This is a genomic window from Shewanella phaeophyticola (assembly GCF_025398315.1).
GTDB classification, from domain to species: Bacteria; Pseudomonadota; Gammaproteobacteria; order Enterobacterales; family Shewanellaceae; genus Shewanella; species Shewanella phaeophyticola.
In genome coordinates, this window is sequence record NZ_JAODOQ010000001.1 from 2,825,898 (window position 1) to 2,883,568 (window position 57,671).

At 41.7% G+C, this 57,671-nt stretch carries 42 protein-coding genes, 1 tRNA gene and 16 pseudogenes (2 of these 59 cut by a window edge); 15 read left to right on the plus strand and 44 right to left on the minus strand.

Annotated elements, in window-relative coordinates; genetic code table 11:
- The 16 genes and pseudogenes from N4T56_RS13075 to N4T56_RS13155 all read right to left on the minus strand — a co-directional run.
- Positions 1–272: the 5' portion of a flagellar protein FlaG gene (locus N4T56_RS13075; RefSeq protein WP_261733541.1), read on the minus strand. Its footprint begins 130 nt before the window's first position; only the first 272 of its 402 coding nucleotides appear in the window; its start codon is at positions 270–272; the stop codon falls past the left edge of the window.
- 108 nt (positions 273–380) lie between these two features.
- The gene (locus tag N4T56_RS13080) at positions 381–1,199 is read right to left on the minus strand and encodes a flagellin N-terminal helical domain-containing protein (protein ID WP_261733542.1); all 819 of its coding nucleotides are present in this window, start codon (positions 1,197–1,199) and stop codon (positions 381–383) included.
- A gap of 313 nt (positions 1,200–1,512) precedes the next feature.
- Complete coding sequence (locus N4T56_RS13085) at positions 1,513–2,334, minus strand: flagellin N-terminal helical domain-containing protein (protein WP_261733543.1); 822 nt, start codon at positions 2,332–2,334, stop codon at positions 1,513–1,515.
- Between the two features lie 74 nt (positions 2,335–2,408).
- A complete protein-coding gene (gene flgL / locus N4T56_RS13090; RefSeq protein WP_261733544.1) occupies positions 2,409–3,611 on the minus strand; it encodes a flagellar hook-associated protein FlgL in 1,203 nt (400 codons plus the stop codon).
- Between the two features lie 10 nt (positions 3,612–3,621).
- Positions 3,622–5,536 (minus strand): annotated as a pseudogene (gene flgK / locus N4T56_RS13095) (flagellar hook-associated protein FlgK).
- Positions 5,536–6,662, minus strand: a pseudogene (gene flgJ / locus N4T56_RS13100) (flagellar assembly peptidoglycan hydrolase FlgJ). The pseudogenes flgK and flgJ overlap by 1 nt, the downstream one beginning before the upstream one ends.
- Positions 6,663–6,679: 17 nt before the next feature.
- Positions 6,680–7,778 (minus strand): annotated as a pseudogene (locus tag N4T56_RS13105) (flagellar basal body P-ring protein FlgI).
- Positions 7,779–7,788: 10 nt separating this feature from the next.
- Positions 7,789–8,464 (minus strand): annotated as a pseudogene (flgH, locus tag N4T56_RS13110) (flagellar basal body L-ring protein FlgH).
- Between the two features lie 9 nt (positions 8,465–8,473).
- Positions 8,474–9,262, minus strand: coding sequence for a flagellar basal-body rod protein FlgG (gene flgG / locus N4T56_RS13115; RefSeq protein WP_188917904.1), 789 nt, complete (start codon positions 9,260–9,262; stop codon positions 8,474–8,476).
- Between the two features lie 11 nt (positions 9,263–9,273).
- Positions 9,274–10,016 (minus strand): annotated as a pseudogene (locus tag N4T56_RS13120) (flagellar basal body rod protein FlgF).
- A 251-nt stretch (positions 10,017–10,267) separates the two neighbouring features.
- Positions 10,268–11,642: pseudogene (gene flgE / locus N4T56_RS13130) on the minus strand (flagellar hook protein FlgE).
- A gap of 60 nt (positions 11,643–11,702) precedes the next feature.
- On the minus strand, positions 11,703–12,482 hold the full coding sequence (gene flgD / locus N4T56_RS13135; protein ID WP_261733545.1) for a flagellar hook assembly protein FlgD: 780 nt from the start codon (positions 12,480–12,482) through the stop codon (positions 11,703–11,705).
- A gap of 23 nt (positions 12,483–12,505) precedes the next feature.
- Positions 12,506–12,922 carry a flagellar basal body rod protein FlgC gene (flgC, locus tag N4T56_RS13140; protein ID WP_188917896.1) on the minus strand — a complete coding sequence of 139 codons (417 nt, stop codon included), beginning with the start codon at positions 12,920–12,922 and terminating at the stop codon, positions 12,506–12,508.
- A gap of 2 nt (positions 12,923–12,924) precedes the next feature.
- On the minus strand, positions 12,925–13,323 hold the full coding sequence (gene flgB / locus N4T56_RS13145; protein WP_188917894.1) for a flagellar basal body rod protein FlgB: 399 nt from the start codon (positions 13,321–13,323) through the stop codon (positions 12,925–12,927).
- A gap of 136 nt (positions 13,324–13,459) precedes the next feature.
- The gene (locus N4T56_RS13150; protein ID WP_261733546.1) at positions 13,460–14,293 is read right to left on the minus strand and encodes a CheR family methyltransferase; all 834 of its coding nucleotides are present in this window, start codon (positions 14,291–14,293) and stop codon (positions 13,460–13,462) included.
- Positions 14,294–14,359: 66 nt separating this feature from the next.
- A complete protein-coding gene (locus tag N4T56_RS13155) occupies positions 14,360–15,280 on the minus strand; it encodes a chemotaxis protein CheV (RefSeq protein ID WP_188917890.1) in 921 nt (306 codons plus the stop codon).
- 393 nt (positions 15,281–15,673) lie between these two features.
- On the opposite strand from N4T56_RS13155, the gene flgA reads away from it, so the two are divergent.
- The 3 genes from flgA (at position 15,674) to N4T56_RS13170 (ending at position 17,306) form a co-directional block, all read left to right on the plus strand.
- On the plus strand, positions 15,674–16,381 hold the full coding sequence (flgA, locus tag N4T56_RS13160; RefSeq protein ID WP_261733547.1) for a flagellar basal body P-ring formation chaperone FlgA: 708 nt from the start codon (positions 15,674–15,676) through the stop codon (positions 16,379–16,381).
- A 73-nt stretch (positions 16,382–16,454) separates the two neighbouring features.
- On the plus strand, positions 16,455–16,784 hold the full coding sequence (gene flgM / locus N4T56_RS13165) for a flagellar biosynthesis anti-sigma factor FlgM (protein WP_261733548.1): 330 nt from the start codon (positions 16,455–16,457) through the stop codon (positions 16,782–16,784).
- A gap of 96 nt (positions 16,785–16,880) precedes the next feature.
- Positions 16,881–17,306 (plus strand): flagella synthesis protein FlgN, encoded by a 426-nt coding sequence (locus N4T56_RS13170; RefSeq protein WP_261733549.1) that lies wholly within the window; start codon positions 16,881–16,883, stop codon positions 17,304–17,306.
- 135 nt (positions 17,307–17,441) lie between these two features.
- On the opposite strand, the gene N4T56_RS13175 is transcribed toward N4T56_RS13170, so the two are convergent.
- The 14 genes and pseudogenes from N4T56_RS13175 to N4T56_RS13240 all read right to left on the minus strand — a co-directional run bounded on the left by N4T56_RS13175 (position 17,442) and on the right by N4T56_RS13240 (position 28,912).
- Positions 17,442–18,002: a chalcone isomerase family protein gene (locus tag N4T56_RS13175; RefSeq protein WP_261733550.1), complete on the minus strand. Its 561-nt coding sequence runs from the start codon at positions 18,000–18,002 to the stop codon at positions 17,442–17,444.
- Positions 18,003–18,073: 71 nt separating this feature from the next.
- Positions 18,074–18,554 (minus strand): annotated as a pseudogene (locus tag N4T56_RS13180) (DUF2947 domain-containing protein).
- 145 nt (positions 18,555–18,699) lie between these two features.
- A complete protein-coding gene (locus N4T56_RS13185; protein ID WP_261733551.1) occupies positions 18,700–19,404 on the minus strand; it encodes an acylneuraminate cytidylyltransferase family protein in 705 nt (234 codons plus the stop codon).
- On the minus strand, positions 19,404–20,459 hold the full coding sequence (locus N4T56_RS13190; protein ID WP_261733552.1) for a nucleotidyltransferase family protein: 1,056 nt from the start codon (positions 20,457–20,459) through the stop codon (positions 19,404–19,406). The genes N4T56_RS13185 and N4T56_RS13190 overlap by 1 nt, the downstream gene beginning before the upstream one ends.
- 6 nt (positions 20,460–20,465) lie before the next feature.
- Positions 20,466–21,107 carry an acetyltransferase gene (locus N4T56_RS13195; RefSeq protein ID WP_261733553.1) on the minus strand — a complete coding sequence of 214 codons (642 nt, stop codon included), beginning with the start codon at positions 21,105–21,107 and terminating at the stop codon, positions 20,466–20,468.
- Positions 21,100–22,176, minus strand: coding sequence for an N-acetylneuraminate synthase (gene neuB, locus N4T56_RS13200; protein ID WP_261733554.1), 1,077 nt, complete (start codon positions 22,174–22,176; stop codon positions 21,100–21,102). Before neuB ends, N4T56_RS13195 begins: the two co-directional genes overlap by 8 nt.
- Positions 22,173–22,841, minus strand: coding sequence for a PIG-L deacetylase family protein (locus N4T56_RS13205; protein WP_261733555.1), 669 nt, complete (start codon positions 22,839–22,841; stop codon positions 22,173–22,175). Before N4T56_RS13205 ends, neuB begins: the two co-directional genes overlap by 4 nt.
- Positions 22,838–23,728 carry a formyltransferase family protein gene (locus N4T56_RS13210; protein ID WP_261733556.1) on the minus strand — a complete coding sequence of 297 codons (891 nt, stop codon included), beginning with the start codon at positions 23,726–23,728 and terminating at the stop codon, positions 22,838–22,840. Before N4T56_RS13210 ends, N4T56_RS13205 begins: the two co-directional genes overlap by 4 nt.
- Before the next feature lie 12 nt (positions 23,729–23,740).
- Positions 23,741–24,124, minus strand: a complete 384-nt coding sequence (locus N4T56_RS13215; protein ID WP_261733557.1) for a UDP-N-acetylglucosamine 2-epimerase — start codon at positions 24,122–24,124, stop codon at positions 23,741–23,743.
- A complete protein-coding gene (gene neuC, locus N4T56_RS13220; protein WP_261733558.1) occupies positions 24,102–24,893 on the minus strand; it encodes a UDP-N-acetylglucosamine 2-epimerase in 792 nt (263 codons plus the stop codon). The genes N4T56_RS13215 and neuC overlap by 23 nt, the downstream gene beginning before the upstream one ends.
- On the minus strand, positions 24,890–26,047 hold the full coding sequence (locus tag N4T56_RS13225; RefSeq protein WP_261733559.1) for a LegC family aminotransferase: 1,158 nt from the start codon (positions 26,045–26,047) through the stop codon (positions 24,890–24,892). The genes neuC and N4T56_RS13225 overlap by 4 nt, the downstream gene beginning before the upstream one ends.
- An 8-nt stretch (positions 26,048–26,055) precedes the next feature.
- The gene (locus N4T56_RS13230) at positions 26,056–27,249 is read right to left on the minus strand and encodes a UDP-N-acetylglucosamine 4,6-dehydratase (RefSeq protein WP_261733560.1); all 1,194 of its coding nucleotides are present in this window, start codon (positions 27,247–27,249) and stop codon (positions 26,056–26,058) included.
- 221 nt (positions 27,250–27,470) lie between these two features.
- Positions 27,471–27,546 (minus strand) — tRNA-Arg (locus N4T56_RS13235).
- Positions 27,547–27,704: 158 nt separating this feature from the next.
- Positions 27,705–28,912 (minus strand): annotated as a pseudogene (locus N4T56_RS13240) (flagellar assembly protein FlgT).
- Between the two features lie 281 nt (positions 28,913–29,193).
- Between N4T56_RS13240 and N4T56_RS13245 the strand changes: the two are divergent.
- Together N4T56_RS13245 and N4T56_RS13250 are read left to right on the plus strand one after the other, a co-directional pair.
- Positions 29,194–29,901, plus strand: a complete 708-nt coding sequence (locus N4T56_RS13245) for a FlgO family outer membrane protein (protein ID WP_261733561.1) — start codon at positions 29,194–29,196, stop codon at positions 29,899–29,901.
- Complete coding sequence (locus N4T56_RS13250) at positions 29,898–30,347, plus strand: LPP20 family lipoprotein (RefSeq protein WP_261733562.1); 450 nt, start codon at positions 29,898–29,900, stop codon at positions 30,345–30,347. Before N4T56_RS13245 ends, N4T56_RS13250 begins: the two co-directional genes overlap by 4 nt.
- Before the next feature lie 100 nt (positions 30,348–30,447).
- On the opposite strand, the gene N4T56_RS13255 is transcribed toward N4T56_RS13250, so the two are convergent.
- Positions 30,448–31,386 carry an autotransporter outer membrane beta-barrel domain-containing protein gene (locus N4T56_RS13255; protein ID WP_261733563.1) on the minus strand — a complete coding sequence of 313 codons (939 nt, stop codon included), beginning with the start codon at positions 31,384–31,386 and terminating at the stop codon, positions 30,448–30,450.
- A 111-nt stretch (positions 31,387–31,497) separates the two neighbouring features.
- A complete protein-coding gene (locus N4T56_RS13260; RefSeq protein WP_261733564.1) occupies positions 31,498–32,148 on the minus strand; it encodes a TetR/AcrR family transcriptional regulator in 651 nt (216 codons plus the stop codon).
- A 230-nt stretch (positions 32,149–32,378) separates the two neighbouring features.
- Between N4T56_RS13260 and N4T56_RS13265 the strand changes: the two genes are divergently transcribed.
- The 5 genes and pseudogenes from N4T56_RS13265 to N4T56_RS13285 all read left to right on the plus strand — a co-directional run bounded on the left by N4T56_RS13265 (position 32,379) and on the right by N4T56_RS13285 (position 39,129).
- Positions 32,379–33,500, plus strand: a complete 1,122-nt coding sequence (locus N4T56_RS13265) for an efflux RND transporter periplasmic adaptor subunit (protein ID WP_261733565.1) — start codon at positions 32,379–32,381, stop codon at positions 33,498–33,500.
- A pseudogene (locus tag N4T56_RS13270) lies at positions 33,497–36,552 on the plus strand (efflux RND transporter permease subunit). Before N4T56_RS13265 ends, N4T56_RS13270 begins: the two are co-directional and overlap by 4 nt.
- A gap of 120 nt (positions 36,553–36,672) precedes the next feature.
- Positions 36,673–37,080 (plus strand): hypothetical protein, encoded by a 408-nt coding sequence (locus tag N4T56_RS13275; protein WP_261733566.1) that lies wholly within the window; start codon positions 36,673–36,675, stop codon positions 37,078–37,080.
- Positions 37,081–37,300: 220 nt separating this feature from the next.
- Positions 37,301–38,185: pseudogene (locus tag N4T56_RS13280) on the plus strand (6-hydroxymethylpterin diphosphokinase MptE-like protein); the annotation flags it as partial.
- A 35-nt stretch (positions 38,186–38,220) separates the two neighbouring features.
- Positions 38,221–39,129, plus strand: coding sequence for a hypothetical protein (locus N4T56_RS13285; RefSeq protein WP_261733567.1), 909 nt, complete (start codon positions 38,221–38,223; stop codon positions 39,127–39,129).
- A 76-nt stretch (positions 39,130–39,205) separates the two neighbouring features.
- Here the strand turns inward: N4T56_RS13285 and cydX are convergent, their stop codons facing one another.
- The 6 genes and pseudogenes from cydX to N4T56_RS22815 all read right to left on the minus strand — a co-directional run bounded on the left by cydX (position 39,206) and on the right by N4T56_RS22815 (position 46,863).
- Complete coding sequence (cydX, locus tag N4T56_RS13290) at positions 39,206–39,316, minus strand: cytochrome bd-I oxidase subunit CydX (RefSeq protein WP_261733568.1); 111 nt, start codon at positions 39,314–39,316, stop codon at positions 39,206–39,208.
- A 17-nt stretch (positions 39,317–39,333) separates the two neighbouring features.
- Positions 39,334–40,473, minus strand: a complete 1,140-nt coding sequence (gene cydB, locus N4T56_RS13295) for a cytochrome d ubiquinol oxidase subunit II (protein WP_261733569.1) — start codon at positions 40,471–40,473, stop codon at positions 39,334–39,336.
- A gap of 15 nt (positions 40,474–40,488) precedes the next feature.
- A pseudogene (locus tag N4T56_RS13300) lies at positions 40,489–42,046 on the minus strand (cytochrome ubiquinol oxidase subunit I).
- 936 nt (positions 42,047–42,982) lie between these two features.
- Positions 42,983–43,896: pseudogene (locus N4T56_RS22805) on the minus strand (phosphoribosylformylglycinamidine synthase subunit PurQ).
- 122 nt (positions 43,897–44,018) lie between these two features.
- A pseudogene (locus tag N4T56_RS22810) lies at positions 44,019–45,539 on the minus strand (AIR synthase-related protein).
- Positions 45,481–46,863 (minus strand): hypothetical protein, encoded by a 1,383-nt coding sequence (locus N4T56_RS22815; protein ID WP_390904122.1) that lies wholly within the window; start codon positions 46,861–46,863, stop codon positions 45,481–45,483. The pseudogene N4T56_RS22810 and the gene N4T56_RS22815 overlap by 59 nt, the downstream one beginning before the upstream one ends.
- Before the next feature lie 359 nt (positions 46,864–47,222).
- Here N4T56_RS22815 and mltF point away from each other — a divergent pair, with 359 nt between their 5' ends.
- Complete coding sequence (gene mltF / locus N4T56_RS13310) at positions 47,223–48,659, plus strand: membrane-bound lytic murein transglycosylase MltF (RefSeq protein ID WP_261733570.1); 1,437 nt, start codon at positions 47,223–47,225, stop codon at positions 48,657–48,659.
- A 657-nt stretch (positions 48,660–49,316) separates the two neighbouring features.
- Here mltF and tadA read toward each other — a convergent pair.
- From tadA to guaB, 3 genes and pseudogenes are all read right to left on the minus strand, one after another.
- Positions 49,317–49,769, minus strand: a complete 453-nt coding sequence (gene tadA / locus N4T56_RS13315) for a tRNA adenosine(34) deaminase TadA (protein ID WP_390904123.1) — start codon at positions 49,767–49,769, stop codon at positions 49,317–49,319.
- A gap of 213 nt (positions 49,770–49,982) precedes the next feature.
- A pseudogene (guaA, locus tag N4T56_RS13320) lies at positions 49,983–51,561 on the minus strand (glutamine-hydrolyzing GMP synthase).
- Between the two features lie 92 nt (positions 51,562–51,653).
- Positions 51,654–53,126, minus strand: coding sequence for an IMP dehydrogenase (gene guaB, locus N4T56_RS13325; RefSeq protein ID WP_261733571.1), 1,473 nt, complete (start codon positions 53,124–53,126; stop codon positions 51,654–51,656).
- Between the two features lie 118 nt (positions 53,127–53,244).
- On the opposite strand from guaB, the gene xseA reads away from it, so the two are divergent.
- Entirely contained in the window at positions 53,245–54,585 is a 1,341-nt protein-coding gene (gene xseA, locus N4T56_RS13330; protein ID WP_261733572.1) for an exodeoxyribonuclease VII large subunit, read from the plus strand.
- 58 nt (positions 54,586–54,643) lie between these two features.
- On the opposite strand, the gene N4T56_RS13335 is transcribed toward xseA, so the two are convergent.
- The 3 genes and pseudogenes from N4T56_RS13335 to N4T56_RS22535 form a co-directional block, all read right to left on the minus strand.
- Positions 54,644–55,321, minus strand: coding sequence for an OmpA family protein (locus N4T56_RS13335; RefSeq protein WP_261733573.1), 678 nt, complete (start codon positions 55,319–55,321; stop codon positions 54,644–54,646).
- 98 nt (positions 55,322–55,419) lie between these two features.
- Positions 55,420–55,572 (minus strand): GlyGly-CTERM sorting domain-containing protein, encoded by a 153-nt coding sequence (locus N4T56_RS22940; protein WP_449329055.1) that lies wholly within the window; start codon positions 55,570–55,572, stop codon positions 55,420–55,422.
- A 24-nt stretch (positions 55,573–55,596) separates the two neighbouring features.
- Positions 55,597–56,297: pseudogene (locus N4T56_RS22535) on the minus strand (choice-of-anchor H family protein); the annotation flags it as partial.
- A gap of 263 nt (positions 56,298–56,560) precedes the next feature.
- Here N4T56_RS22535 and N4T56_RS13345 point away from each other — a divergent pair.
- From N4T56_RS13345 to N4T56_RS13355, 3 genes and pseudogenes are all read left to right on the plus strand, one after another.
- The gene (locus N4T56_RS13345; protein WP_261733574.1) at positions 56,561–56,905 is read left to right on the plus strand and encodes a PepSY domain-containing protein; all 345 of its coding nucleotides are present in this window, start codon (positions 56,561–56,563) and stop codon (positions 56,903–56,905) included.
- Between the two features lie 3 nt (positions 56,906–56,908).
- Positions 56,909–57,592 carry a response regulator transcription factor gene (locus N4T56_RS13350; protein WP_261733575.1) on the plus strand — a complete coding sequence of 228 codons (684 nt, stop codon included), beginning with the start codon at positions 56,909–56,911 and terminating at the stop codon, positions 57,590–57,592.
- Positions 57,585–57,671, plus strand: a pseudogene (locus N4T56_RS13355) (ATP-binding protein) (it continues 1,243 nt past the right edge of the window). The gene N4T56_RS13350 and the pseudogene N4T56_RS13355 overlap by 8 nt, the downstream one beginning before the upstream one ends.

Below are 57,671 nucleotides of genomic sequence, written 5' to 3' on the forward strand. Positions count from 1 at the left end.
CCAGAATCATCATCCACAGAAAACTTTAACCCTTTTTGCATCATTGCGACCATATCGGTTAAATCTGTGGCAACTTGCTGTAATTGCTCATCATCAGGTTCTGTTTCAGTCACTCTGGTTGTAACGTCTGATTGATCTACAGGTTTATTCAATGATAACTCATCGAGTTTCTTTTGTTCTAAAACCGACTGGCTAAAAGTTGATGGTACAACAGAATCAACTCTACTAACATCTGAGCTACTGACAACTTGTGCGGTATTATTGATTTCCATAATGCACCTCAACATAACCTAAAGAATGTAACTTTTTTGAAACGTTTTAACAACAAAGGGAGACCCAACTTGGATCTCCCTAAAGCTATATAACTCAAAATTTGCTGATTAAAGTAGCGATAGAGCGATCTGAGGTAGCTGATTAGCCTGAGCTAACATAGCAGAACCCGTTTGTTGCAACACTTGATTCTTGGTCATTGTCGCCGTTTCTGAAGCAAAGTCCACATCAACAATACGACTCTTAGCATCGGCAACGTTTGCTTGAGTGTTAGCACTATTGCTAATGTTATAAGCTAAACGGTTTTGTTTAGCACCTAAGTCAGCTCGTTGACCATCAATAGTTTTTATCGCTTCATCAATTGCATCAAGAGCAGTCGAGCGACCACCTGCACTTGATATAACCAAACTATTAACACTTAAGGCAGACGCATTAGACGCTGCTACCGAAATCGTAATATCCTCACCTTCTTGATGTCCTACCTGGAAAGTTTTTCCTGAGGCAAAGTCACCATTTAATAGTGAGGTGCTACCGAATGCGGTAGTTGTACCGATAGCGGTGATCTCTAAAGCTAACTCATCAATTTCATCTTGGATTGCAGTTAAATCATCAGAACTATTTGCACCGTTTTCCGCTTGTACAGTCAAATCTCGCATACGTTGCAGCATGTTAGTTTGTTCTTGCATCGCCCCTTCTGCAATTTGGGCGATTGAGATAGCGTCGTTTGCATTACGCATACCCACTTCCAAACCATTGACCTGAGAGTTTAGGCGGTTTGAAATTGCTAGACCTGCAGCATCGTCTTTCGCACTATTAATACGTAAACCTGAAGATAAACGCTCCATAGACGTAGCAAGCGCATTGCTTGATGAGTTTAGGTTTTTCTGTGCTTTCATTGAAGTCACGTTAGTATTTACTGTAATAGCCATGATTGCTTCCTCATATTGATTCTGACTTGAGATATGCCTGTTTGCTTTATGTCAAGTCAGACAGGTCTTGCTCGTTACAATATATTTAACGGCATCAATGTTTTTATCTTTAGCTTTTTTTTACTTTTTTATTAACTCATAAAAAAGCAAGCTAAAACAGTAGGTAACTTAAAACAATAGTAGCAAATGGTATTTACAGAGTAATGACAACATAGCAAACTAAATTAATTAATATGACAAAAACTGAAGGCATGACAAGCCTAGTTACTACTAACGAAAAGTAACTAGGCTGGTTGAAAGTTGATCTACTCACCTAACCAAGGAGTGATAACGCAACTTGCGGCAATTGGTTAGCTTGCGCTAGCATTGATGAACCCGTTTGTTGTAACACTTGGTTCTTGGTCATTGTTGCTGTTTCTTTGGCAAAGTCCACATCAACAATACGACTCTTAGCATCGGCAACGTTTGCTTGAGTGTTAGCACTATTGCTAATGTTATAAGCTAAACGGTTTTGTTTAGCACCTAAGTCAGCTCGTTGACCATCAATAGTTTTTATCGCTTCATCAATTGCATCAAGAGCAGTCGAGCGACCAGATGCAGTTGATATAACCAAACTATTAACACTTAAGGCAGACGCATTAGACTCTGCTACCGAAATCGTAATATCCTCACCTTCTTGATGTCCTACCTGGAAAGTTTTTCCTGCGGCAAAATCACCATTTAATAGTTTTGTATTACCAAAGGCTGTACTGTCACCAATAGCCTTAATTTCTAAAGCTAACTGATCTATTTCATCTTGGATTGCAGATAAATCATCAGTACTATTCGCACCGTTTTCCGCTTGAATGGTTAAATCACGCATACGTTGCAGCATGTTGGTTTGCTCTTGCATCGCGCCTTCGGCAATTTGTGCAATTGAAATAGCATCATTGGCATTTCGCATACCCACTTCTAATCCGCCAACTTGAGAATTTAATCGGTTAGAAATAGCCAAACCTGCGGCATCATCTTTTGCACTGTTAATGCGTAAACCACTCGATAATCGCTCCATAGAAGTGGCAAGCGCATTGCTTGAAGAGTTTAAGTTTTTCTGCGCTTTCATTGATGTAACGTTAGTATTTACTGTAATAGCCATAAGTCATTCCTCATTTTGTTGCCAAGACTTGTGGAGCTTGGCTATATTTTACAATTTAACGTGATTGCTTATTGTTAGATGTAATCAAACAATGAAAGCGAACCCACCGAACTAAACACACTTGATATTGCATTAAGTGCGAGTTGTTGTTTTTCAAACTCAGTAATAGCTTCTGCAAAATCCAAATCTTCGAGCATAGAAAGCGCACTGCTATTAATAATTTTTTCTTCTGAATGGTTTGACGAAATACTCTCTAAACCTTTCAAATTGTTGCCTGCGATACTTCTAGCGGTACTGACTTGATTTTGACCACTGTCTATATCATTCAATAGTTGTGCCAACTGTGATTTACCTTGAGCGGTTGTTGTCGCATCAGGGCTTTCTAAGAAAGTTATCGCTTGGTTAAAAGCATCAAAAATACTAACAGTTTCCAGTGGTTCTATTGTGAAAGAGTCACCAGCGACAGGGTTACCACTTAAGGTCACTTCAATACCGTTAAAAGAAACCGAGTTTGTTGCGTCAAAATTAGTCACAGTTGTTGCTACAGTCCCTGCTGAGTCAACAACTTGCAGATCAATTCCAGCGCCATTATCAATAAAGTCAAATGTATATGTATCAGCAGTATGGGATGTTTCATCGGTAATTTTTGCACTGGTTAAATTGAATTCCCCCTGCTGAGAAGACAAATAATTGACACCGTAATCGCCAAGTGGGTTTGCAGCATTCATGAAGGCTGTATCACCCGGAATATTTGTCGTCATTGCAATACCAGATGCCACAACACTTTTTCTGATACCTGAATCACCGCTATAAACAATTTCACCGCTAGCATCAAAAGCAAATGGCTGATTATTTGTTTTAGTGCCCGCAAAAAGATAATTGCCAGATTCATCTTGGCTATTTGCAATAGAAAGTAACTCTTCTAAGCTTTGTTTCATTTCATCGGCAATCATTTGCCGCTCATTTGAACTAAGACTGCCGTTAGCACCACGCAATAACTGTTCTCGCATTGAGGCGATTAATGTCTCTGTGCTACCAATTTTACTCTCAGTTAGGCCTAGGCGATTTGTCGCGTAATCAATATTCTTTTCATACTGTTCAACCAAAGTGTTCTTTTGTTTAAGATTATCAATCGCAATCGCCGCTACTGGGTCGTCGCCTGCGGTTTCGACTCTTTTGCCGCTCGAAATCTGCCCCATGATGCTATTAGTGGCAGACTGCTTTTCTAAAATACTGTTGGTACTTTGCTGAAACATTTGTCCGGTAGAAATTCTCATGGCTTATCTCCTAGCGAACCGAGCTTAATAGGGTGTCAAAAATCGTTTGCGCGGTAGACATAATCCGTGCTGCGGCTTGGTAAGATTGTTGAAAGCGCAATAAATTGGCGGCTTCTTCGTCTAGGTTAACGCCTGATTCGCTTTGCACTCTGTCGTACGCTTGCTGATAAATCGCTTCAGCCGAGCTTACACTCACTTCTGCCGCTTTGGTTTGGCTACCTATGTCTAATTTGGTGTTTTCAAATACGCTGGTTAAGGTGCCTGTGCCGTTGTTCATTAATTTAACGTCCGACAACTTGGCCATGGCGACGGCATTGCTGTTGCTGCCTTCGGCAAACGTTAAATCAAACGTAAAGCTGTCGGCGGTTGCCGTGGTGCTTGAGGTAATATCAAAATCCATACCAAAGGCACTAATGTTGTTATTGGTAATCGAGCCTGTGCCTAATGAAGTGCCTGTACTATCAAATGCCTCATAAGTACTGGCAGCAGTATTTAGCTCAAAGGTAATTGATGAACCAACGCCTTGAAAACCTGTCGCGCTTGAGTCCATGCTGTTTAAGCTAACTGAAGTGTTACCTGAGTTTTCTGAGTCAGCGGTTAAGGTTGGCTACTGCAGCGGCAATGCCTTTAGGGTCTGTCATGACGACACTGATACCTGCTGCGGCGCCGGCGGTTGGGCGGATTTCAAATCTATCGCCAGCATTCATTGCGCCACTGGCAATATTGATGGTGAAGCCTTCGTCACTCACAAGCTGACTGCCGGTTTGGGTTAACGTTGTTACACTGCCCGTTTGGGTGTCGGTTAATTCAAAATCGCCTGCTGTGGTGTAACTTAACTCATAACTGCTACCAGACAAGGCGCCGACATCATCGATATTGACCGACATCACCGCATTACCAGTATTGCTTGAGTACTCCCCGACGCGGCCAGCTGTCATCAACGAATTGTTGATATCGCGAAAAATATCACTGCCAACCTCACCGTTTAAATCAAAACCGCTAGATTGCATTTGGTTAAAGGTGTCGGCGACACCTAGCGCAAGTTGCCCTAATTCATTACTGGCAGGGATTAACGTATCGTCGCGATAAGCAAACAAGGCACCGAGCTGCCCGCCTAATTTACTGGGGTCGACATCTAATGTTTTGTTAGTAATAGAGGCGGTAATTTTAGGCTCGTTAGGGTATGGGTCGCCGGCACTCACGCCCATGCTCATTGCCACTTCGCCCGACACCAACATCACAGAACCGCCTAACATGATTGATTTAGCGCCGGTATCTAACGGGATAACGTTAACTTGCGCGTATTCGCTCAGCTCTAATATCAGTGCGTCTTGCTTGTCTAAAATCTCATTATTGTCGCCTTGATCTTTCATCAACTCTAAATTGATGTTGGCCAGCTCTTTGCTGATTTCGTTAACGCGAGTGGTTACCGACTCTATTTGGCTATTGGTTTGTTTTACCTGGTTATCCAGTTGCGACTGCATTTGATTTATGCCGATGGCCAGTTGTTCTGCCGCACCTAAACTGCTACTGCGAATACCTAAGTCGGCAGGTAAGTCAGCGACGCTGTTAATACTGGCAAAAAAATCATTGATGCCATTTGGCACCATGTTACCCACTTGCGCATACAGCTGATCGAGTTCGCTTAATTTTGAATATGAGGTTTCGGCTGCGCCCATACTGGTTTGGCCGATGCGTAACTCGCGTGCGGCAAACTCGTTATAAACACGTTTTACGTCAGACACATAAGTACCAGTGCCATAATAACTGTCGCCAAGACGTTGCGACTCTAACGTGGCTTGCGTTGCCGTTTGACGGTTATAACCTTCGGTATTGGCATTGGCGATGTTATTACTGGTTACCCCAAGTTGAGACTGGGATGCCGCGACACCGGTACGTGCGATACTAAGTAGATCAATCGCCATTATTTAGTCTCCAGAGGTAATACAGATTTAAGGCCTTCTTTTACCGACTTCATCACGTTAATCACCTTATTGGCATATTGTGGGTCGGTGGCATAGCCTGCCTTTTGCAGTGCCCGAATAAATTGAGTCGGCTCGCTGGCCACTTTACGGGCATCTTCGTATCGTTCACCTTGGCCAATAAATGACACAAAGTCGTTAAAGCTTTGTTCAAGGTTGTCGTACATTCTGAAATCTGCTTTTTGTTGCACAGGAATGCCTTTTTCAAATTCCAGGGTGTTCACCGAGGTTTTTTCACCTTGCCAACGTTTATCTGCTTTGATGTTAAATAAATTGTGGCTCATGGTGCCGTCGTTACGGCGAATCACTTTTTGCCCCAACCGGTTTCGGAGGCCGATTGAGCAATGAGTACTTCAGCTGAGGTGCCTAATGTTTTGGCGGCTTTTTCAGCATGTGGGTATAAGGTTGAAATAAAGTGCTGTGGGCTGGTAAATTCGCTTACCGCAACCCCTTTGGCTTTTAATTTGTTGGTTTCTTGCGGCAAATCATTGCCAGCGTTTATCGCCGGTATTGTGGCCTGTGTATTGGCAAACGATTGGCTCGCGAGCTGCTCACCGCGCAATACACTGGCAAGCTGTTGTGGCATTGCCGCTTCTAGTTGTGCGTCGTCAATGGCATGGTGCGATGTTGCCACGTGTTGATTTGACGTAATGCTGGCTAATGTGTTTTGGTCTAGCTCACTTGGTTGCGCTACAAACATGCTTGGATTGACTTTGTTATCGCTGTCGCCACGCAGTACAGAGGCTGGCGTAACTGGACTGTTTTCGGGGTCTAGTTGTTGCACCATTAGCTCTGCGAGCCCCAACATGCCTTTGTTTGAGAGATCTACCGACATTTGCTGGTCGCGCATTTGCTCAAAAAACTCTGTGGTTTGGCTGTTCATCGGGCTGTCTGACTTAAACGCGGCATTGGCATCTCGCATGCTTTTCATCAGCATTTGAATAAAAATACCTTCAAATTGCTTTGCCGCTTCTTTAAGTGCCCCCTTCTCGTCTTTCTGGGCTTGGACACGAAGTGAATCTAGTCCTCCTAGATCCAGAAAGTTCGATGAATTTGACAACTTTTCCATAGTCATACCGACAATTTTTAGATGATGATAAGTTCACCATGCAAAGCGCCTGCCATTTTTAATGCTTCGAGTATGGCAAGTACATCAGATGGTGCGGCGCCCACGAGATTGACGGCTCTGACAAGCTCATCAAGGCTGGTGCCTGGATTAAACATAAACATACGACGGTCTTTTTCTGACACATCGATAGTGCTGTTGGTGGTCACTACAGTATCGCCACCGGCTAACGCATTAGGCTGTGACACTTGAGTGGCTTCTGCGATGGTGACCGTTAAGCCGCCATGGGTCACCGCAGCGGGTAATAATTTAACGTGCTGGCCACCACTATGGTGCCGGTACGGGAGTTAACAATGACTTTGGCTGACTCATCAGCAGGCTCAACCTCAATGTTTTCAAGGGTTGATAAAAACGACACCCGTTGTGATGCATCACGCGGCGCACTCACTTGAATTGAAGTTGCATCAATGGCGCGGAGCCATGTCTGGACCAAGTAAATCATTAATGGCATCGGCCATGCGTTTCGCAGTTGAAAAGTCTGAGCGACGTAAATTAAATGTGAGGTAGTCACCACTAGCAAATGGGCTAAGCCACACTGCGCTCTACAATTGCACCGCTTGGAATACGCCCTACCGTTGGGGTATTTTGAATCACTTGTGAGCCATCTAAACCTTCGGCGCTAAAACCACTCACCACAAGGCTGCCTTGAGCAATAGCGTATACGTTGCCATCAACCCCTTTTAAGAAGGTTTGAATCAGCGTACCGCCACGTAAACTTTTGGCTTCACCTAAACTCGACACGGTAACGTCAAGGTTTTGACCCGGCTTAATAAACGCTGGCATGTTGGCGTGTACAGCAACTACGGCAACGTTTTTTGAGTTGGGTCTGACTGAGTCTGATAAATTAATGCCAAAGTTTTTAAGCATGGTTCTGAAGGTTTGCTCGGTATAACGAGTTTTTTCGCCCGTACCGGGTAACCCCACCACCAAACCGTAGCCAATTAATTGGTTGTTTCTCACACCTTCTATATTTGCAATGTCTTTAATTCGTTCAGCGTGAACGGGCGCGCTAAGAATTAACAATGAGGCCATAAGCGACAGCAACAATCTAATTTTCATGTCTTACTCCTTAAAAAGGCCACCAGTCGCTCATGAAAAATGAATTCAACCAACCTACTTTTTGTGAGTCTGCAAATGAACCTGTGCCACTGTATTGAATACGGGCATTGGCCACTCGAGTTGAATCGATGGTGTTATCTGGGTTGATGTCTTGGCTGCGAACGATGCCAGTAACGCGAATAAACTCATCACCGTTGTTAATTGAAATCCACTTTTCACCGCGAGATAACGAGGTTGCCATTGCTTAACACCTGCATAACGTTGGCCGAAATGCTGCCGTCTAAACTGTTAGATTGATCAGCGTCGGCTTCGCGAGTCGTGTTGATGCTATCGGAATAGCCTAAATCAAGTGGAATGCCATTAATGGTGACGTTTTGACCGCCGGCATATACCGGCTCTACGTTGAGGTCACTGCCTTTAGAGATTTCATTATTGGCGCTTTTTTTCGCTTGAGTAGACTCTTTTAAGGTAACAGTAATGATGTCACCAACACGATGAGCACGAATGTCTGAATATAAGCTCGATGCTTGAGTATCAAGAAAAATAGATCCCGAAGCGGCAACTTGCGTCGGCGGCGTATCAGGGTATACCGGCGCATAGTATGGGTCGTCGGCAATCGGTTTTGTTTGTGTAGAGCTGCAGCCCATCACCAACACCATTGACGCTAACGTAATATATTTAATCATGATATCTCCTTAGAGGTTCTGATTAACGTAAGACAGCATTTGGTCAACCGCTGAAATCACCTTTGAGTTCATCTCGTAAATACGTTGACCTTGGATCAAGTTCACTAGCTCTTCTGTCACGTTAACGTTAGAGGTTTCTAGCGCCCCTTGACGAATAGCGCCTAAACCATCTTGTGAGGCAGTACCTTGAATAGGCGTACCACTGGCACCGGTTTCGGTGTAAAGGTTTTGCCCTAATGGGTCTAGCCCTGACGGATTGATAAAGTCGGTCATGGTGAGCTGACCAACAACTTGGCTTTCTGCCGTGCCGGGGATTTGCACTGACACTTCACCTTCGGCAGACACCGTGATACTGGTGGCATCGTCTGGCACCGTAATAGCTGGCTGCACAACATAACCTGAACCTGGGGTTACAATTTGGCCGGTATCGTCTAGGCTGAATTGCCCATTACGGGTGTAAGCTGCGGTGCCGTCTGGCATTTGCACTTCAAAAAAGCCTGAGCCTTCAATCATTAAATCTAATGAATTGTCGGTGGTTAACATGCTGCCCTGGGTAAACATTTTTTGGGTGGCAACCACTTTAGTACCTGCACCAATGTTTAGACCATTAGGCAATTTGGTGTTGTCTGCACTGACACCACCGGCTTGATTGACGGTTTGATACAACAAATCTTCAAACACCGCGCGACTTTTTTTGAATCCAACCGTACTGGCGTTAGCCACGTTGTTAGAAATAACCGAGATGTTGGTTTGTTGGGCATCGACACCGGTTTTACTTATCCATAACGCTGGAATCATAACTATTACTCCTAACTAATTCTCATCAAGGAAGTCGACGCGCGATCAATCTCTTCGGCGTTCTTCATCATTTTGACTTGCATTTCGTATTGACGTTGAATGTCAATCATCGCGACCATTTCATGCACCGAGTTGACGTTACTGCCTTCAACGGCGCCGCTTTCAACTTCAACATTAGGGTCATTTGGGGCATTGCCGCCGGCCATGAGACGAAATAAACCGTCTTCACCGCGCATCATTTGATCGTTACCTGGGTTGACCAATTTGATACGAGCAACTTCTTCAATCACTTCTGCTGTCGCGCCTTGTGGCCTAACAGAGATTATACCGTTGGCGGCAATTTCGACTTTTTCAATTGGCAACGGTAATACGATTGACTCTGCATCGCCCATCACGGGGCGATTACTGCTGTTAAGCAACAAACCTGTACTGTCAAATTTTAAACTGCCTGCACGGGTGTAGGCTTCAGATCCGTCAGCGGCTTGAACGGCTAACCAACCATCGCCTTTAACGGCAACATCTAAGTTACGGCCTGTTGTGACAATGCGGTACTTTCAAAATTAGTGCCTGGGCTTTCAGTCATTGAGAAAACACGACTCGGCAGACCTTCACCAAATGCTTGCATAGCGCGAGCTTGCGTCATGTCAGCTTTAAAACCGTCAGTATTGGCGTTGGCAAGGTTGTTAGCACTGACCGCTAAGGCATTCATGCCTTGCTTAGCGCCAGTCATGGCAACATAAAGAAATTTGTCCATTTGCTGCTCCGTCAAACTTTCTACAAAAATAACATATACAGTGATAAAGCAAACATCGTGCCAATGAGATTCATTTGGATGAGACCAAACTTAATAGGTTGAATATAAAGGAGTAAATATAAATGAAGGACGTAATCAATAGTCAAAAAAACCGCAGTGATACGGTAAAATAAATGGGGGGAACTTAACATGGCAAGGTGTTGCCGACAACGGCAACACCTTGTGTGTTAATCAAACAGAGTGAGTAAAGATTAACGGATCTGTAGTACTGTTTGGTTTAGGGTATTGTTCACTTCAAGGGTACGAGAGTTAGCCTGGAAGTTACGCTGAGCCGAGATTAAATCAACCAATTCGGTGGTTAAATCGACGTTAGATTGCTCAAGCGCAGATGACTGAATACTACCAAAAGTACCGCTATTAGCCTCACCTGCTAAGGCTTCGCCTGAATCTAAACTGGCTTGCCAAGAGGTATTACCCACCTGGGTTAACCCTTGCTCGTTAGCAAAACGCACTAAGGCAACGCGGGCTAATGGTACAGTTGAACCATTACTGTAGCTGGCGGTGATTAGACCATCCGAACCAATACCTACATTAGTTAAACGGCTTCACGGTAATACCATCCTGGCTTAATGCGGTGACTTCGAATGGCGAAGAATATTGAGTTGGGCTATCAAATCTCACTTCAAGGGTTTGCGTACCATCGGCGCCTGGGTCTAGCACACCCGCCCCCGTAGAGCCAAGCGTCACTGTGGTTATGGGATCTGGAGCGCTTCCTGTGTAAGCACCAACATCATTAAATGTCAATACCGAACCATTCCAGGTATCGCCAGCTGAAGTGGTAGCACTAGCAGTAGCTTGAGTAGCATCAGCTGCACCATCGCCGTCAGTGTCGGTGTTATATGTTCCGGCGCTATCCACACTAACAGGCTCACCGTCTACCGCATAAAATGCCACCCAGTTACTTTCACCAGTAAATGATGCATCAGTAGGCTTAATAAAATAAGTGGTCATAATATGAGACTCACCTAATGAGTCGTAAATGGTCACTGAGGTTGAGTTGTTATAGGTGTCAGAATTATCAGGGTCAAAGTCAGCTGGATCTAACGCCTCTTCACCCACATTGAGGTTCATTTGCATCTCAACAACTCCAGTTTGAACCGGACTACCTGCTGTATCTGGAACTTGGATTGGCTGGGTGGTAGTTAAACTCACTGAAGTTGAATTGCCGTCGTCATCTACAGGGAAGCCTTGCAAAAAGTTGCCTGCAGCATCAACCATGTAGTTGTCTGAATCAACTTTAAATGCACCTGCGCGTGTATAAGATAAATCCTGGGTATCTAAATCTGATGACGTAACAAAAAAGCCGCCGCCGCTGATCGCCATGTCTAAAGAGTTGCTGGTAAATTGTAGACTGCCTTGATGAAATTGCTGTGCAACTTGAGTGGTTGTTACCCCGCCGCCGACAGCTGTTTTGCTGTTAGAAAAAATCGAGTTGGCATACACGTCGGCAAACTCAGCACGTGACTCTTTAAAGCCGACTGTGTTGACGTTAGCAATGTTGTTTGCTGTTGTATTTAAGTCTTTTTGCGCGGCAGAGATACCACTCAGAGCAATGTTAAATGACATAATTCACCTCAAATGTTTAATTCAAAATCTACAGGCTGGTTCAGCACTCAGTAAATATTGTTAAGTTTCAGATACGGCAAGTACGTCAGTTAACTTAATACCGCCGACACCGCGCAAATTCAAAATAGCCCCTGTTGCTGTAGTGCCTAATGACACACTGCTAACATGAGCATAAGTAGATACTGCTAATTCTTGTGCTTCACCGTCCACTTTTCCGCTGGCTTTAATTGAATACAAGCCTTCTTCAACGGGGGCACCATTTTTATCTAAACCGTCCCACGACACATCGACGTTTCCGCCTGCACTGCCGTCGACACTAAAGGATTTAATCACCTGACCTGATTGATCTTCAACACTAACGGTAATGGTGTCCATCGCTGATGGGGTACTGATAACACCATTAATACTTGGGCTTTCAGCTGAAATAGATCCTGTGTCAGATGGAACTAGTACCTTGCGACCCACTAACCCCGATGCTTGTAATGCCTGGCTTGAACTCATTACCGTGTTAAGGTTTAAAATCTCATCATTAAGATTGGAGATACCATCAACGGTTGAAAACGATGCCATTTGGGCAATCATTTGGTCGTTATCGACAGGCTCAAACGGGTCTTGCATTGATAACTGTTGGCTGAGTAATGCGAAAAAATCTTCCTGATTAAGCATTTCATCATTTGCTTCAGGTGTCTCGCTTTCTTCAGGTAACCTAATCGAATCAAGGAAAGAGTTACCTGTTGTTGTCGTTGTGCTTTGCACCGAACTTTTTGTCACCGCACTGGTATTAGTGGCACTGCTGGATGCTTGCGGTAAAGACTGACTGTAAGAATTAATTAGGCTCATAGCTGCCTCCTAGAAAAATCAAACTATTTACCCATGTTCAATGTTTGTTGCAGCATGGATTTTGTCGCATCTGCTACTTGCACATTCATCTGGTAAGATCGCGAAGCAGAAATCATGTCTGCCATTTCTTCCATCACATTAACGTTTGGTTTATAAATAAACCCGTCACCATCTGCCAGTGGATGACTTGGCGAATATTCTTTGACTAGCGGTTTGTCGCTTTCAACAATCCCTTTGACTGACACCCCAGGCGATTGATTTTGTTGGCTGCTGGCTTTAGCCATTTCAGCTTCAAACACGGGATGTCGCGCACGGTAGGTTTTATCGACGCTACTCGAAACAGAGTCAGCATTGGCGATGTTACTGGCGGTGGTGTTGAGCCTGACAGATTGCGCTGACATCCCTGAACCAGAAACATTAAAAATATTGTATAAACTCATGATTAATCACCTCGCAATGCTTTACGCATGCCACTAAATTTACTTTCAAGAAAACCCAGTGACATTTGATATTCGAGTGCATTTTGCATAAATGCCGTCTGTTCTTTTTGCGTATCAACGGTATTGCCATCGCCTGTGTCAGCTTGATTTGGCACGCGATATTGCACGTGCTGCTGCGTTAATGACGTTAAATCAAAATGTTTTTCTGTGGTTTGGCTCATGCTTAAGCCTTTTTGCTGAGACGTGGCAGCTTGCATAGCTGATGCAAAGTCTACATCTCGCGCTTTGTAGTGAGGAGTATTGGCATTGGCGATATTACTTGAAATCACTTCAGCTCTTTGCGCACGCACGCCCAAAGAATATTGGTGAACACCTAATGCATTATCGAAATTAATCGCCATAAAATTGCCTCCGTCAGCTATCTGATAGGATTAAAGCAAAGGTTATGCCAACAATTAAAATATTAGGGTAAACGATATTAAAAATGAGCATGCCGACGAACGCCGGCATGATATAAATCTTAAACAGTTAATTTTGCTAAACTTTTTTCTGGTAATAAATACCTGGATTACAACGAACCATGTTAAATTCTTCGGTTAAACCGGCAATAGATTCTGACGCTCCCAAAAATAAAATCCCTTTAGGATTTAGCGCGGCAGCAAATTGCCGCAAGATTTTTGCTTTTGCCTCTGGGGCAAAGTAAATCAATACATTGCGGCAAAAAATAATGTCGTATTTACCTAATAAGCTATAACTTTCAAGGAGATTGTGCGCTCTAAAGTTAACTAAACGCTTTACATTATCTTTCACTTTCATATTGCCTGACGGTAAAGCATCAAAAAACTGACGCTTTCGCTCATCAGATAAACCACGGGCTAAGGCTAAACTGTCGTATTCAGCATTTTTACAGCGCTCAAGCATTGATGGCGATAAGTCCGTTGCTTGAATCGATGCCCCACCACCTAATGCGCCAGGTTTACGTTGTTGATACTCTAAAACAGTCATCGCAAGCGAATATGGCTCTTGGCTCGATGAACAGGCCGCAGACCAAATTTTTAACGGTCGCCCGAGCTTGCTGTATTCAGGTAATAGTGTGTTGTGTAATAACTCAAAAGGATAACGGTCGCGAAACCATAAAGTTTCGTTTGTGGTCATCGCATCAATAACTTCGGCACGTAACTGACGTTCGGTCGGCTTCATCGACTTTTTAACCACCTCTGATAGTGACGGTAAATTATACTTACCCATCAAAGGAGCCAAACGGCTACGCACTAAATATTGTTTATTCTCGCCTAACACAATACCGCTATGCTGTTCTAAAAACAGCCTAAATTGATTGTACTCTGCTTCAGCAAGTGATTTATCTGTCACATTATCATCCTAAAATAAGTAAGCTTTTATACGCTTAACAACTCAAACCATTGTTATTATAAACCGTTATAAACTTAAATGCTTATTTACCGCTGCAGCTAATTCATCTGGGTTAAATTTAGCGATAAAATCATTTGCACCTACTTTTTGAACCATTGCTTGGTTAAATACACCACTGAGTGATGTGTGCAGTACCACTTTGATATTTTTCAATTTAGGATCGTCACGGATTTCAGCAGTTAAGGTATAACCATCCATTTCTGGCATTTCGATATCAGAAATAATTAACGGAATTTCATGCGACACATCATCCATTTCACTGGCAATACTTTTGAGTTTATCTAATGCCTCTTTACCATCTTTGGCGGTATCAATTTGTAGGTTTAATGATTCTAACGAGCGGATAATCTGTTTACGCGCAACCGCTGAGTCGTCGATAACCATAATATGATAATGCTGCTCTCTGTCGATAGTCAGTGTTTCATTGACTTCTTTACTGATGGCCGTTTTTACTGGAGAAATCTCATCAAGAATTTTCTCAACATCTAAAATCTCAACTAACTCACCTTCAATTTCAGTCACTGCGGTTAAGTATGAATAACGACCCGCGCCCTGAGGCGGCGGCATAATCGCCGACCAATTCATGTTGATAATTCGCTCTACAGAACTCACCAAAAAGCCTTGTACGCTTCGGTTATATTCAGAAATGATGATAAAGCAATTTTCGGTAGAGGTTAACGGACGGCCGCCTGTTGCTGCACTTAAATCAATAACAGAAATAGTCGCTCCACGAATGTGAGCAACCCCTTTAACAAATGGGTTTAGCCTAGGTAAGGTTGTTAGTGGCGGGCATTGCAACACTTCTTTTACTTTAAACACGTTAATGCCAAAGCGTTGACGGCCATTAAGTCTAAATAGCAGTAACTCTAATCTGTTTTGCCCAACAAGCTGGGTACGCTTATTTACTGATTCTAAAATACTCGACATATCGCGGCCTTGTAGTTAACTGTCACCCTAAAGGATAAAATTTGTTATTAAAATTATAGTAAACCCTAGGATCAACAGACCCTAGCTTATGATCTTGGTTCATTATAATTGATACTTCGTTAGTAACACATTTTACTGGCAACTAACACGTGTTATTCATTGTATGCACAGCCAGGACATCAATACTCATCCGCTAACTCAACAAAATAGGCATACAACTTGCTTTAAATCACTTAACAAGACAATGCGGTACTTTATTGACGGAGGGTAACACTGATGAATAGCCCATATACCGTCCCGCTTTTGGTCATTTCAATACGCCAATATGATTTGCGTATTTATGGTTTTTCAAAGTATAGGTGTTTTCTGGCAAAACTAGCTAGTATCTTCATTATGAAAGTATTTTTTTTGTGTTTTTTGTGCTCGCTCTCGCTTTCTTTGCCGGCATTTGCCAGCGAAGAAGCTGTTGCTCCCTCATTATCGACCATTTATCAGTTAGCTAAAGAGACTGTTGCCAAAAAAATGAATGTAGACTCAAATGCTAAGGTCGATATTACCCCTCAAAACTTAGAAGGGAGACTCACTCCACCGCGCTGCTACCCGCCTATTTCAGTCGAATTAGCCAGCGACAGGGAGATAAGCCGAAATAACACCGTCAAAATCGGCTGTGAAACACCCGATTACGATTACCCTTGGCAAATGTATTTGTCTGTACGAGTTAATATTCAATACCCTGTGGTGGTAGCTACAGAGCTATTGTCACCGGATGAAATTATTGATTATCGACATTTAAGCATTGAGTATGTTGATCAATACAGTTTAAAAGGTCAGTTTTTTTCTGATGTAACAGAATTAATAGGTTCGCGCGTTAAACGCAGAGTCGCAAAGGATTCGCCGCTTATTGGCAACAACCTGTGCTTTGTGTGTAAAGGCGACATGATTTCAATTTATGCAAAAACCGAAAGCATACAAATAAAAACCTTAGGTGAGGCCTTACGTGACGGTAATGTTGGTGAATCAATCCGTGTAAAAAACAGTCAAAGTAACAAACAATTAGAAGCAATAGTCATTGCCGTTGGCGAAGTTGAAGTAAGAATGTAAAATAGATTAAAGTTTTTTCCTCAAGCGCCGATAGCCTGTAAGGAAAACCTGATTCATTACGCTGGAGCCTCACATGGCAATTGATATTAAAAACAATACTGCGACCAATACACAGATGCGCACCGCACGTGACACGCAGTCAACTTCGAAAACAGATACCGCTGCGGCACAAAAGTCTGCAACTCCGGTAAAAACGGATTCGGTTAGCATAACTTCGCAAGCGCAACAGCTGCAAGGTGCTCAAACTAAAATGGCTGCGTTGCCAGAAGTCGATCAAAAAAAGGTTGATGAGATTAAACAAGCTATCTCTGAAGGTCGCTACAAAGTTGACCCAGAAAAACTAGCAGCAAACATTGCGAGCTTTGAAGCTGAATTAAGTGGCTTATCATTCGATAAAGAGTAGCAGTAACGCGTTACTCTTTATGGTATTTTCAACGAATTCTTCGGTGCTTAATGGCATCAGGGATAAGTGTTGATAACGAAAATAAAAGAGTAATATATGACCGATATAACTGTGCTTCTTGATGCTCAGCATCAAACGCTGACTCAGCTAAAACAACTTATCAGCGACGAAAAAAATGCATTGCTAAAACAAGATGCTGACACACTTCTGCAATTGGCCAAAGACAAAATGCAGCGCATGAGTTTACTCAAAGTCACTGATGAAAAGCTTGCAGCACACCCAGAGCATGACAAACTCACCACGCAGCCAGAATTGGCCGAAAAAGTGGCATCAGCTAAAGCAATATTGGCTGAATGCAAAGACATCAACGCACAAAACTCTAACTTAATTGAGCACAATATCGCCACCATAAATCGCTTAGCCCAAGCATTACAAATCAGCCGAAACGCTTCTAGCCTTACCTATAATGACAAAGGTAAAACCTCGACTATTTCGACCTTAGGTAATGATTTCACAGCCTAGAACGCTTCTCTGCTAGAAACGATTAAATCTGATCTAGCACCTAGCACCTAGCACCTAGCACCTAGCACCTAGCACCTAGCACCTAGCAGGACACAGTCCGCCCTAGAGCCTCGCACCTAGAACCTAACAATTGATTTATTGCGCTAACATATCCTGTTTTAAGCTTTTTTGTGCAGGGTTGTCACCTAACCAAATCTTTAATAATGCCTGACGAAAAGCCTCTCCCGCAATGTCGCCCTGCACTTTACCATTCTTAATACTGGTAACACCCTTACCTTTTTGAGTGACAAAAGTGAATTGGTCGCCCTCAACAATTTCGTCAGCAAATAATTGGCTAAAGTGTTGAATCTCCGATTTAATCGAACCAATATTATTATCGGTGGCCGCGTCAAAGCCTTCTTCTATGGCATTACGCATTTTGTCTGAGGTGATCATCCCCGACGTAATGGTTAACTGAATCACTGCAATGGGTTGCTCAAGCACACTGTCTAACTGATTTACTGCTGTTGGCAAATATAAACTGCCAACATATAAGTCCATAAAAAACTTACTGCGCACGCCAGCACCATTAAGTACTAAAGCTTGTTGTGCAAATGTTGCTTGCTCGGCAATATCCACGTCGGCAACGACTTTTGCCTGAGCAACAACCGGCAACATCACAGCAAAAGCTAACCCAATTAATTGATTAAGTTTCATATATTCTCATTATAGTTATGTATTTTATGCTTTAGGTGGGAGAAACTGCGCCATAAAGGCACCAAGGTCGATTAGCCACGCATGCCCAATTTATATTGACCGTTTTGCTCAAACATCAGCGCTTGTTTGTGTTTAGGTGCCATTAGAATAGTGATCATCATCAAAAAACAAAAAGCACTTCCAGTTACGCACAAACACATCCCAGCGTGTTTCAATCACTTGATATTTTTCATAGCAAAAATAAACAACCGCATCATCTGGCCATTGAATATGCTCAAGAATGGCTTCTGGCAAGGCGTTATCATTTGAATCCCACGCTGATTGCCAATGTTCAGTTGCGCTCCAAGCATCTTGCTTTGCTGGCCAATCACCTTTAGCAAATTGTTCAGCACGGCTGCTTTTATTGCTTATCCACTTATTCCAGACTTCCATGGCACTTTTATCAGCCAATGGCTTAATCAACGCCTTGTCATCATCTGACACGGGCAAATCTTTATGGTTAAAAATCCACTTACGCTTATAAAGATCAAACGGAATATATGAGTGTGACAAACAACTGCTCCAGGCAAACTAAAATGAGGTGCAATTATAGCGTAAAAAACAAAGAGAATTCGATAGGTAAAAATAAACTCACATATAAAATATGTAAACTAAGCAAAGGGGGAATTAAAGGTTAGGATACCATGAGTATTACAGATTAATAATCTATCCCTAATTGATATTTCTGTACAAAGAACTCAACCATTTCAAAGTCAATTTTGTTATCAATATCAATTGAATACATATTATCCATTTTATAAGCATAAGTATTTTCAGTAAAATTAACATGTTTTACTTTTAGAAGTTCATGAATATCATAAATATAAATTGAACCATTTAATCTATAAAATATATCTAAATCTTGAGAACGTTTGAGTCCTTCTGATTTAATAAACCCATCCATCATACCATTTTCTGGCAATGTATTAGACCATATAGGAGGATGTTCACATTGAGTAACAGACACCACTGAAAAAGCACTGTTGGTACAAAACACACTCAAAGCCTCATTAATATGTTCTTGTTTACGAATAGGGGAAGTCGGCTGTAAGACCATTAAAATATCAAAACCTTGTCCGAATTTTTCAATTGTATATAACAGTACGCTTAATGTGGTTGATAAATCTGTTGAAAGATAATCAGGTCTTAACTCCGGAATGAATACTCGCTCATCAACTACAGATACTATTTCAGGATCATCAGTACTCAAAATCACACAATCGATGAACTGGTTAGCTAAAGCCAAATCAATTGACCAGTTAACTAATGGTTTTCCATCTAATGATAGCAAGTTTTTTCTTGGTAAGCGTTTGCTACCGCCACGAGCAGGAATCAACGCTAAAACTTTTTTACCATTGAACATTACATCATTCCTAAAGCATATATATCAGCCTGTGCTCGATTAAAGTCATTTAATCGACCTATGTCTAACCAATACTCATGCAATGGAAACATAAGCACTTTCCCACCCACTTGGATCTTGTTATCTAGTAGCGTGGGCATATCAATCACTTGGTTTTCACTCACTTGCTTGATGATTTCTGGTGAGACGACATAAATACCAGCATTGACAAAAAATCGTTGTGTCGGTTTCTCTTCTATACTCACAACGGTATTACCATTACCATTAATCACGCCATAGGGAATTTGGTACTCATATTCCCTAACGCACATAGTGGCGTGGGCTTGGTTTTCATTGTGAAACTCAAGTAAACGCTGAACATCGACTTTTGTAAGCACATCACCATTCATCATAATAAGCGGTAAATCTGGGATGTCATTTGGCAATAGCCCCAAAGCGCCACCTGTACCTAGAGGGGAATCTTCATGAATATAAGTAATGTTGACATTCAAGCGACTGCCATCACCAAAATAATCTTTAATTTGTTCTGGCATAAAATGAGTTGAAATATAAAAGTTTATGAACCCTGCTTTGGCAAAATTCAGAATTGTCATTTCTAAAAGCGGTTTATTACCGAGTTTTAACATAGGTTTAGGACAATTATCTGTAAGAGGGCGTAAACGCGTACCAAAGCCCCCAGCCATAATGAGCACTGGGTTATCATAATAAGGTTGATTCAACGTCTGTTTAAACGTTTGAAGATCGACCACTTTTCCACCTTTAATCAATGGAATCGCTAAAATGCTTTTTTGCTCCATTAAGCGGATGAGTTTTTGCTTGGGCGTATCAAACGTCGCAGTAATTGGATTGCGGTTCATGACGAGAGCCACAGACTGGTCAAGAGTAAGGTTGTTTAATAAAGCTCGTCTTATATCACCATCAGTAACAACACCTTGCAATTGATCATTGTCATCGACAACTAAAGCAACTTGTAGAGCATGAAAGTTAATAATTTCTAAAGCATCACGAATGGACTGCTTCGGCGCTAAAGCAACATCTTTCCAATGCTTTTTCATAACGTTTCATTCCTTTTTTCTTATTAATGCCTGATGCCCGTATACAACCGATTTTTCTTCAACATTTGTCACAACGCTAGCGCCAGCACCCACAACAACATTTTTACCAATATCAACACCTTGTATCACACAGGCATGCACGCCTATATGAACATCATCTTGTGTAGTTACATTGCCACAAAGTGTCGCGCGAGGTGCAATATGGTTATTCGCACCAACATTACAGTCGTGCTCAATTATAGCACCAGTATTAATAATACTGTTTTCACCAATATACGCACCCGTTTGGATAATGGCTCCAGACATTACCTGCACACCCTGTGCCAAATATGCAGATGAAGATACAATCGCGTGTGGTGATATAACCGTTGCAAAACTAAAACCTAATTTAGAGAAAAATGCCGCCACTTTTTCTCGGTTTTGTTGTTTCGGTAAACTCCCAAGGCCATTAACCAAAAGTACATCATCAGGATTAAATTGACCTATATCGTCATCATCACTTAAGTACTGTATCGATTCAAACATCTGATTATTATTGTTTTTCTCAGACGAAACATATGCAATAACATTACAGCCGTTAAGATGAAGTAGATCCATTAATACGCTTGCATGGCCACCTGATCCAATCATGATTAATGGCTTACTCATCGATTAAATCCCCTGACCGATAGTTTTTTGATGCTACTTGGCCGGAAGTCAGCTGCCAAAATATATCCGGAGACATACCACTTCCAGGCCTTTTCATTGTCAAATTACTGACATTAAATGGCTCACCTTTTTTTATATCTGTTTGTGCCACAATACTTTTTCGGGCAATAATTATATTTTTAGCTTCAGATATAGTGGGCTTCTTAATACCATGACCCAACGCTTTTTCAACTTGTCTGATAGAATCCACCATCATTTTTAATTGCAACGGTTCTATAGACGCTCGATGATCTGGGCCTGGCAATAAACAATCGAGCGTAAAGTGTTTTTCAATTACTACAGCCTGTTTAGCTACTGCAGCAATTGGAATCGCAATACCTTGACTGTGATCTGAATAACCAACAGGTAACCCGAAGCTTTGTTTGAGTGTATCCATGGCGTTCAAGTTTATTTCGTCAAATGGCGCAGGATATTCTGTAGTGCAGTGTAAAATGGTCACTTTACCGGATAGAGCTTTTTGACCTTCATCCGATTGAAAAGCCAGCTCAAAATTTGCCAATGAAGGCAGCATCTCTAATGGCGAAACATAGCCAAAGGCAATGACACTGAGCGCATTTTTCACTTCTTCTAACGTTGTCATTCCCGTTGATAAAATAATATCTAACCCAGTTCTAGCATGCGCTAACACAAACGGACTATTGGTTAATTCACCTGATGGAATTTTCAGCCGTTTCACTTTAATTTCATCAACTAAAAAATCTAAACTTTCGAAATCAAATGCGGTTGATAAAAATTCAATATTTTTTGAAGCACAATACTCAAGCAATTGGTGATGCGCGTCATAACTAAGCTCTAGACGCGTTAACATAGCTAACTGTGACTCTTGATTACCGGTAGCCTCTATTTGATATTGTGCTTTACTGGCACTTGCTGTCACTAAGTTTGTTGCTTTAAAGGTTTGAAATTTTACAATGTCAGCCCCAGCGTTAACAGCCTCGTCGACTAACTGAAATGCCATTTCGAGCGAACCATTATGGTTAACCCCGGCTTCTGCAATCACTAGAGTCATAATATTTCCTTGATGAGCACAAATGCTTCAGCAGCTTCAACATTCGCTTGAACACCACGAACATACGCTAAAGACTCTAGAGCCTTACGTGAACGAGGAAAGGGGAATGGTGCGATTTCAGATGGATACATTTCAAGAATAGTTAATTTTTTCTCAAGCTGTAAACTCACATCAATAAAGACATTGGGTTTAAAGCCTCCATCTTCAGGTTTTAAACCAAAATCTGTTTCTGATAAAGTCTCATAAGCCAGCACTTTTTTGACAAACGGGTAACGAAACGACTTGGTGGCCGACATTACCGCATCAAATACAATTTTATGATCTGTGTGTGCATCATTTCGATAAACAGTGAAGACCTGCTCAGGCTTAATCTTTGAAACAACATCACTAATAGGCTCTACGATATGATTCATCGGTAAAGTTTCTAATTGACCCGCGGGCAACATTAATTCGTTAATTGATGAAAATCCATATGCCAACGTTACTGCCGCAATTTCTTTTTTTCTTGTAGCAATTTGAGTTGTTGTAAAACCAGAGCTTTTACTCATCCCTGTCACCAAAAGCCAATGAACCTCATAACCAGCTTGAACAAACTTAAGTATGGATCCACCACAGCCTAAAGTTTCATCATCGGCATGTGGAGCAACGATTAACACACTCTTCACAAATACTCTCCAACTATAGGTAATTGATCTTCATTTAAATTATGTAGCCAAATTGAATTTATTCCATAACACTTGACTAATATACTCGTTCCTTTTACGGACAAAACCTTACCGGGCTCAATATTTTCGGCATAAGTATTTAAGTCAATTGTAGAGCAAAATACAGGAACTAATTTATCTCTCAATATAAACTCAGCACCTGAGTATGGGAAAGTTAAGGCTCGAACTAAATTATGAATCGCTGCGGCAGACATTCTCCAATCTATTAATCCGTCTTCCTTACAGCGTTTCCTCCAGTATGTTGCTAAATCGGAAGATTGCTCATTGAAAACAGCCGTTCCTGATGTCAATTGATTTGTGAAGTCTATTATTTGTTTCTTTGCCGTAATAAGTATCTTTTTATAAAGCGAGGTTGCATTATCTTCAGCATCGATAGGTACCAACTCCTGACTTAAAATAGGATCCGAATCAGCGCTTTCATCCATTTTAAAAAATGTGGATGCAGTTTCATTTAATCCTAATACCAAAGCCCAAATAATTGGGTGTCGCCCTCTGTTTGCAGGTAACTTTGCAGGATGAAAACCAATGACACCTTGAGGTGTTAAGTCTAAGAGGTCTTTACTTAAAAGATAACTCCAACCAATACAATAAATGATATCTAAATCATATCTTCGAAAAAATTCAGTAGACATAATACGATTAGTCGGTTCTTCAAATAGGTATGGAATATCGTTTAATTTACATAGTTGGATCAAATCCGCAAAGTCTGCATTTACAGTTGTGGCTCGCCTTGTAATGACGGCTACAACCTCAACATTATCCATGCTAACAAGTGTTTCTAAAGCTAATAAACTTGACTCTACACATCCAATAAAGCCTATTCGCATATTATTTCTCCTTCAATAATTGTAAAAAGACTTAACAACAATGTTGTCCAGTGGAAATGATATTAGTTTTTCTACAATTTTTTTAGAGCTCGTTCCATCACCATATGGATTATGCGATTGTGCACAGTTGTCAATAAACGCCTTACTTAAAGCGACATCAACAGCATTTCTTATTTCATCAATAGATTCACCGCATTGAATAACCGTATTACCTCTGACTCTACCTTTTTGCCTATTTCCAATATTAATTGTAGGTACTTTAAAGGTTGGTGCTTCAATCAACCCACTTGATGAATTACCAATAACTCCCGAACAATACTTTAATAAACTTAAATATCGTAATTGGCCTAAAGATCTAATCAGTAAAATCCGTTCAGGATATTTTTTTGAACGCATCTAATATCTCAATTAATTTCCGCCCATGAGTATCTGCATTTGGATAAGTAATAACTAACTGATAATCAGGATATAACTCCAACACTTGAATTAAGTTATTTAATGAATCGACAGAACCTAAATGTTCCAAAGTAACGGGGTGATATGTGACCATGAAATAAGGAGATGTAATATCGAAAGATATAGATTCAGATAAGGTAACTTTATCCATCAATGATAACTTAACAATGCTATCGATTCCTGGCGCTCCAAAATTAAACACTTTAGAAGGTTGTTCTCCCAATTGAATCACGCGTTTACTATATTCATCAGTTGCAGTAAAGTGTATGTGAGACATCTTGGTAATTGAATGCCTAATGGCTTCATCAATAAGACCTTCTGTTGTTTCTCCCCCATGAATATGTGCAACAGGAACACAAGCTACCATACTAGCTTGTGCAAGTGCCATGGATTCAAACCGATCGCCTAATAAAACCAATAAATCAGGTTTATTCCTGTCTAGAACTTCAGCGGCAGTTATAAGCGCTAGCCCCAATGATTTTGTTATACCTACAGGTGAGTCGGAAGATAGGAGAAACTCCATTTTTTCGGTAATGTTAAACCCATCTGCTACTATTTGATCTATGGTATAACCAAACTCAGGAGATAAATGCATTCCACCTACATATAATTGTAATTCAGCATTTGGCGATTCTTGTATCCCTTTAATAATCCAATAAAGAAGCCCATACTCAGCTCTTGCTCCTGTAAATACAGCTATTTTTCTCATTTATTTTCTCTAATATCGATAGGTGAGCTAGGTAAATTAATTAAACGCGCTGCAATCAATTCCGAATAGCTCAAATCGCCTCTTAATGCATTTTTAAACATAGGCAAATGATGCATTAACGTCCATACCGGACGAGTCATCACACCGTTATAATTCGTTTCAGTCAGTAACCTATTTCGAGCTTCGTGGCTTTCACATATCACCGCATTAAGCCAGTAATTAGACTTTGCGTATTCAGGTTCAATGACAAACTGATAGGCCGAACCAGCAAAAAATTCACTGTATTTCGCAGCCAATAATCGTTTACTTGCTAGAAAATCATCAATAACTTCCATTTGTGCGCAACCCAACGCAGCGTTGAGATTAGGCATGCGATGATTAAAGCCTGCTTGATCATGGAAGAATTCGAAAGCATGTGGCATTTTCGCTGTAGTAGTGAGGTGTTTCACTTGTATGCCTTGCGCTTCGTTTTTGCAAAGCACCATTCCACCACCACCTGAAGTAATAATTTTATTGCCATTAAAGCTAACCGCACCGAAATCACCAATAGTTCCAGTGTGTTTGCCTTTATAAGTGGAACCTAGGCTTTCTGCCGCATCTTCAATTAGTGTTAATTGCCATTTTAGGCAAATACTGACAAGTTCATCCAATTGAGCTGGGTGCCCAAAAGTATGCATAGGTACTACAGCTTTGATCAACTGCCCTGTTTGCTTATGCACACAACCTAATTCGGTTAATGAAGCATGCTCAGTTAAATAACGTTCTAGTGCTACCGGACACAAACCTAAACTAACATTAGATACATCAACAAAAAGTGGGCTGGCGCCAAGATGGTAAATGACATTACAGGTTGCAACAAAGGTTAGCGCTTGAGTAATAACTAAATCATTAACAGTCACACCGGCCATATATAAAGCGGTTTGTAATGCCGCCGTTCCGTTAACAACAGCAACAGCTTTAGCTGCACCGGTATAGTGTTCTATCTTGTTTTCGAACTCATCAACATATTTACCAACGCTTGAGACAAAAGTACTGTCTATAGTATCTATAACATAACGTTTCTCATTGCCTGCAAAGGTGGGAGCATGCAAAGGAATAAACTGATCTGTTCGATAAATATCACGAATGAACTGACCAATATTAGCTGCTTTCATCTAGTTTCCTACATTTTTCCATCTAAGTATTTACCTGTTTCTTTATGGTCAAACTCAGGTAACATTTTATTAAACAGTGCAACAATTTGTGTTTTGCTCCAAGCTTGTTCTCGTTTCATGGCATTGATTTCATGTTCAAACATGTTCAACCGTTTTTCATCAAATTCGGCAGGATGCTTTATAACTCCGAGATCAGTAAACCGATCCATATCGAGTACATCATTATGGGTAAAAAACTCTTCAACATCTTTCTCACCTGTGGTGTCACTTTGAGTAAACAAACAAGGCCACATCCCCTGACTCGGTAAAGAGTGAACTAAATCTCGAGCTTCAGATTCACTTTGGCAAAGGTGAGGTTCATATCCAAGCTGTGCTAGATACTTAACTGCAATGTCGGCAAAAGAAACAAGCGGTAAAAATTGCGTTTGTTTAGGGAAAAAAATGTCACGATTATCACCTAAAAGGCAAGACATTAAACATAACTCACCCGACTCTTGCGGCGTCACAAAATAACGTTTCACATCGTTGGGTGCCACAATAGGCTGTTGCTTAAAAATTCGTTGATTAAAGCTGTGCAACAGTGAGCCATCTGAAAAGGCGACATTAGCAAACCTTGCAGTTGAGATATTTAATTGATGGCTACGACGCATCAAAAACATCTCCATAATTCTTTTGGAAGCCCCCATCATATTCACTGGGTTTGTCGCTTTATCTGTCGAGACACAGAAATATTTTTTGACACCCGCTTGAATAGATTGTTGAATTGTTTTGTCTGTATTAAACACATTTACATCAATCATTCGCATTAATGTAAAAGGATCTTTCTCACTGCGCACATGCTTTAACGCAGATAAATTGAGCACATAATCATACTGACCATCAGCTTTAATAAAAGCATCATATTCAATCGAGCCAATATCAAGCGCGAAGCTTTGAAAATCACCTGCAATGTAGCCAAAAGCACTTCGAATATCCCTAACAAGTTCAACTAGATTATTTTCATTAATATCAACAGTATGCAGTTTTTTAGGCTGTCTTTTAAAAATTTCTTTGGTCACAGCCTGGCCAATTGTGCCAGCTGCGCCGAGCACCAAAAAACGAGATGATCCAACGAGTGAATCTAATTGTGCTGTTAATGCCGTCATATCACTATTAAGCAAAGGAAGTGACCTTCCAATTAACGATAAATCTAACAATTGCATTAGTTACATCCCTTTTAATCATTAGCCGACCTGTCTATAGACATAGACTGCCAATAAACTCACTATTAAATGAACTAGCAATATTTATTCCAAAATGCATTAAGGCAGGTTAAACACTATAAGAGAATAGAAAAGAATTTACTACTTTGCTTATGACAGTAGATAACGGTCTTATCAGGGAGACCGAAGTGAACAAATATATGAACTAAAAATAAGCTATATGGTCTCCCCACAGGGACTCGAACCCCGATCGGCCGCTTAGGAGGCGGCTGCTCTATCCTGTTGAGCTATAGAGAGACCCTCTGATTATACTGAGTTTAAAATTGATTTAAAGCCTTTAAATTTAATTGCTTAAATCTTAGCCGAGTTAATGACCTATGCGGATAATATTTACCACATTTTCAGCTCAAAACTGCGTTAATGACCTGCAAAACACACTTAAATATTATTGATGATTAGTTTTTAATCGCAATATCATTCACTTGAATATTATCAGCGCCATCAATGCCATTAAATATCGCTGTGGCGCTATCTTCGCTGACTTGGTCAATGACAATATTTGCCCGACTTTTACTGGCTACAGCTCTCATTGCGTTTAGGCGGTCGGGGATATTTTTTTGCAGCACGACCTGAAATTTATCGCCCATTTTCACACCATTTTTACGGCTTCCAAATTAATGATAATTCTGTCGCCTTGCCTTGCGACAATTTGGCCTAACAATGGCCGACAGTTTAGTTGTTTATCTAAATTGAGTACGCTCGTTTGAAATATCTCACTGATGGCTTGACCATAAGATGAACGCCAAAAACGTTGGCTAGCAGGAGAAACGATTTCTTGTTTTTCAAACTCCCACTCTGTTGATGTGGCGAAGGTTTCTGTCCATATGATCTCGCCACTGATGCCATGATAGAGCGTAAGTTTTAACATGAACTGCCTGATGGGATAATCATCGGTTAAGCCAAAAAAGCCATTTTGTGCCGGCTCAGTTGAAATATCAATAATGTCAGGTTGTAACACGTATTGGCTTTCGGTTATTTCTCCTAACCAAGTGGGAATGCGATAACCTCTAAAATTAACCAATTGGTTAGTGTTATCTATTTTTTCATCTGCATGTATTCGCGCGAAGCTATAACGTGACTGAGCGTTGATGATTTTACCTAGTTTTTCAGTGATCTGTTGTTCAAAGTTGGCTAATTGACCGTAACGTAATTGGGCGCGATCTTGTAAATAAGATTGTGGCAGCATTATTGCGGCTTTTAATGACTGGCTTTTGCATTGTGCGTTTGGCTCTTGCTCTGAGAGTGCTAACTTCAACACGACAGTGATGGTATTTTGGCTGATCATTTCACTCATTAATTCGACATTATTAGCAGAACCGATGCGCTGAATTTGAAAAACATCTTGAGTCAATCGCCCCTGGTCGATTGATTGTTCACTCGAAAAATTAACACCCGCCTTTAAGCTTGCGTAATTTAACGCTTGGCTAATGGCTTCTTCGCGGGCTTTATCTATGTCGCCGTTGACGATTTTGGCTCGACCTGTCACCTCGACCTCCTGAGCGAAAGTCGATTGCACCTGAAATAGACTCGCAAATAGCATTAATGCTAGTACAAGTTTGTTTAAGCGTGTTGCGCGCTTAGTAAGGTGTATTTGCGTCGGCATACGATATCCTAATGTCAAAAAATCGTCAGTTGGGCACTTAAAATCATTGTTATTTAACAAGCAAAAATCACGCCATTAAATTAATTAAGGCAATTTTACGTGATGATACTCAAATACAGTAAAGCTTTTCAGGTATTTGCCGATAAAGTTTTATAGTTCATTTGCTGCTTTGTCGCGCACCGTGGTGACAAACGAGGTGACTGTTTATCAACTCATTGATAACAGTAAATAAAACCTTAACTATTGACACTGCAAACAGCAGACATTTAAAAGGAACCATCATGATTAATAGGTTTACTCTCACAGCAGTGTTAGCGATATTAACTGTCGCTGCGTGTAATCAAACACCGAATCAAGCAAACAATTTAGCGTTTGAAAATAACGGTAAATACACCAAGGTTGCTGATGAAAATGGGGTTTATCAAAACCAACTCATTTATGACATCCAAGGTGCAGGGTTAGCACCTAAGGGTCAAATTAATGTGTGGGCTGAAAAGCTGGTTAATGAATTGGTTTTGCAAAACGATGCCTTACGCTCAGATCAGCCATTGCTCATAACAACCCCTGTATTGTCTAATAACTTAAATGCTACCAATGAGTTGGCATTACAGTTACAGCAAGGCATGTTGGCTGCGTTTCATGCCCGCGAGTTTAATTTGGTTGACATGAATGTTGCGATTAATTTACGTGCAACAGAACAAGGTGAGTTTATGCTGAGCCGAAACTGGGAATTATTACCTTCGGGTTTACCTGTGTCGCATGTATTAGTGTCAACAATGTCAATGACGCCGGAAGGCGTGGTATTCAATGGTCGAGTGGTTAATGTATCTAACAACCGCGTGCTTTCTGCGGTGCAGTCATTTGTCGCGGCTTCGAGTTTGTCAGGTTATTTACAACCATCTGAATTAATCGAATCTCGTAACGGCTTACTTTATCGCCATGAGAAAAAAGGCGACAGCCGTTATACCGTGTTAGGAGATGAGCTATGAAGCAACTGCTATGCGTTATGATGCTGATATTATTAAGCGGGTGTGCCAGTAAAGATAAATACGTGCAGTGGGAAACCGAAGCACCAGAATCATTCCCGACGTTAACCGCTGTCGGTTATGCACCTTTAGCAACACAACCCAGCCCTGAAGCTTCACACCGAGTGTTAATGGCGATGCAAGCGTCAAAAATTGCTGCATACCGAGAGTTAGCCGAACAAGTTTACGGCCAAAAGATTTCAGCGAATAGCGATGTTAGTGAGTGGTTATTAACTGACGATAATGTTAAATCGAGTGTCAGCGGTATTATTCGTGGTGCTAAAGTGGTTAAAACCTACCCTTCTGGTGAGTTTTATGTCACTGAGTTAGCGTTAGACTTTAAGCAAGTATGGCAATTGTACGAACAACAAAACCGTCCTAAACGAGTTAAAGAAGTCACTTATTTTTAATGTTTAAGCTTATTAGCCATTTGGTTGATAGAAAAATGCCGCTGATGTTAGCGGCATTTTTTTGTTCTAAAAACAGTATTCGTTAATTTATATCGCGACCTTAAAAAGCCAATTTAAACACTAAACCAAACGCTGCTTGGTCTTCAATGTCTTCGGTCACTTTTGGATCGCTCAGTTCCATTTCTCCGCCAAAGTAATAACCTGCATAGGCATTAAGACTTAAGCTATCAGTTGCTTTCCAGCCTGCACGGACAAAGCCGACCCATTCATCAATCTCGATGGTTTGGTCATCATCGGCGACTAAAAAACGTTCGGTACGTTTTGAGCTACCAATGCCAAAATCAATGTCAGGGCGATATTGATAACTTAACTCTAAGCCTGCGGGGCCACTGAAACCTGCTTGGAATGGGTTAGCTAGCACTAACTTGTCGTTGATTTGCCAGCGAACGGCTATATATGGCACAGTGCGAACTTCTGAAATATCATTCAAATAAGCCACACCAAAGCCCAACATATTACCTGAATCAAAACGGTACATACTGGATGCTACAACACCGTAACTTTGCGCATTAGATGACGATGCCGTATCGGCATAAGCATATTTTAACTGCGGTGCGATTAAAAACATCCAATGGTTATCTAGACGATATGTCAGTGATAATCCGGCACTGTATTGATGAACCGTCGACCAGTCTTGCTCGGCTGATTGCAGTTGAGTGGCTTGGTTTATCCGCCAGTCATAATCTAAATTATCATAACCAACATTAGCCCCTATCGACCATTGTCGATTTAATGGCATGGTGGCTGAAAAACTGGTTTTCCAGGCGTCACGCTGAAGTTCATTACCCGTATTCGCACCGACATCAGCTGTGGCGGTTGAGGTACGTGCAACCGTTAATGAAAATGGTGAGCGTTCAGGTGCGGCATTGGCTTGTTGGCAGAGTAATAAACTAGGAACGAATACAGGTGTTAATAAGAGTGATTTGAACAACAAACGGCATGCATTCGCTTGAGAAATTTGAGCTTTATAAAGCGTCATAGTGATGCGCATCCTTTCTAAATAAGAGTATGACCATTGCGTGGCTTAATACTGGAGCTAGTACTGGAACTAATACTGACTTAATGACAATTGAGTTCAAATTAAGTTTAATTATTTTAGCGTAACTTTATGAGCGCGCAAAAACATCTCCGCGGTATCTTGCAAGTATTGTTGTCGACTTAATAATAAATGATCTGTCTCTAATGTTAACTCTAAGCGTAACTTAAGCTCACCAAACAACATTAAGCATAGCCTTACGGCACTGTCGTGCGGATGTTCAAAGTAATATTCGCCATGCTGATTAACCTTGGTTAAATATTCACGAATTAGCCCTAGAACATGTTTGAAGCCAGCGTTGTAAAACAGTTTAGAGGCCTCTGGATGAGTATCGGCCTGAGCAACGCAGGTTTTAAATACCGTCATGGTGTCTTTGCTAACAATCATTTCGCCAAACTGTTTGGCAAATTGCAGTATCACTCGCTGTGGATCAGCGGCATCCATTAAGGTACCACTGGTGAGCTGATGTGCAACGCATTTTGAATCAATCGCGGCCACAAATAAATCATCTTTAGAACCAAAATGCGAGTAAACCGTTTGTTTTGATACGCCCGCATGTTTTGCGACTTCATCCATACTGGTTAGCGGAAAGCCATTTTGACAAAATAACTCCATTGCCGACTCAAGCACTTGATTTCGCTTTTGTTCACTGCGGCTTAAGGTCACTTGTTCGTCATTATTTATGTCTGAAGTATTTTTTGTCATGTGAAATCCGTAGGTTAACCCTATTACTAAATTCAGCATCGATATTTTTCGATATCATTAATGCATCATAACCAAAAATAGACTGGACAGTCTAGTTCTATAAAATTAGACTACCAAGTCTAGTTAACAAAAAAATTACATCTTACAGTGCGGCGTGCATATTTTTAACGCCGCGATCTGAACTCAAGATAAGTCACCATCGATACACATAGCGCTTTAAGGGATTACTTATGTTTGCTGCAATGTCATTAACTCAACATGCAAAAGGCTTAGCATTAGGGTTAAGCTTACTTCTGTTAAATGGTTGTGGCTCTGAGGTCAAGGAGCATTCGCATACGGTTGAGTATCAATCCGTACAAGCGCAAACATTAGCTCTTAATGATCGTTACCAACAAATGCAAACTTACACTGGAACGATTCGTTCAGCTAACACTACAGGCATTGGTTTTGAGTTAGCTGGAAAACTGAATAATATCGTGGTCGATAGCGGCGACAGCGTTAAAAAAGGTCAAGTACTGGCGCAGTTAGATACTGACTTATTAATTGCTGAAAAACAACAACTTGAAGCGAGTTTGTTGCAAACTCAAGCTGACATTGATTTAGCCAAGAGCACCCTGCTTCGTACCGAAAAATTAAAAACGCAAAACTATGTATCAGCGCAACAACTCGATGAAACCCAACAACACGTTATCAGCCTACAAGCCAATCAAAAACGAATAGAAGCAAGCTTAAGTGCCACCAACTTAAAACTTGAAAAATCAACATTACTTGCGCCATTTGATGGAACAATTAGTCAACGTTATCATAATCTTGGTGAGGTTATTGCCCTGGGTAGCCCTGTATTTACCTTAATCGGTAATAGCCAAGCAGTGGCTTATATTGGGGTTCCGGTCGATGTTGCACAACAATTAACGACTCAACAACATGTTGATGTACGTGTTGGTAAACAAACCTTCACTGCCAAAATTGCCGGCATAAGTGCAGAGGTAAATAGCATTAGCCGTACCGTACAACTGCGGATTCAATTACCTGAGTCAGCAAGAGTGATCAATGGCGAAATAGCCTACCTTGCCTATCAACAAGACAACTTGACCGCCGGATATTGGGTGCCAATGTCAGCACTGACTGACGGAGTGCGCGGATTGTGGAATGTCTATGTCTTGGTAAAAGACGATCAAAACCATTATCAAATTGAGCGCAGAGACGTTGAGATTATCTACACCAATGAGCAACAAGCATTCATCAACGGGGCGATTAAAGCCAATGAACAAATCGTCTCAGACGGGTTACATAAAATAGTGGTTGGCCAAAAGGTCACTCTCGCCAATACCCAATTAGTGGGGGCGTTATGATTAAAGCTTTTTTAGAAAATGGCCGCTTAACGAGCCTATTTATTGCGCTGTTAATTGTTGCCGGCTTAGGGGCAATATCGAGCCTGCCGCGCACAGAAGACCCGCACATCACTAACCGTTTTGCCTCAGTGATTACCCAATATCCAGGCGCATCTGCAGAGCGGGTTGAAGCATTAGTCACCGAAGTACTTGAAAACCAATTACGCCGTTTAGAAGATTTAAAATTAGTTCAATCAACATCGCGCCCAGGTATTTCGGTTATACAACTCGAATTAAAAGACACAGTAGTCGATACCGATCCGGTATGGTCGCGTGCACGTGACCTAATCGCTGACAGTAAATTCTTATTACCGGAAGCGGCACAAAATGGTGTGTTAGATGATCAACTGGGCTATGCCAGCACGGCCATATTAGGCATAGTATGGGCCGATAACTCTCCCGTTAGAGTCGACATTCTTAACCGTTATGCTAAAGAGTTACAAAGCCGCTTACGCTTACTGAACGGCACCGATTTTGCCAAACTTTACGGTGCCCCTGAAGAGGAAATACTGGTTGAGCTTGATGGCAATAAAATCAGTGAATTGCACCTAACGCCTGCAGGAATTGCAGCGATTTTAGCCAATGCAGACAGTAAAATATCTGCCGGCGAGATTAATAATAATCAGTTTAGAGGCCTTAGTGGAGGTTTCTGGTGAGCTCGATTCACAACATCGTATTCGCCAGGTGCCTTTAAAAGTCGATGATTACGGCCAGATTATCCGTTTAGGTGATGTAGCGAATATCACTCGGCAGGCTAAAACGCCAGCAAGCAGTATTGCGTTAATTGACAGTCAACAAGGCATATTGGTCTCTGCCCGAATGCTTAATAATAATCGGGTGGATTTATGGCAGCAACAAGTTAACCAAACCATTGATGCCTTTTCGGTAAACTTACCGGCCAACATTGAAGTACAGTGGCTGTTTGACCAACAAGGTTACACTCAGTGACCGTCTTGGGGATTTAGTGGTTAACTTACTCCAGGGTTTCGTTATTATTCTGGCGGTGTTAATGCTCACCTTAGGCCTGCGTAACGCCATCATAGTGGCAATATCGCTACCATTGACCGCATTGTTCACACTAACTTGCATGAAATACACCGGATTACCCATTCATCAAATGTCGGTCACCGGCTTAGTCGTGGCACTGGGTATTATGGTCGATAACGCGATTGTGATTGTTGATGCCATTGCTCAGCGCCGCCAGCAAGGCATGACCAAGCTTGAGGCTGTGTCAAAAACCTTGCATCACCTATGGCTACCGTTAGCAGGGTCAACCATTACCACCATGCTGGCTTTTGCACCGATAGTGTTAATGCCGGGCGCTGCAGGTGAATTTGTCGGCGGGATTGCTATTTCGGTTATGTTTGCCTTGCTTGGGTCTTATATTATTTCACATACTATTATTGCTGGCCTTGCGAGCCGCTTTAGCCGCAGTGAAAAACCAAGCGCCTGGTACCAACAAGGCATGGCATTTCCAAAAACTAGCCAGGCATTCACTGCAAGCTTACGTTTTGCTTTACAGCGACCAATATTGACTGCGGTGGTTATTGGTATTTTGCCCGTGGCTGGCTTTTTTGCGGCAGGTAAAATGACCGAGCAATTTTTTCCGCCATCAGACAGGGACATGTTTCAGCTAGAAGTGTATCTAGCGCCACATGTCAGCATTGAAAACACCCTCGCCCAAGTAACGTTGATTGATAACAAACTGCAAAAAATTGACGATATCTCGCGGCCACCTGGGTTGTAGGCGGTAATACGCCATCGTTTTACTACAACCTCACTCAGCGTCAGCAAGGTGCCACAAACTACGCCCAAGCCATGATTAAAGTCACCGACTTTGTTGCTGCTAACAGGCTTATTTTGCAATTACAAAAAGAGTTAGATAAAGAATACCCACAGGCGCAAATACTGGTGCGAAAACTTGAACAAGGCTTCACCATTTAATGCCCCTGTAGAACTCAGAATTTACGACCCCAACTTAGACACATTAAAAACACTGGGCGAACAAGTGCGAGGCATTTTAAATGCTACCCCAGATGTGATTCATACTCGAGCCACATTAAGTTCTGGGGCGCCAAAAGTGTGGCTTCAGGTAAATGAAGACGCCAGTTTGATGAGCGGTTTAAGCTTAAGTGATATAGCCAGCCAAATCCAAATGGCCACAACGGGGATTATTGGCGGCAGCATTTTAGAACAAACAGAATCTCTGCCAGTACGAGTTCGTTTAGGCGATACCAGCCGCGAACAAGAAACCCGTTTAGCCGAAATAAACTTGGTGTCACCGTCGGGTTCTGGCATTCCTTTGTCTGCACTTTCTTATAATGAGGTTAATGTGAGCCGCGGCGCCATTCCGCGTCGTAATGGTGAGCGGGTTAACACCATTGAAGCCTATATCACCAGCGGCGTTCTTCCCGCTCAGGTATTAAATGATGCCAAAGATGCCATCGCAAACCTAGATATTCCAGCGGGATACCATGTTGAAGTGGGCGGTGAAAGCGCTAAGCGTAATGAAGCTGTGGGCAACTTACTGTCTAACATCGTCTTAGTGTTCACCTTATTGCTAGCCACGGTTGTACTGTCGTTTAATTCGTTTAGATTAACGGCCATTATCCTACTTAGTGCGTTTCAATCGGCGGGGTTAGGCTTGCTAGCGGTTTTTGTGTTTGGCTACCCATTTGGGTTTACGGTGATTATCGGTTTATTAGGCTTAATGGGATTAGCGATTAACGCTGCTATTGTGATTTTGGCGGAGTTAGAAGATGTACCCGACGCCAAGCAAGGCAATTTGGCGCTCATTATCGATACAGTGAGTAGCTGCGGGCGACATATTGGTTCAACCACCATTACCACGATAGGTGGTTTCTTACCGTTAATTATCGCAGGCGGCGGGTTTTGGCCACCTTTTGCCATCGCCATTGCCGGCGGGACATTACTGGCTACTATGTTGTCGCTAGTGTGGGTGCCGGTCATGTATTTGCTATTGATGAAACTTGTAAAAAAACATCATCATTAAGATATTTGGCACTAAAAATGCTTAAATTAAGCATTGACGTGGTAATAATAATGTATGACAAAATATTGACATACATTATTATTCCTATTTGGGGTTTTAGACATAAAATACGAGAATATAATGAAATCTGCTAAATCAACTATTAAGAATGTGTTTGCTATCAGTCCATATGAAGAATATTATTTGCCTAGCGTAAACAATAATGTTTTTGAAAAGTTGGACTCTACTACTATTTATACACATAAATTTAAATCAGGAGAAATAAATCTTACTGATACTTTACATATTTTTATTGGAATGGATTCAGGACTACTTGTTAATTTTATAATGAATTCGACAATAGAACCGGGAAGTAAGTACCTTTTTATCGAACTTCCTGAAGTTATAGATTTGCTATCAATAGAAATTCCAAATGAATTTAAAGAGAGAGTATTGATTTGTACAGAAACAGAAATGAAGGAGATATTAAATAGAACCGAAATCAATTTATTCATAGCTAAAAAAAATATAAAACACATTATTCATTAGCTGCATCCGGTAACAATCACGAAGATTATACTGCATTAAACTATCGGGTCGAAACATCATTAGAGCAGATAAGGTTTGATAGTCACGCTCTATTTTCAAACAAAAAATTCTTAGCAAATGAAATTAAAAATATTTCGGAAAATGTCATTCCCGCTTCAATATTAAGGAACACTTTTCAAGGAAAAACTAGTATTATCTTGGCAGGTGGCCCTCTTTAGATGACAATATACAATGGATAAAAAAAAATAGAGAAAACTTGTTTGTAATTTCAGTTTCCAGAATTGCAAAAAAACTAACTTTAAACTCTATAAAACCTGATATTTTTGTGACGGTAGACCCTCACGATCTAAGCTTCGACGCAAATAAAGGTCTGATGGAATTAGACGGAGAAAATTTACTAATTCATTCTAACTATGCCTGCCCTAATATTATATCTCAGTGGCAAGGTGCATTACTATTTACTGGTGAGAAGTTGTTAGATAAAAAATCAGCCATAAATAATATTGAAACTATTGATCCAACAGTTGCAAATTCAGCAATAAATATTGCAAAAGAAATGGGGTTCACTAGAATAATATTGTGTGGTGTTGATTTATGCCATTCTAAGTCCGGTTCATCACATACAACTGGCACATTTATTCCTAAAGGGCATAGTATTGGTTCTATATATGAATGGGTTGAAACATATTCAGGGGAAATGGCAGAAACACCATATCAATTAACCCAAGCATTAACATCATTAAAAGCCCAAGTTGCAAACAGTCCAGATATAAAATACATTAATTTATCTATTAATGCTGCACGCGTTGAAGGTATTGAACATGTAGACAAATCTAACATCAACCTTGATTACATCGATAAAAATGACTTTATTTCAATTATAGAAAATAATAAATCATTACCTATTATTAATGCCCTGACACATGAAGAGGAGGAAGTCGACTTAATATTGTTGTCATTAAATAAATTAAAAGAAAAAATAAACAGTGCGCTAAAACTATGTCACAAACTAAATAACAAAAGCCTTGATAACATATCAACCTTCAAAAAAATAGATCACATCGAAAATTCAATAAACAAAAAATCAAAAAAAGCTCATACTTAGTTAAATATTATGGTTATTATGAGTTTACTAATTTTTTGACCACAAGAAATAATGAAAGCTGGGATCAAGAATACCTTAACAATCAAACCTTAATTTACTATCAAACCTATTATGAAATAACCAACATTTTACTCAAACATTTTAAAAGCTCTAAAAAACGAATAAAAAGTAGAATTTTAGAACATAAAAAACCAGTTCAAATAACACCATTATTGCAACAGTGGAAAGATGACCAACAATTTGGAAGAGCAAAGTTACTACTTCAACGTAAAGGAGTATCGATAACGAACTTAAGCGACAATGATATAGAAAATATTCAATTTTTCATAAAAAACTATGAATCGATAATTACTGAAAAAGACAAAAATGATAACATCCAGGACATCCAGAAAAATAGCTCGAATGATAAAGCTCACATGAAATTAAACTATTTTTTTCAAAGGAGATTTTTAGCTGGTATAGAAAAAATGATTCAATACACTGAAAACTCTCACAATAAAGAAAACATAGAGATTTATAACTTAGCGATCAGCTATAGGGATTATTTAAATAATGATTTTAACTCATCTTTGGTTGCAGCGATGAAAATACCAGTAGATTTAATGAGAGAAAGTGTACTCAAACACATCATTGTACTAACATTAAATTTAAATAAAATCCCAATAGCAGAATTATATCTTTCTAGAATAGTTGAGCTAAATGATGAATATTTGCCACAATATGCGCAAATTTTACACTTACAAGGTCAAAACCAATTAGCTCTAACATCGTATTTAGATTATTTAGACAAATATCCTGAGGACGTACCAGTACTACTTAAATTCGGTTTATTCCTGGTAAATGTAGGAGAAGTTGATAGTGCTAAATCTGTACTGTTGCAAGTAATGAGCATCGACACTAACAATCAAACTGCAATAAAATACCTAGAAATATTAAACAAATAATTTAAATAGCTACCAATAAAAAACCGCTTTATCACTAAAGCGGTTTTTTTGTTACTGGATAGTGCAAAACAACAGATTAATCTTCGTTTTGACGATTCATGTTTTCAGTGTTCTCAAGCCATAATGCATTGATAATACCGAATGAACAAGCCAGTAATACACCTAAAATCCACGCAAAATACCACATAGATGCTGCTCCTTAATTTAGTAAAGTGAGGTTTTATTGTTTTCAATAAACTCACGATTTAAACGACCGAACATCTTGTAATAAGTCCAAGCTGTATAAGACAAAATAATAGGTACAAAAACTGCTGCAACTAAAGTCATTACTGTTAAGGTCATTTCACTCGCCGTTGCATCCCACATGGTTAAGCTCACATTAGGCTCTAATGATGATGGCATTAAGAATGGGAACATCGCAGTACCGCAAGTAAAGATTACGCAAGCTACAGCAAGCGAACTGAACAAGAAAGCAAAACCACTACGGTTAAAGCGGCTAGCTAAAACAACCAATACAGGTAATATTAAGCCCAAAATTGGGAATAACATCGTCACAGGGTATTTGTCGTAATTTGTTAACCAAGCACCAGCTTCAACAGCAACTGTTTTAGTGGTTGGGTTTGATGGTCCAGCTAGGTCAAGTGTTGATGTTACCACATAGCCATCAATGCCATTAACTAACCAAACACCTGCCGCTGCAAATAGTACAAATAACAAGCTAGCACATATTTGTGATGCTTTAACGCTACGTACACGAAGTTCGCCTTCGGTTTTCATTTGTAACCAAGACGCACCTTGCATCATAAACATGGTAACACTGACAAGACCGGCTAATAATCCAAATGGATTTAACAGACCGAAAAAGCCACCGTGGTAAGTTGCACGTAGATATTCGTCAAAGTTGAATGGCACACCTTGCAATAAATTACCAAATGCAACGCCAATAATCAGTGGTGGTACAAAACCACCGGCAAATAAAGCCCAATCCCATGACTTACGCCATTTGGGGTCTTCAATTTTTGAACGGTAATCAAAACCAACTGGGCGCATATATAACGCGAATAACACCAACATCATTGCGACATAAAAGCCAGAGAATGATACCGCGTAAACCATAGGCCAAGCAGCAAATAAGGCACCACCCGCGGTGATAAGCCAAACTTGGTTGCCGTCCCAGTGAGGAGCAATGGTATTGATCATAATACGGCGCTCGGTGTCGTCTTTACCAATAATCGGTAATAAGGCACCTACGCCCATGTCAAAACCATCAGCCACAGCAAAACCGACTAATATCACACCGATTAATGCCCACCAGATAAATCTTAATACTTCGTAATCTAACATAATCAAGTCCTCCGATTAGGCGTCTAGGTTTTCAAAGTGATAACGACCAGTCTTTAAGCTACTAGAGTCCAAGACGAGCAAACTTGAACATTAAGAAAGCCTCTATCACCAGTAGAATGGTATAGAACACCGTAATCGAAATAATACTGAACCATAAATCCGCAGGGGTTAAACTCGATGCCGACATAAAGGTGGGTAATACTTCTGATATAGTCCAAGGTTGACGGCCAAACTCTGACACAAACCAGCCACATTCAATGGCAACCCAAGGAAGAGGTAAGCTGTAAAGCGCTGCACGTAAAAGCCATTTTTTCTCCGCAATTTTATGACGCGTGCTTTGCCAAAATGCTGCGGCAAACACGAGTAGCATTATCACACCGGCACCAACCATAATACGGAAAGTCCAGAACATAGGCGCTACGGTAGGAATAGAATCGTACGAGGCTGCGATAATTTGCTCTTCTGTTGCATCAACCACTTTATCGGTATAACGCTTAAGTAAGAAGCCATAGCCTAAGTCAGCTTTAGTCGCTTCAAATTGTGCTCTAACCTCTGGTGTTTCATCACCTGCACGCAATTGCTCAAGCAGTCCATATGCTACCATACCGTTACGAATACGTACTTCATGCTCTTTTACAAGATCTTTAAGGCCTGTCACCTCTTCATCTAAAGAACGTGTAGCAATAATACCCATTACATATGGAATTTTAACGGCGTAATCTGTGTGCATGGTTTCTTGATTAGGAAAACCGACAGCGGTAAACGCTGCAGGAGCAGGCTCAGTGTGCCATTCGGCTTCAATTGCCGCTAATTTTACGCGCTGAACTTCACCGACTTCGTAGCCTGACTCATCACCCAGTACAATAACCGATAGGATTGACGCTAGACCGAAACTTGCCGCAATGGCAAATGAACGGCGTGCAAAGGGTAAATCACGGCCTTTTAATATGTAGTAAGCACTAATAGAAAGGACAAACATTGCACCAGCAACATAGCCAGAGGCTACGGTATGAACAAACTTGACCTGCGCAACAGGGTTAAACACTAATGCTGCAAAGTCCGTCATTTCCATACGCATGGTTTCGTAATTAAATACAGAACCCACTGGGTTTTGCATCCAACCATTTGCAATCAAAATCCATAATGCTGACATGTTAGAGCCAAGCGCCACTAACCAGGTTACCGCAAGATGTTGACGTTTGCTAAAACGATCCCAACCGAAGAAGAACATACCCACTAAGGTAGACTCTAGGAAGAACGCCATTAACGCTTCAATCGCCAGAGGCGCACCGAAAATGTCACCTACATAATGAGAATAGTATGACCAGTTAGTACCAAACTGGAACTCCATAGCTAAACCCGTAGCAACACCCAAGGCAAAGTTAATCCCGAAAAGCTTACCCCAAAATTTAGTCATATCTTTATATATCTGATTACTTGTCATCACATATAGTGATTCCATAATCGCCAGAATAAAGGCAAGACCTAGGGTAAGTGGAACAAATAAAAAGTGGTACATGGCTGTCAACGCAAATTGAAAACGCGATAGCTCAACAACCTCTTCGATAATCATTGGCGACTCCTTAACTTCATTCAGTTCGACCAAATGCGATACGGCAATGATACATTGCCACAGTGATGATGTTATACCTGAAAACATTATTTTAAAGTTAATAATGTTAATGCGTTTATTAATGAAAATAGACGAATCAAACCATTAGCTTAGATTTTCAAGCCCAATCCTAAACGTTGTATATCTTACGGCATACAAGCAGGTGAGATCAGATTTTTTAATCAAATTTGTGACAAACATTAGATTTTTTGCATGGTTAAAAATTAATTATTAAATAACAATAGCTTACACCAAAGTGAAACGTGCTATATGCTATAAAACAATCATTTTTGTGATATAAGTCCAAGCGAGTTTTATTAAAAAGTCTTGTGGCGCTAACAAATTGCTCATTTCATCCACTCTAGAGGTATTGACAATATCTCCCCAATTGCTAGGCGCAAACATTTAAAATAAATAACATGTTCATAAATACTTTATTTACCAATACTATTAACAAATATATAACCGTTTAATAAAGTACCAACAACAGATTGGTAAACCTTAATATTCAACAATAGCGACATTAAAAAATGTCATTTAAATTCAGTCGTATATCCATATTCCCAATCTAATTTCTATTAACAATTACAATAAGCATTATTAAAACTAATTCCACATGGCATTTTTTCTCATTTGAGCTTTGTAAATGCCAATCGTATAATTTATAGACAAAATTCTACGTAGTATTTGCCACCTTCCTCTTTGATTTGAGATATCGTATGACACTGTTATTTGAAAATATTGCAAACTTATATAAACACGCCTTTTCTGAATTGTTTACCCCAAAAGAGGATAAATAGCTGGCGTTAGTAAGCGGCATTATCAGCATTTTACTGTTCACAATATGCCATAAAAAAAGCGACTCAATTGAGTCGCTTTTTTGTTCACTAAACATGCTTAGCCAATTTTAATCCGCGCATTACGGAACATGCGCATCCATGGGCTGTCTTCGCCCCAACCATCAGGGTGCCATGAGTTAGCTACCGTTCTGAATACTCGCTCAGGGTGTGGCATCATAATGGTGACACGACCGTCAGTAGTACAAATACCAGTTAAACCGTTTGGCGAACCATTAGGGTTCTGTGGATATTGCGTTGCAATTTGGCCGTGGCCATCAACATAACGCAGTGCAATCGTACCAGAGGTTTCAGCACCAGCAAGCGCTTGAGCATTGGCAAACTCTGCTAAACCTTCACCGTGCGAGACCGCGATAGGCATACGCGAACCGGCCATACCGTCAAAAAATACCGAGGGTGACTGCTGAACCTCAACCAGACTAAAACGCGCTTCAAAACGCTCAGAGCGGTTGCGTACAAAGTGTGGCCAATGCTCACTGCCAGGAATAATTTCTTTTAAGTTTGATAACATCTGACAACCGTTACACACACCTAAGGCAATGCTTGAGTCACGCTCAAAGAAGCGGCTAAATTCATCACGGCACGGCTGTTAAATAATATCGATTTAGCCCAACCCTCACCAGCACCAAGTACGTCACCATAAGAGAAACCACCACAAGCCACTAGGCCTTGGAACTCTTCTAGGTTGATGCGGCCAGATAAAATATCTGACATATGTACATCGCGGCTTTCAAAACCTGCACGGTCAAATGCCGCAGCCATTTCAATGTGCGAGTTAACACCCTGCTCACGTAAAATAGCCATTTTAGGCGCTGCGCCTTTTAAAATATAAGGTGCGGCAACATCTTCACTCGGATTAAAGCCTAATTTAACGGTTAAGCCCGGTGCATCAGCTTGTTGTTTAAGCTCAAATTCTTGCTTAGCACATTCTGGGTTATCACGCAGGGCTTGCATGCGGTAGGTGGTTTCAGACCACAAAGTGCGTAATGCGGTGCGACTGTCGGCAAAGATAAGGCGCTCGCCATCAGTTATGCTGATCTTATCGGCAGCTTGCAGACCACCAATGTGATGGCAGCTCACGCCTTTTGCTTCAAACTGCGCAGCAATGTCGGTTGCTTGTTCTGCACTCACTTGAATAACAGCACCCAACTCTTCGTTAAATAAACGCTCTAAATCTGTGCCGTTTAAGCCAGCTAAATCAATATTTAACCCCGTGTTTCCAGCAAATGCCATCTCAACTAAAGTGGTCAACAACCCACCGTCACTGCGATCGTGGTAAGCAATAACCGCTTGGTCGGCTACTAATTTTTGCATCACTTCAAAGAAGCCTGCAAGGTTAGCAGTGTTGTCTAGTGTTGGCGCAATATCGCCTAGCTCACTGAACACTTGCGCTAAACATGAGCCGCCTAAACGGTTTTGACCATTGCTCAAGTCCAGCATCAGTAATGCGCTATCACCTTTATCAGAGCGCAGCTCTGGCGTAACCGTTTTACGAATGTCTTGCACAACGCCAAAGGCGGTGATGACTAACGACATAGGCGATGTCACGGTTTTGCTAACGCCGTTGTCTTGCCATGCGGTTTTCATCGACATGGAGTCTTTACCGACTGGAATGGTAATGCCTAGTGCTGGACATAAGTCTTCACCGATAGCTTTTACCGCTTCATAAAGTCCGGCATCTTCACCAGGGTGGCCGGCTGGTGACATCCAGTTAGCCGACAGTTTAATCCGTTTGAACGAGCCAATATCAGTACCGGCAATGTTCATAATCGATTCAGCAACCGCCATACGCGCAGAGGCATCAAAGTCTAAAAGTGCAAGTGGTGTGCGCTCGCCCATCGACATGGCTTCGCCAGTGTAGCTGTCATAACTTGATGCTGTGACTGCGCAATCTGCTACAGGTACCTGCCAGCGCCAACCATTTGGTCGCGATTGACTAAACCAGTCACCGAGCGGTCACCAATGGTGATTAAGAAGGTTTTATCGGCAACTGTGGGTAGGGTTAACACGCGCTTAACGGCTTCGGTTAACTCAATCTTAGTTTGATCTAATGCCGGTGATACTGCTTTAGCGGTTACCACATCACGGCTCATTTTAGGCGCTTTACCTAGTAACACTTCAAGCGGTAAGTCGATTGGTTTGTTATTAAAGTGGCTGTCAGCAAGGGTTAAATGCATCTCTTCCGTCGCTTCACCCACAACGGCAAACGGCGCACGTTCGCGAGCACAAATATCAGCAAACTGCTGTAAATTTTCTGGGGCTACTGATAACACATAACGCTCTTGAGATTCGTTACACCAAATCTCAAGTGGGCTCATGCCTGGCTCATCTGATGGCACGTTACGTAAATTAAATGCGCCGCCACGATTACCATCGTTAACCAACTCTGGGAAAGCATTAGATAAACCGCCCGCCCCCACGTCATGAATAAATTGAATAGGGTTGGTGTCACCTAATTGCCAGCAACGGTCAATCACTTCTTGGCAACGACGTTCCATTTCAGGGTTTTCACGTTGCACAGAGGCAAAGTCTAAATCTTCACTTGATTGACCTGAAGCCATTGAAGAAGCCGCGCCGCCACCTAAACCGATGTTCATTGCTGTAGCCACCAAGCACAATCAGCTTTGCGCCAACGGTGATTTCACCCTTTTGCACGTGTTCTTCACGGATATTACCTAAACCACCGGCAATCATAATCGGCTTATGGTAACCACGTACTTCAACGCCGTTGTGGCTTGATACTTCTTGCTCGTAGGTACGGAAATAACCGGTTAACGCCGGACGACCAAATTCGTTATTAAATGCCGCGCCGCCTAATGGGCCTTCGAGCATGATTTCTAACGGGGTCACGATACGGTCAGGTTTGCCGTAATTGCCTTCCCAGGGTTGTACAAAGCCAGGAATTTTAAGGTTAGACACGGTAAAGCCATTTAAACCGGCTTTGGGTTTAGAGCCACGACCGGTTGCACCTTCGTCACGAATTTCGCCACCTGAACCGGTAGCGGCACCTGGGTATGGGCTAATCGCGGTTGGGTGATTGTGGGTTTCTACCTTCATCAATACGTGCATTGCTTCGGTGTGATAGTTGTATACACCGTCAGGATCGGGGAAGAAACGCCCAGCAACAGAACCCGTCATTACTGCAGCATTATCTTTATAGGCAGATAACACGTTATCAGGGGTCACTTCAAAGGTGTTCTTAATCATTTTGAACAATGATTTTGGCTGTACTTCGCCGTCGATTGTCCAATCAGCATTGAAGATTTTATGACGACAATGTTCAGAGTTAGCCTGAGCAAACATCATTAATTCAATGTCGTTGGGATTACGGTTTAGGCGGACAAAGTTTTCAACTAGGTAGTCAATTTCATCATCGGCTAATGCTAAGCCTAACTTGACGTTAGCGACTTCAAGTGCACGGCGACCTTCGGCTAAAATATTGATGCTGTTAAATTTAGCAGGCTCAGTGCGGGCAAAAAGTACTTGGGCGTCATCAAAGCTTGACAACAACACTTCAACCATGCGGTCGTGTAATAAACCTTGTAATTGTTTTTGCTGCTGAGCCGTTAATGTAGCTGACTCAACATAATAGGCAATACCACGCTCTAAACGCTTCACTTTATTGAGGCCACAGTTATGGGCAATATCGGTCGCTTTAGAGGACCAAGGAGAAATCGTGCCCGGACGTGGCGTAACAAACAGTAACGCTCCCTCTGGCGCATGTGACTCAATGGCAGAGCCGTAGGTAAGAATAGTTTCTAGTTGTAGACGTTCATTATCATCGAGTTGTTCAGTCAGATCGGCTAAATGCACATATTCGGCATAAATTTGCGTCACAGGAAGCGATGCGTTTTCGCAAGCCTCCATGAGTTTTTGAACTCTAAATGCAGATAGTGCAGGGGCTCCGCGAATGATTTCCATCACGTCTATTCACCTTATAATTTATATAGGAGGGTCAGAATTGGCGCTATTATAGGGAATTGCACCATACAAATCACGCTCGAGCACGGGTGAAAACAGTGTTTCCTGATAGAGAAAATATCCCTGACGATGAATGCTACAGTGAATAGTATGACAACTTTACATTTGAGCAATAACAGTACATTTTGTGGTGTTTTTTTGTACAAGCCTAGGCGTTTTGCAAAACACCTGATAAAGTATGCGAAAAATAACGCCTACCCCCTACATATTTAAAGGCTATTCGACAGTATTAAACTCGTTTTTCTCGTATTACTTTCGTGAACATTAACGATACAACTTAAGATAACCAGTTAATAAATATGATCAAAAACTTATTAATCATTTTGCTATGTGCCATTTTAAGCGCCTGTCAGCCAGTTGATATTCAACAGGTCGATATTGCTGCGCCTGCACAAAAGCGCAGTGTGTTAAAAGTCGGCACCTTGTATGAACTGCAGATTTACCTTAATTCTGAATTAGGTGAAACCGGTTTTGACTTTGAAATGGCTCAGCGTTTTGCTGACTATTTATCGCTGCCATTAGAAATGATCCCTTACACCGATCGCAAAGCCTTATTTAAAGCGTTAAAAGATAACGATATCGACATTATTGCCGCTGGTATTGCCAAAACGCCCAATCGCAGCCAGCAATTTAAACTTGAGCCTACCTTATATAAAGTTAACCAAGTGCTGGTGTACAAAGAAGGCACACCTGAGCCTAAAGACATTGGTACCTTGTCGGGTGAAATCACCGTGATGGCCAATTCATCATCGGTAAATACCCTGACTCAATTACAAAAAGATTATCCTGAGTTGATGTGGAACCAGGTCAGCGATAAAGATAATGAAGAGCTATTTGCGCTGATAGCCAAAGGTGAGTTGAACTACACAATTTCAGACTCAAACAGTCTGTTGATCAATCAGCGTTTTTTGCCTGAATTACGTGCAGGGATGATTTTAGAAGAAAAAGTTGAAGTAGTTTGGTTGTTGCCGCCAAAAGAAAGTGACCGTTTAATGAGTCAGCTTTTGGCTTTTTGGCACAAAGAGAAACGCGCTGGCACTCTTGAGCACTTAAACGAAAAATACTTTGGCCATGTAAAACGTTTTGATTATGTCGATACCCGTGCCTTTATCCGTGCTATTGACAATATTTTGCCAGAATATCGCGGCATGTTTGAAGAGTACGCTGGCGAACTAGATTGGCGTAAACTCGCAGCTGCGAGCTATCAAGAGTCACACTGGAACCCGACAGCGCGCTCCCCTACCGGTGTACGCGGCATGATGATGCTGACTCGACCTACAGCCTCTTATGTGGGAGTGGATAACCGTTTAGATGCAGAACAAAGCATCCGTGGCGGAGCATTTTATTTAAAAGATATGTTAGACCGCTTACCAGACTCTATAGCCGATTCACAACGAGTGTGGTTTGCGCTGGCCGCTTATAATATTGGTTTGAGCTATGTTGAAGATGCACGCCGCTTAACCGAATCAATGGGTATGGATCCTAGCGCCTGGCGCGACGTGAAAAAAGTATTACCGCTGTTGCAACAATCAAAGTACTACAAGCAAACCCGATATGGTTATGCGCGCGGCAGTGAAGCGGTACATTATGTTGACAGTATTCGCCGTTATTACGACACCTTAGTCTGGGTAGATAACCAAACTAAACAAATGGAAATGATTGAAGAAAACGACAGCATTGAAGTGATTGCTGAAGAAGTACCAATCAATACCAATGTGTCTGCACAGCAACCTTAAGGCCTGTTGATCTTTCTTAATTAACCATTGCATTGTCGGTTTTGAAAAAATATTATGGCGGTTCTACGACGAGCTATTGCTTATCGTTACACTATGTCACACTGCAACAATGATTGAGGTATGGGTATGAGAAGAAGAATAATGAGTAACATGGTTTCACGCCGCCGTGTGATGCTTAAGGTACAAAAGAACCGCATTCAAAATCGTCAGCGCGCTCATTTTTTACTTGTTCAAACAGAAACTTAATTTAATACCAATTCCACTAATTATCTGGTCATTCAGCGGTAATTCTGTGCCTTCTAGGCAAGTAATAGGATTGTAGGCATAGTTGCTCTCGGCAACTGCTCCTGCGTTGCTCTACCTCCTGCATCCATGCAGTCGTACGTCAAAATACTATTAAGCAGCATAGAAGGCACAGAAACCCGCCTTGCAGGAGGCGCTCAGACAGTCCATTTCTTTGTTGCATTGCCTTAGAAGGGAATAACCATTATTTCAACAATGCGCCTCAAACTGAACAGTCTGAGCGACTCTGATTGGTCACATAATTAATGGAAATGGTATAAGTCTTACCACTCATTAGCCCCTATTGAGTCCCTGCTAAGCGAATGCTAATGTGCGGGTACTCATCAAAAAGTCTTTAATCCGTTTGCTGTTTAGCTAACTGTTTAAGGGCTTTTTTTCAGCTCGTCTACGTTTAAAAAACGCACTTAACTGCGCCGCGCAGTCATCGGCTAAGACACCCGAACTGACCGATAATTGATGGTTAAACGCCGGATGTTGTAATAAATTAGTCACGCTGCCTGCTGCACCTGTTTTTAAATCCTCTGCACCATAAACCACCCGCTCAATACGGCTATGCACCATTGCGCCAGCACACATTGAACACGGCTCTAGTGTCACATATAAGGTTGTCCCTAACATACGATAGTTTTCGAGCACGTTACCGGCTTGGCGAATGCATTCCATTTCTGCATGAGCGGTAGGGTCGTGATTTAAAATGCTTAAATTAAACCCACTGGCAATCATCACATCATCTTTTACCAATACCGCCCCGACCGGCACTTCCCCTTTTCGCTCCGCTTGCTCTGCAAGCTGCATCGCTACCCGCATCCATTTTTCATCAATGGCTAACTGAACACGATCTATTGGCGCATCTTCGATGTCATTGTCAACATTGGAATGTAACCAAGGGTCGCTTGGGAGTTCTGCCTTTGGGGTATCTGTCACACTATTAGCCTAGGTAAAGTTCATGCTTTCTATTCTACCAAATAAAAAAGACGCCGCAGCGTCTTTTTTGTAGAACCGAGGGTTAATCCGTTTGGATTATTCCCATTCAATCGTTGCCGGTGGCTTACCAGAAATATCGTATACCACACGAGAAATACCATCGATTTCATTAATGATGCGGTTTGATACACGACCTAAGAAGTCGTAGGGTAAGTGCGCCCAATGTGCGGTCATAAAGTCGATAGTTTCTACCGCGCGAAGCGACACAACCCAATCATACTTACGACCATCGCCCATCACACCCACTGAACGTACCGGTAAAAATACGGTAAATGCTTGGCTGACTTTGTTGTATAAGTCTGCTTTATGTAATTCTTCAATGAAGATAGCATCAGCACGGCGCAACAAGTCACAGTATTCTTTTTTCACTTCGCCAAGAACGCGTACACCAAGGCCTGCACTCTGGGAACGGGTGACGATAAAGCATGTTGTAAGGTAGGCCAAGTTCTAAACCAATTTTACGCACTTCATCTTTAAATAACTCACGTAACGGCTCCACTAAACCTAACTCCATATCGTCAGGCAAACCGCCTACGTTATGGTGCGACTTAATCACATGTGCTTTACCTGTTGCACTGCCTGCAGACTCAATCACATCTGGGTAGATAGTGCCTTGAGCTAACCATTTAGCATTGACGCATTTTTTAGATTCTTCATCAAAAATCTCAACAAACACGCGGCCAATGATTTTACGCTTGGCTTCTGGCTCAGCTTCACCAGCCATTGCATCTAAGAAACGGTTTTCAGCATCTACATGAACAATGTTCAGTCCAAAATGATCGCCAAACATTTCTAATACTTGGTCGGCTTCGTTTAAACGTAATAAACCGTTGTCAACAAACACACAAGTTAACTTGTCGCCAATGGCACGGTGTAACAGCATGGCCACAACGGATGAGTCTACACCACCAGAGAGGCCTAAAATCACTTCATCATCGCCAATTTGTTGCTTTAAACGCTCTACTGCATCTTCGATAATGGAAGAGGGTTTCCAGTTAGCTTCACAGCCACAAATGTCTAGCGCAAAATGCTCAAGCATGCGTTGACCTTGGCGAGTGTGAGTCACTTCTGGGTGAAATTGTACGCCGTAAAAACGTTTTTCTTCATTGGCCATTGCCGCAAAAGGGCACGTTGCCGTTTTTGCAACAGTCACAAAGCCTTCTGGGATCACCGATACTTTATCACCATGGCTCATCCATACATCAAGTAATGGCTTACCGTCAGCACTCACTGCATCTTCAATGCTTTTAAACAGTGCAGAAGTGGTTTGCAGTTCAATTTGAGCATAGCCAAACTCGCCCTCGCCCACGCCTTGAATCACTTTTCCGCCAAGCTGCTCAGACATAGTTTGCATGCCATAACAAATGCCTAATACAGGAACGCCAGCAGTGAATACATATTCTGGTGCGCGCGGAGAGTGGTCAGCAGTAACGCTTTCAGTGCCACCCGCTAAAATAATGCCGTTTGGCGCAAACTCACGAATTTGTGCTTCGCTGACGTCCCACGCCCATAACTCACAATACACGCCAATTTCACGAATACGACGGGCAATAAGTTGGGTGTACTGAGAACCAAAATCGAGGATCAAAATCTTATGATCATGAATATTAATCATGGGTAACCTTTACAAATTGATTAAATGCCATGGCCAAGACATTGGCCATAATGCGTGTAACGAAAGGGCGACAAATGTCGCCCTCACATAAATTATGAACCTGAACGGTAATTTGGCGCTTCTTTAGTAATGGTCACATCGTGAACATGTGATTCACCCATACCGGCAGAAGTGACTTTTACAAACTGTGCTTTTTCATTTAAATCTTTAATGGTGGCACAACCTGTTAACCCCATGCATGAACGTAAACCGCCCATATGCTGGTGAATAATTTCTTTAATCTTGCCTTTGTAGGGTACGCGGCCTTCAATACCTTCTGGTACTAATTTGTCAGCGGCGTTATCGCTTTGGAAATAACGATCTGATGAACCTTGGGTTTGTCCCATTGCGCCCAATGAACCCATACCGCGGTATGACTTATAAGCACGGCCTTGGTATAGCTCAGTCTCGCCTGGTGCTTCGTCAGTACCAGCAAACATAGAACCGGCCATGATGCATGATGCACCCGCGGCTAATGCTTTTGCCAAGTCACCAGAGAAACGAATACCACCATCAGCAATCACAGGAATGCCAAGCGCAAGCACGGCTTCAGCAGCATCAGAAACGGCAGTAATTTGCGGTACACCTACACCAGTTACAATACGGGTAGTACAAATTGAACCAGAGCCAATACCCACTTTAACAGCGTTAACACCCGCTTCGACTAACGCTAATGCGCCAGAAGCGGTTGCAACGTTACCGCCAACAATTTGTAACTCAGGATATTTAGCGCGAGTATCACGAATACGTTGTAATACGCCTTCTGAGTGGCCGTGAGATGAGTCAATTAGCAGTACGTCAACACCCGCTTTAACAAGTGCATCAATACGCTCTTCATTACCTGCACCAGCACCTACCGCGGCACCTACACGTAAACGCCCCAACTCATCTTTACATGCGTTTGGCTTACGTTCAGCTTTTTCGAAATCTTTTACGGTAATTAAGCCTTTAAGCTTAAAGTTGTCATTGACCACTAATACTTTTTCAATGCGGTGTGAATGCATTAACTTCTGCACTTCATCTAATTTAGTGCCTTCAGGTACTGTCACTAGACGATCTTTCGGGGTCATCATATCGGCAACCGTTTTGCTCCAATCGGTCACAAAACGCACGTCACGACCAGTAATAATACCCACAAGTTCGTGTGCATCATTCACTACAGGGTAGCCGGCAAAACCATTACGTTCAGTTAAAATACGTAAATCAGTTAAGCTGGTAGTCGGGGTTACGGTAACAGGATCTTGAACGATACCTGCTTCGTAGCTTTTTACTTTACGGACTTCTTCGGCTTGTTGATCAATGCTCATGTTTTTATGAATAAATCCTAAACCACCTTCTTGCGCGATAGCAATTGCAAGACGAGATTCAGTCACCGTGTCCATAGCAGCAGACACAAGTGGAATATTCAATTCGATTTTATTCGTTAAACGAGTTTTGAGAACAGCGGTATTAGGGAGTACGGTCGAGTGGGCAGGAACCAACAACACATCATCAAAGGTTAGTGCATCTTTCAGTAAACGTAGCATGGCAACATCTCCCTAGTAAGTAGGATTTGAGGTGAAATATTGCGGCGAGATTATACCTTGCATATTACAGTTGGTAAATGGAAAATAGATTTTTATTACCTTTAGAATGAGAACACTCATGAGTGCCACAAAAAACAATGTTTACACTGTTTCGCAATTAAATGGCGAAGTCAGGCATATTCTTGAAGGTCAAATAGGTAAAATTTGGTTAAATGGTGAAATTTCAAACTTTTCCTCGCCCAGCTCTGGCCATTGGTATCTCACGTTAAAAGACAGTCGCTCACAAATCCGTTGTGCCATGTTTAAAGGCCGTAATCAATCGGTACGCTTTAAACCCGTTAATGGTCAACAAGTGTTAGTTAAAGGCACCATCAGCGTTTACGAGCCTCGTGGCGACTATCAATTGCTATTAGAGTCAATGTTACCTGCTGGTGACGGTTTGTTAGCGCAAGAATTTGAAGCGTTAAAGCTCAAATTGGCCGCTGAAGGCTTATTTACCACAGAAACAAAGCGCCCTATTCCCCAAAATATTCAACGCATTGGTGTAATTACTTCGGCAACGGGTGCTGCATTGCGCGACATATTGCACGTATTGGCCAGACGCGACCCATCAATTGAAGTCATTGTTTATCCAACCCAAGTACAAGGCGCAGCGGCGAGCCAGTTAATTAGCCAGGCCATTGCTATGGCAAACCAGCGCCTTGAAGTGGATGTACTATTACTGACCCGTGGTGGCGGCTCGTTGGAAGATTTATGGTGTTTTAACAGCGAACACTTAGCCCATGCCATTTACAACAGTGCTTTGCCAGTAATTAGTGCTGTCGGCCATGAGATTGATACCACCATTAGTGACTATGTTGCCGATGTGCGCGCTCCCACACCATCTGCAGGTGCTGAGCTATTGTCTAAAGACAAAGGCAATAAAGCGGAAAAGCTTATTTTGTTGTTATCGCGCTTGCAACAAGGGATGAAGCATTATCAATTACAACAAAGCGGCCGCTTAAACCAATTAAGCCACCAGCTTCAACGCCATGAACCACAGCGAAAACTACAACAGTTTGAGCAGCGATTTGATGAGATGCAAATGCGCTTAGAAAATGCCTTACAACATAAACTAAGCCGCTTAACTTTGCGTCACCAGCAATTACATAATCGCTTACAACAACGCTCACCGGCCAGCACCTTAACATTAGAAAAGCAGCGCCTACAGTATTTAACTGAACGGTTTAACGACGTCAGCAGCGACTACTTTAAGCAGGCAGCGGTGCGCGTTGCACAGGCAGCTCACAAACTTGATACCGTCAGCCCATTGGCCACCTTAAGCCGTGGCTATTCAATCACTAGCACAAATCAACACGTTGTTGAAAATGCTCAACAATTAATGTTGGGAGATGAAATTCACACCCGCTTAAAGCACGGTGAAGTCACCTCGACCGTGACGAAGGTCATCAGTAACTAACCTCAGCTCAAGTTAATCTAGGGTTATCATTCACGAGGCTGAATCGATTGTCACTTGGTTACTGAGCCATTGGCGTAAGAACAATTTCTACACGGCGGTTTTGCGCACGACCATCGGCGGTATTGTTGCTGGCAATCGGGCTTGATTCACCCATGCCGGTTGCTGACACGCGCGAACCACTTACGTTTTGGCTAGTAATGTATTGTGCCACTTCGCTGGCTCGTACTTGCGATAAACGTAGATTGTATGAGTCAGAACCAGAGCTGTCGGTGTAGCCGATAATGTTTAAGCGCGTATCGCTGTATTCTTTGGCAACCAAAACAACACTGTTTAATACCGATTTAGCACGTTCACTTAACACGGTTTGGTCAACAGCAAACGTCACTTCGTTTGGCATATTGAGGATAATGTTATCGCCATCACGGGTAACACTGACGCCAGAAGACTGTAACTGCTTACGTAATTTAGCCTCTTGTACATCCATGTAATAACCAATACCACCGCCGACAGCCGCACCAGATGCAGCACCAATTAATGCGCCTTTGCCGCGATCGCTTTTACTTGATGAGGCCACACCAATGGCTGCCCCGCTAATTGCACCAATAATGGCACCATTGGTCGCTTTAGCATTTTCAGACTCGCCGGTGTAAGGATTAGGCAATTGGCAGCCTGACAACAACAGAGCTGAACCTAATAAACAACCGCATAATAACGATGAATTCAATTTTACTAACATACACTCTCCTAAGTACTTATTTTTTTAGATAAAAACAAGTAAAAAACTGAGGACTTCAAAAAAATGTCATTCTACTCTAGATGAATCTGATGTTTACGTTATTTTTTGTTCATAAAACGGCGCCGCCATGCCAATGAACCTAATAAGCTGACCATTAACCAAGACATTGCTCCGCCATGGACTTCTTCTACATAAACTTCTTCTACATATACCGTGTCACGGTCGCCACTTTCAAGTGGCAATGCATACAATGAATCAACATCATCACTGCTGATGGTGGCAACTGGATCGGCATAACCTAGCTCGTATAAATCAATTAACACATCATAATGGTCAGTTTGATAACCGTTAGCTAGCGTGGTTAATACTTCATAATCATCAAAGCTTGAGTCAGCGTTGAGCGTGAATACGTCAGTCGAGTAATAATGGATCCAGGACCACCGTTTTGGCTTAAATATAATTCAGCAAAAACATCTGCTTGCACGTCACCACCACTGCTGTTGATATCTGCATCGAAGGTCACGCTAAAGGTTTGATAAAAACCGTCGTAATCGTAATCTTCAAATAAACGCGTTTGAGCATCATAAAATGAAAAGTCGTAATAGATGACCTGATTTTGCTGAGCTAACGCCCGTAACTGTTGGTTTTCTTGAGTGGCAGCTGCTTTTTGATGAACAGCCATACGTTGTTCGCGCGTCACTTTTGAACTGTTATCGGCTGTAGCGGTTAGTAACGTCGCTTGTTGATGCAAAGCCGCCACTTGGGTTTCATTATTGTCGCTCGCGGGCGCATCCAATAATCTTGCCTGGCTTACCGCCCCATTGACCTGGCTTGCACTGACTTGAATAGCACTGGCGTCTTCACTATTGGCGTTAGCAGAGCTTAACCCCAGGATACATGCAACACCCAAGCTTAGCCCTAACTTAACGGTGTTAAATGATGTTGCTTTGCTGATGTTATTTAAATATGGGTTCATGGTGATTCCTCACAACCTTAAATGTTGTAATCATTAAAACTCACTTAAAATGAACACAAGCTGAACATTACCAAACAGTTAAGCCTCCATATCATTCAATCATCACGCTGTTATTGTCATTCAGTTAATGTTCATCTGTAGACAGGTATACTTGCCCAGCAACTCATTTTGAATCAACTCCCAGTTCAATTATTTAAGTAGATGTTTCTATATAGAAAAGGATCTTTTACACTAACGGTAATGAGGTAAATAGGATTAACACCATGCAGCGAATGTTCAAACTCAAGGCCACGCTTTTAGGCTTAATGTTAGTGATTTCATCACCCAGCTTTGCTGGCGCTTCGCATGTGTTATCGTTAAGTTCTGCTGCCCCATTTGAGCTTGTTCCAGGTCTTAAAGACAATCGCCAAAGTAACAACAACTTGGTGGTCACTAGCGCTCAACAAGCCATTCAAATTGCCAAGCGCAATTACTCTGGCAAGGTGTTAAAAGTTCAATCTAGCAGTGTAAATGGACATCCTGGGTATCGAGTCAAACTACTCACCAATGATGGCGTTATTTTTTATGTCTCTGTTGATGCCACCAATGGTTCAGTTAGAAGGAACTAGCCCATGAGATTATTACTGGTCGAAGATGACCTAGCCTTACAAGCTAACGTTAAGCAGCACCTTATTGATGCGCAGTACACTGTCGATGTCGCTTCTGATGGTGAAGAAGGTTTATTCCAGGCCCAAGAATATCAATACGATGTGGCGATTATTGATGTCGGGTTACCTAAAATTGACGGCTTAACCTTAATCAGCCAGCTGCGCGAACAAAATATTAGTTACCCCATTATCATTTTAACTGCCCGCGATAGCTGGCAAGACAAAGTGATTGGCCTTGATGCCGGTGCAGATGATTATTTAAGTAAACCGTTTCAGTTAGAAGAGTTAGTCGCACGTATTAATGCATTAATACGACGCTCAGCAGGCAAAGCCAGCCCAGTGATTCAAAATGGATCATTTAGTATTAATACCCGCAGCCTTGAAATTAAAATGCACCAAGAAGTGGTTAACTTAAGCGGATCTGAATACAAATTATTTGAATACCTGATGTTGCATCCTGGTTCTGTGCATTCAAAAAGCAGTTTAATTGAGCATATTTACGATCAAGATTTCGATTTAGATTCCAACGTTATCGAAGTGTTTATTCGCCGCTTACGTAAAAAGCTCGACCCAGACAATCAATATCAACTCATTGAAACATTACGAGGCCAAGGTTATCGTTTGCGTCAATTAGGGCAACATGAGTAAGTTATTAGGCTCACTTAAAGTTCGCATTGTGGTCAGTGCGTTACTGCTTATTTTGGGATTATTGCCCATCATTGGCATT

Coding starts and splice junctions, on each gene's coding strand:
- N4T56_RS13195 (WP_261733553.1), bottom strand. CDS start 21,107: ATGAGTAAGCCATTAATCATGATTGGATCAGGTGGCCATGCAAGCGTA.
- N4T56_RS13275 (WP_261733566.1), top strand. CDS start 36,673: ATGAAATCTGCTAAATCAACTATTAAGAATGTGTTTGCTATCAGTCCA.
- flgB (WP_188917894.1), bottom strand. CDS start 13,323: ATGGCGATTAATTTCGATAATGCATTAGGTGTTCACCAATATTCTTTG.
- flgA (WP_261733547.1), top strand. CDS start 15,674: ATGAAAGTATTTTTTTTGTGTTTTTTGTGCTCGCTCTCGCTTTCTTTG.
- N4T56_RS13260 (WP_261733564.1), bottom strand. CDS start 32,148: ATGACAAAAAATACTTCAGACATAAATAATGACGAACAAGTGACCTTA.
- flgG (WP_188917904.1), bottom strand. CDS start 9,262: ATGATTCCAGCGTTATGGATAAGTAAAACCGGTGTCGATGCCCAACAA.
- N4T56_RS13255 (WP_261733563.1), bottom strand. CDS start 31,386: ATGACGCTTTATAAAGCTCAAATTTCTCAAGCGAATGCATGCCGTTTG.
- flgD (WP_261733545.1), bottom strand. CDS start 12,482: ATGAGCCTAATTAATTCTTACAGTCAGTCTTTACCGCAAGCATCCAGC.
- neuB (WP_261733554.1), bottom strand. CDS start 22,176: ATGACTCTAGTGATTGCAGAAGCCGGGGTTAACCATAATGGTTCGCTC.
- N4T56_RS13250 (WP_261733562.1), top strand. CDS start 29,898: ATGAAGCAACTGCTATGCGTTATGATGCTGATATTATTAAGCGGGTGT.
- N4T56_RS13210 (WP_261733556.1), bottom strand. CDS start 23,728: ATGCGAATAGGCTTTATTGGATGTGTAGAGTCAAGTTTATTAGCTTTA.
- cydB (WP_261733569.1), bottom strand. CDS start 40,473: ATGTTAGATTACGAAGTATTAAGATTTATCTGGTGGGCATTAATCGGT.
- N4T56_RS13170 (WP_261733549.1), top strand. CDS start 16,881: ATGACCGATATAACTGTGCTTCTTGATGCTCAGCATCAAACGCTGACT.
- neuC (WP_261733558.1), bottom strand. CDS start 24,893: ATGAGAAAAATAGCTGTATTTACAGGAGCAAGAGCTGAGTATGGGCTT.
- cydX (WP_261733568.1), bottom strand. CDS start 39,316: ATGTGGTATTTTGCGTGGATTTTAGGTGTATTACTGGCTTGTTCATTC.
- N4T56_RS13185 (WP_261733551.1), bottom strand. CDS start 19,404: ATGTTCAATGGTAAAAAAGTTTTAGCGTTGATTCCTGCTCGTGGCGGT.
- N4T56_RS13175 (WP_261733550.1), bottom strand. CDS start 18,002: ATGAAACTTAATCAATTAATTGGGTTAGCTTTTGCTGTGATGTTGCCG.
- N4T56_RS22815 (WP_390904122.1), bottom strand. CDS start 46,863: ATGGAAATCATTCGCGGAGCCCCTGCACTATCTGCATTTAGAGTTCAA.
- N4T56_RS13245 (WP_261733561.1), top strand. CDS start 29,194: ATGATTAATAGGTTTACTCTCACAGCAGTGTTAGCGATATTAACTGTC.
- flgM (WP_261733548.1), top strand. CDS start 16,455: ATGGCAATTGATATTAAAAACAATACTGCGACCAATACACAGATGCGC.
- N4T56_RS13155 (WP_188917890.1), bottom strand. CDS start 15,280: ATGTCGAGTATTTTAGAATCAGTAAATAAGCGTACCCAGCTTGTTGGG.
- N4T56_RS13350 (WP_261733575.1), top strand. CDS start 56,909: ATGAGATTATTACTGGTCGAAGATGACCTAGCCTTACAAGCTAACGTT.
- N4T56_RS13230 (WP_261733560.1), bottom strand. CDS start 27,249: ATGCAATTGTTAGATTTATCGTTAATTGGAAGGTCACTTCCTTTGCTT.
- flgL (WP_261733544.1), bottom strand. CDS start 3,611: ATGAGAATTTCTACCGGACAAATGTTTCAGCAAAGTACCAACAGTATT.
- N4T56_RS13080 (WP_261733542.1), bottom strand. CDS start 1,199: ATGGCTATTACAGTAAATACTAACGTGACTTCAATGAAAGCACAGAAA.
- N4T56_RS13265 (WP_261733565.1), top strand. CDS start 32,379: ATGTTTGCTGCAATGTCATTAACTCAACATGCAAAAGGCTTAGCATTA.
- N4T56_RS13215 (WP_261733557.1), bottom strand. CDS start 24,124: ATGCGTTCAAAAAAATATCCTGAACGGATTTTACTGATTAGATCTTTA.
- tadA (WP_390904123.1), bottom strand. CDS start 49,769: ATGCGGGTAGCGATGCAGCTTGCAGAGCAAGCGGAGCGAAAAGGGGAA.
- N4T56_RS13345 (WP_261733574.1), top strand. CDS start 56,561: ATGCAGCGAATGTTCAAACTCAAGGCCACGCTTTTAGGCTTAATGTTA.
- N4T56_RS13225 (WP_261733559.1), bottom strand. CDS start 26,047: ATGAAAGCAGCTAATATTGGTCAGTTCATTCGTGATATTTATCGAACA.
- N4T56_RS13335 (WP_261733573.1), bottom strand. CDS start 55,321: ATGTTAGTAAAATTGAATTCATCGTTATTATGCGGTTGTTTATTAGGT.
- xseA (WP_261733572.1), top strand. CDS start 53,245: ATGAGTGCCACAAAAAACAATGTTTACACTGTTTCGCAATTAAATGGC.
- flgC (WP_188917896.1), bottom strand. CDS start 12,922: ATGAGTTTATACAATATTTTTAATGTTTCTGGTTCAGGGATGTCAGCG.
- guaB (WP_261733571.1), bottom strand. CDS start 53,126: ATGCTACGTTTACTGAAAGATGCACTAACCTTTGATGATGTGTTGTTG.
- mltF (WP_261733570.1), top strand. CDS start 47,223: ATGATCAAAAACTTATTAATCATTTTGCTATGTGCCATTTTAAGCGCC.
- N4T56_RS13190 (WP_261733552.1), bottom strand. CDS start 20,459: ATGAAAAAGCATTGGAAAGATGTTGCTTTAGCGCCGAAGCAGTCCATT.
- N4T56_RS13085 (WP_261733543.1), bottom strand. CDS start 2,334: ATGGCTATTACAGTAAATACTAACGTTACATCAATGAAAGCGCAGAAA.